General features: G+C 66.6%; 54 protein-coding genes and 1 other RNA gene (2 of these 55 only partly in view). 31 read left to right on the top strand and 24 right to left on the bottom strand.

Features of this window, described 5'->3' with window-relative positions; translation table 11 throughout:
- Window positions 1-86: the end of a glutathione S-transferase family protein gene (locus tag N825_RS18360; protein WP_037455097.1), read on the top strand. It extends 514 nt beyond the left edge of the window; only the last 86 of its 600 coding nucleotides appear in the window; its start codon lies beyond the left edge, outside the window; it ends in the stop codon at window positions 84-86.
- An 11-nt stretch (window positions 87-97) separates the two neighbouring features.
- Complete coding sequence (locus N825_RS18355) at window positions 98-523, top strand: VOC family protein (RefSeq protein WP_245613158.1); 426 nt, start codon at window positions 98-100, stop codon at window positions 521-523.
- Between the two features lie 48 nt (window positions 524-571).
- Here the strand turns inward: N825_RS18355 and N825_RS18350 are convergent, their stop codons facing one another.
- Window positions 572-1,231, bottom strand: a complete 660-nt coding sequence (locus tag N825_RS18350) for a glutathione S-transferase family protein (protein ID WP_037455094.1) — start codon at window positions 1,229-1,231, stop codon at window positions 572-574.
- 248 nt (window positions 1,232-1,479) lie between these two features.
- On the opposite strand from N825_RS18350, the gene N825_RS18345 reads away from it, so the two are divergent.
- The 3 genes from N825_RS18345 (at window position 1,480) to N825_RS18335 (ending at window position 5,463) form a co-directional block, all read left to right on the top strand.
- Entirely contained in the window at window positions 1,480-2,706 is a 1,227-nt protein-coding gene (locus tag N825_RS18345; protein WP_037455092.1) for a polyhydroxyalkanoate depolymerase, read from the top strand.
- Window positions 2,707-2,844: 138 nt separating this feature from the next.
- The gene (gene ettA / locus N825_RS18340; protein ID WP_037455090.1) at window positions 2,845-4,527 is read left to right on the top strand and encodes an energy-dependent translational throttle protein EttA; all 1,683 of its coding nucleotides are present in this window, start codon (window positions 2,845-2,847) and stop codon (window positions 4,525-4,527) included.
- Between the two features lie 210 nt (window positions 4,528-4,737).
- Entirely contained in the window at window positions 4,738-5,463 is a 726-nt protein-coding gene (locus tag N825_RS18335) for a hypothetical protein (RefSeq protein WP_037455088.1), read from the top strand.
- Between the two features lie 22 nt (window positions 5,464-5,485).
- Here the strand turns inward: N825_RS18335 and N825_RS18330 are convergent, their stop codons facing one another.
- On the bottom strand, window positions 5,486-6,094 hold the full coding sequence (locus N825_RS18330; protein ID WP_037455086.1) for a glutathione S-transferase family protein: 609 nt from the start codon (window positions 6,092-6,094) through the stop codon (window positions 5,486-5,488).
- Between the two features lie 125 nt (window positions 6,095-6,219).
- Here N825_RS18330 and N825_RS18325 point away from each other — a divergent pair, with 125 nt between their 5' ends.
- Together N825_RS18325 and N825_RS36635 are read left to right on the top strand one after the other, a co-directional pair.
- The gene (locus tag N825_RS18325) at window positions 6,220-6,687 is read left to right on the top strand and encodes a PaaI family thioesterase (protein WP_037455083.1); all 468 of its coding nucleotides are present in this window, start codon (window positions 6,220-6,222) and stop codon (window positions 6,685-6,687) included.
- Between the two features lie 85 nt (window positions 6,688-6,772).
- Window positions 6,773-7,459, top strand: coding sequence for a tetratricopeptide repeat protein (locus N825_RS36635; protein ID WP_051512544.1), 687 nt, complete (start codon window positions 6,773-6,775; stop codon window positions 7,457-7,459).
- A gap of 18 nt (window positions 7,460-7,477) precedes the next feature.
- Here N825_RS36635 and N825_RS18315 read toward each other — a convergent pair whose 3' ends face one another.
- Window positions 7,478-8,863 carry a TIGR03013 family XrtA/PEP-CTERM system glycosyltransferase gene (locus tag N825_RS18315; RefSeq protein ID WP_037455080.1) on the bottom strand — a complete coding sequence of 462 codons (1,386 nt, stop codon included), beginning with the start codon at window positions 8,861-8,863 and terminating at the stop codon, window positions 7,478-7,480.
- A 555-nt stretch (window positions 8,864-9,418) separates the two neighbouring features.
- Between N825_RS18315 and N825_RS18310 the strand changes: the two genes are divergently transcribed.
- A complete protein-coding gene (locus N825_RS18310) occupies window positions 9,419-11,143 on the top strand; it encodes a type I secretion system permease/ATPase (protein ID WP_037455078.1) in 1,725 nt (574 codons plus the stop codon).
- 1 nt (window position 11,144) lies between these two features.
- The gene (locus N825_RS18305) at window positions 11,145-12,515 is read left to right on the top strand and encodes an HlyD family type I secretion periplasmic adaptor subunit (RefSeq protein WP_051512542.1); all 1,371 of its coding nucleotides are present in this window, start codon (window positions 11,145-11,147) and stop codon (window positions 12,513-12,515) included.
- An 86-nt stretch (window positions 12,516-12,601) separates the two neighbouring features.
- Here the strand turns inward: N825_RS18305 and N825_RS18300 are convergent, their stop codons facing one another.
- Window positions 12,602-13,177: a YqgE/AlgH family protein gene (locus tag N825_RS18300; protein ID WP_037455075.1), complete on the bottom strand. Its 576-nt coding sequence runs from the start codon at window positions 13,175-13,177 to the stop codon at window positions 12,602-12,604.
- A gap of 139 nt (window positions 13,178-13,316) precedes the next feature.
- Between N825_RS18300 and N825_RS18295 the strand changes: the two genes are divergently transcribed.
- A complete protein-coding gene (locus N825_RS18295) occupies window positions 13,317-15,434 on the top strand; it encodes a protein-disulfide reductase DsbD family protein (protein ID WP_051512541.1) in 2,118 nt (705 codons plus the stop codon).
- A 91-nt stretch (window positions 15,435-15,525) separates the two neighbouring features.
- Entirely contained in the window at window positions 15,526-16,005 is a 480-nt protein-coding gene (locus N825_RS18290) for a peroxiredoxin (protein ID WP_037455072.1), read from the top strand.
- A gap of 60 nt (window positions 16,006-16,065) precedes the next feature.
- On the opposite strand, the gene N825_RS18285 is transcribed toward N825_RS18290, so the two are convergent.
- Complete coding sequence (locus N825_RS18285) at window positions 16,066-17,589, bottom strand: malonate--CoA ligase (RefSeq protein ID WP_037455069.1); 1,524 nt, start codon at window positions 17,587-17,589, stop codon at window positions 16,066-16,068.
- 157 nt (window positions 17,590-17,746) lie between these two features.
- Here N825_RS18285 and N825_RS18280 point away from each other — a divergent pair, with 157 nt between their 5' ends.
- From N825_RS18280 to N825_RS18270, 3 genes are all read left to right on the top strand, one after another.
- Window positions 17,747-19,558, top strand: a complete 1,812-nt coding sequence (locus N825_RS18280) for an adenylate/guanylate cyclase domain-containing protein (protein WP_037455066.1) — start codon at window positions 17,747-17,749, stop codon at window positions 19,556-19,558.
- Window positions 19,559-19,614: 56 nt separating this feature from the next.
- Window positions 19,615-20,928, top strand: coding sequence for an MFS transporter (locus N825_RS18275; protein ID WP_051512540.1), 1,314 nt, complete (start codon window positions 19,615-19,617; stop codon window positions 20,926-20,928).
- 203 nt (window positions 20,929-21,131) lie between these two features.
- Window positions 21,132-22,250, top strand: coding sequence for a TAXI family TRAP transporter solute-binding subunit (locus N825_RS18270; RefSeq protein ID WP_063833872.1), 1,119 nt, complete (start codon window positions 21,132-21,134; stop codon window positions 22,248-22,250).
- 28 nt (window positions 22,251-22,278) lie between these two features.
- Here the strand turns inward: N825_RS18270 and N825_RS18265 are convergent, their stop codons facing one another.
- Window positions 22,279-22,923 carry a glutathione S-transferase family protein gene (locus N825_RS18265; RefSeq protein WP_037455063.1) on the bottom strand — a complete coding sequence of 215 codons (645 nt, stop codon included), beginning with the start codon at window positions 22,921-22,923 and terminating at the stop codon, window positions 22,279-22,281.
- A gap of 165 nt (window positions 22,924-23,088) precedes the next feature.
- On the opposite strand from N825_RS18265, the gene N825_RS18260 reads away from it, so the two are divergent.
- From N825_RS18260 to N825_RS18250, 3 genes are all read left to right on the top strand, one after another.
- Window positions 23,089-24,477 carry a leucyl aminopeptidase family protein gene (locus N825_RS18260; protein WP_037455060.1) on the top strand — a complete coding sequence of 463 codons (1,389 nt, stop codon included), beginning with the start codon at window positions 23,089-23,091 and terminating at the stop codon, window positions 24,475-24,477.
- Window positions 24,478-24,557: 80 nt separating this feature from the next.
- A complete protein-coding gene (locus tag N825_RS18255; protein ID WP_084164851.1) occupies window positions 24,558-25,019 on the top strand; it encodes a MarR family transcriptional regulator in 462 nt (153 codons plus the stop codon).
- A complete protein-coding gene (locus N825_RS18250; protein ID WP_037455056.1) occupies window positions 24,988-25,821 on the top strand; it encodes a C40 family peptidase in 834 nt (277 codons plus the stop codon). The genes N825_RS18255 and N825_RS18250 overlap by 32 nt, the downstream gene beginning before the upstream one ends.
- A gap of 30 nt (window positions 25,822-25,851) precedes the next feature.
- Here N825_RS18250 and N825_RS18245 read toward each other — a convergent pair whose 3' ends face one another.
- Window positions 25,852-26,778, bottom strand: a complete 927-nt coding sequence (locus N825_RS18245; RefSeq protein WP_037455052.1) for a 2-hydroxyacid dehydrogenase — start codon at window positions 26,776-26,778, stop codon at window positions 25,852-25,854.
- A gap of 183 nt (window positions 26,779-26,961) precedes the next feature.
- Here N825_RS18245 and N825_RS38995 point away from each other — a divergent pair, with 183 nt between their 5' ends.
- Both N825_RS38995 and N825_RS18235 read left to right on the top strand, forming a co-directional pair.
- A complete protein-coding gene (locus N825_RS38995) occupies window positions 26,962-27,207 on the top strand; it encodes a hypothetical protein (protein ID WP_157619360.1) in 246 nt (81 codons plus the stop codon).
- Window positions 27,102-27,968 carry an Rpn family recombination-promoting nuclease/putative transposase gene (locus N825_RS18235; protein ID WP_342666029.1) on the top strand — a complete coding sequence of 289 codons (867 nt, stop codon included), beginning with the start codon at window positions 27,102-27,104 and terminating at the stop codon, window positions 27,966-27,968. Before N825_RS38995 ends, N825_RS18235 begins: the two co-directional genes overlap by 106 nt.
- Window positions 27,969-27,992: 24 nt before the next feature.
- Here the strand turns inward: N825_RS18235 and N825_RS18230 are convergent, their stop codons facing one another.
- The 10 genes from N825_RS18230 to N825_RS18185 form a co-directional block, all read right to left on the bottom strand.
- On the bottom strand, window positions 27,993-29,192 hold the full coding sequence (locus N825_RS18230; RefSeq protein ID WP_037455041.1) for a pentapeptide repeat-containing protein: 1,200 nt from the start codon (window positions 29,190-29,192) through the stop codon (window positions 27,993-27,995).
- A gap of 67 nt (window positions 29,193-29,259) precedes the next feature.
- Entirely contained in the window at window positions 29,260-29,736 is a 477-nt protein-coding gene (locus tag N825_RS18225; RefSeq protein ID WP_051512539.1) for an RDD family protein, read from the bottom strand.
- The gene (locus N825_RS18220) at window positions 29,733-31,355 is read right to left on the bottom strand and encodes an ABC transporter ATP-binding protein (RefSeq protein ID WP_037455038.1); all 1,623 of its coding nucleotides are present in this window, start codon (window positions 31,353-31,355) and stop codon (window positions 29,733-29,735) included. The genes N825_RS18225 and N825_RS18220 overlap by 4 nt, the downstream gene beginning before the upstream one ends.
- 34 nt (window positions 31,356-31,389) lie before the next feature.
- On the bottom strand, window positions 31,390-32,484 hold the full coding sequence (locus N825_RS18215) for an ABC transporter permease (RefSeq protein ID WP_037455272.1): 1,095 nt from the start codon (window positions 32,482-32,484) through the stop codon (window positions 31,390-31,392).
- A gap of 73 nt (window positions 32,485-32,557) precedes the next feature.
- On the bottom strand, window positions 32,558-33,670 hold the full coding sequence (locus N825_RS18210) for a microcin C ABC transporter permease YejB (protein WP_037455036.1): 1,113 nt from the start codon (window positions 33,668-33,670) through the stop codon (window positions 32,558-32,560).
- Window positions 33,671-33,697: 27 nt separating this feature from the next.
- The gene (locus N825_RS18205) at window positions 33,698-35,539 is read right to left on the bottom strand and encodes an extracellular solute-binding protein (RefSeq protein ID WP_037455034.1); all 1,842 of its coding nucleotides are present in this window, start codon (window positions 35,537-35,539) and stop codon (window positions 33,698-33,700) included.
- 91 nt (window positions 35,540-35,630) lie between these two features.
- Window positions 35,631-37,475, bottom strand: coding sequence for an extracellular solute-binding protein (locus tag N825_RS18200; protein WP_051512538.1), 1,845 nt, complete (start codon window positions 37,473-37,475; stop codon window positions 35,631-35,633).
- Window positions 37,472-38,119: a hypothetical protein gene (locus tag N825_RS38990; protein WP_157619358.1), complete on the bottom strand. Its 648-nt coding sequence runs from the start codon at window positions 38,117-38,119 to the stop codon at window positions 37,472-37,474. The genes N825_RS18200 and N825_RS38990 overlap by 4 nt, the downstream gene beginning before the upstream one ends.
- A gap of 131 nt (window positions 38,120-38,250) precedes the next feature.
- Window positions 38,251-39,066 carry a histidinol-phosphatase gene (gene hisN, locus N825_RS18190; protein ID WP_051512536.1) on the bottom strand — a complete coding sequence of 272 codons (816 nt, stop codon included), beginning with the start codon at window positions 39,064-39,066 and terminating at the stop codon, window positions 38,251-38,253.
- A gap of 78 nt (window positions 39,067-39,144) precedes the next feature.
- The gene (locus tag N825_RS18185; RefSeq protein WP_037455031.1) at window positions 39,145-39,687 is read right to left on the bottom strand and encodes a c-type cytochrome; all 543 of its coding nucleotides are present in this window, start codon (window positions 39,685-39,687) and stop codon (window positions 39,145-39,147) included.
- Window positions 39,688-39,880: 193 nt separating this feature from the next.
- Here N825_RS18185 and N825_RS18180 point away from each other — a divergent pair, with 193 nt between their 5' ends.
- Together N825_RS18180 and N825_RS18175 are read left to right on the top strand one after the other, a co-directional pair.
- A complete protein-coding gene (locus N825_RS18180) occupies window positions 39,881-40,663 on the top strand; it encodes a 3-deoxy-manno-octulosonate cytidylyltransferase (RefSeq protein WP_051512565.1) in 783 nt (260 codons plus the stop codon).
- A gap of 40 nt (window positions 40,664-40,703) precedes the next feature.
- Window positions 40,704-41,570, top strand: a complete 867-nt coding sequence (locus tag N825_RS18175; protein ID WP_037455025.1) for a prephenate dehydratase — start codon at window positions 40,704-40,706, stop codon at window positions 41,568-41,570.
- Between the two features lie 26 nt (window positions 41,571-41,596).
- Here the strand turns inward: N825_RS18175 and nudC are convergent, their stop codons facing one another.
- Window positions 41,597-42,511, bottom strand: a complete 915-nt coding sequence (gene nudC / locus N825_RS18170; RefSeq protein ID WP_037455021.1) for an NAD(+) diphosphatase — start codon at window positions 42,509-42,511, stop codon at window positions 41,597-41,599.
- Between the two features lie 114 nt (window positions 42,512-42,625).
- Here nudC and ffs point away from each other — a divergent pair.
- From ffs to truA, 9 genes are all read left to right on the top strand, one after another.
- Window positions 42,626-42,723, top strand: an RNA gene (ffs, locus tag N825_RS37550) — signal recognition particle sRNA small type.
- Between the two features lie 116 nt (window positions 42,724-42,839).
- Window positions 42,840-44,705 (top strand): DNA polymerase III subunit gamma/tau, encoded by a 1,866-nt coding sequence (locus N825_RS18165; RefSeq protein WP_084164847.1) that lies wholly within the window; start codon window positions 42,840-42,842, stop codon window positions 44,703-44,705.
- Between the two features lie 3 nt (window positions 44,706-44,708).
- Window positions 44,709-45,032, top strand: coding sequence for a YbaB/EbfC family nucleoid-associated protein (locus N825_RS18160; protein ID WP_037455016.1), 324 nt, complete (start codon window positions 44,709-44,711; stop codon window positions 45,030-45,032).
- A 172-nt stretch (window positions 45,033-45,204) separates the two neighbouring features.
- Window positions 45,205-45,798 carry a recombination mediator RecR gene (recR, locus tag N825_RS18155; protein WP_037455014.1) on the top strand — a complete coding sequence of 198 codons (594 nt, stop codon included), beginning with the start codon at window positions 45,205-45,207 and terminating at the stop codon, window positions 45,796-45,798.
- Between the two features lie 94 nt (window positions 45,799-45,892).
- Window positions 45,893-47,296, top strand: a complete 1,404-nt coding sequence (rmuC, locus tag N825_RS18150) for a DNA recombination protein RmuC (protein WP_037455011.1) — start codon at window positions 45,893-45,895, stop codon at window positions 47,294-47,296.
- 121 nt (window positions 47,297-47,417) lie between these two features.
- Window positions 47,418-47,936 (top strand): peptide deformylase, encoded by a 519-nt coding sequence (gene def / locus N825_RS18145; protein ID WP_037455009.1) that lies wholly within the window; start codon window positions 47,418-47,420, stop codon window positions 47,934-47,936.
- Between the two features lie 2 nt (window positions 47,937-47,938).
- The gene (locus N825_RS18140; RefSeq protein ID WP_051512535.1) at window positions 47,939-48,799 is read left to right on the top strand and encodes a class I SAM-dependent methyltransferase; all 861 of its coding nucleotides are present in this window, start codon (window positions 47,939-47,941) and stop codon (window positions 48,797-48,799) included.
- 9 nt (window positions 48,800-48,808) lie between these two features.
- Window positions 48,809-49,744, top strand: a complete 936-nt coding sequence (gene fmt, locus N825_RS18135) for a methionyl-tRNA formyltransferase (protein ID WP_037455006.1) — start codon at window positions 48,809-48,811, stop codon at window positions 49,742-49,744.
- Complete coding sequence (gene truA / locus N825_RS18130) at window positions 49,741-50,478, top strand: tRNA pseudouridine(38-40) synthase TruA (protein ID WP_037455003.1); 738 nt, start codon at window positions 49,741-49,743, stop codon at window positions 50,476-50,478. Before fmt ends, truA begins: the two co-directional genes overlap by 4 nt.
- A 46-nt stretch (window positions 50,479-50,524) precedes the next feature.
- Here truA and thiL read toward each other — a convergent pair whose 3' ends face one another.
- From thiL to N825_RS18105, 5 genes are read right to left on the bottom strand one after another with little or no spacing between them, the layout of a single operon-like run.
- Complete coding sequence (gene thiL, locus N825_RS18125) at window positions 50,525-51,547, bottom strand: thiamine-phosphate kinase (RefSeq protein ID WP_051512534.1); 1,023 nt, start codon at window positions 51,545-51,547, stop codon at window positions 50,525-50,527.
- Complete coding sequence (gene nusB, locus N825_RS18120; protein WP_084164845.1) at window positions 51,525-52,136, bottom strand: transcription antitermination factor NusB; 612 nt, start codon at window positions 52,134-52,136, stop codon at window positions 51,525-51,527. The genes thiL and nusB overlap by 23 nt, the downstream gene beginning before the upstream one ends.
- Window positions 52,137-52,181: 45 nt before the next feature.
- Window positions 52,182-52,703 (bottom strand): 6,7-dimethyl-8-ribityllumazine synthase, encoded by a 522-nt coding sequence (locus tag N825_RS18115; RefSeq protein ID WP_245613157.1) that lies wholly within the window; start codon window positions 52,701-52,703, stop codon window positions 52,182-52,184.
- Between the two features lie 3 nt (window positions 52,704-52,706).
- A complete protein-coding gene (gene ribB, locus N825_RS18110) occupies window positions 52,707-53,906 on the bottom strand; it encodes a 3,4-dihydroxy-2-butanone-4-phosphate synthase (protein WP_051512563.1) in 1,200 nt (399 codons plus the stop codon).
- 2 nt (window positions 53,907-53,908) lie between these two features.
- A complete protein-coding gene (locus N825_RS18105; protein WP_037455001.1) occupies window positions 53,909-54,496 on the bottom strand; it encodes a riboflavin synthase in 588 nt (195 codons plus the stop codon).
- 318 nt (window positions 54,497-54,814) lie between these two features.
- Between N825_RS18105 and N825_RS18100 the strand changes: the two genes are divergently transcribed.
- Window positions 54,815-55,810: an acyltransferase family protein gene (locus N825_RS18100; RefSeq protein ID WP_037454999.1), complete on the top strand. Its 996-nt coding sequence runs from the start codon at window positions 54,815-54,817 to the stop codon at window positions 55,808-55,810.
- A 25-nt stretch (window positions 55,811-55,835) separates the two neighbouring features.
- Here N825_RS18100 and ribD read toward each other — a convergent pair whose 3' ends face one another.
- Window positions 55,836-56,688 carry the 3' portion of a bifunctional diaminohydroxyphosphoribosylaminopyrimidine deaminase/5-amino-6-(5-phosphoribosylamino)uracil reductase RibD gene (gene ribD / locus N825_RS18095; protein ID WP_051512533.1) on the bottom strand. Its footprint extends 275 nt past the window's final position, so the window shows 853 of its 1,128 coding nt (coding positions 276-1,128); its start codon lies beyond the right edge, outside the window — the gene reads right to left on this strand; the stop codon is at window positions 55,836-55,838.

The raw sequence follows: 56,688 nt of genomic DNA, 5'->3' as shown, positions 1-56,688 counted from the left end.
ACCCCGTCTTCGACAACTATGTGACGCGCTGCCTGGACCGCCCCGCCTTCCAGCGGGCGCTCGAGATCGACGCGGCGGGCGTGTGATGGAGGCGGCGATGACACAGGGCTCTCCCGTCATTCCGTGCCTCCGCTATCGTGACGCGCCGGCCATGATCGACTGGCTGTGCTCCGCCTTCGGGTTCGAACGGCACATGGTCGTTCCCAACGGCGAGGGCGGCATCGCCCACGCGCAACTCTCGATGGGTGGCGGCATGATCATGCTGGGCTCATCGAGCGACAGCGACTATGGCCGGCTGATGCGGTCGCCGGACGAGGACGGCGCCGGCAAAAGCGTCCATGGTGGCCAAAGCGTCTATGTCGTGGTCGACGATGTCGACGCCCATCACGCCAGGGCGAGGGCCGCCGGGGCCGAGATTGTCATCGACATCAAGGACGAGGAATACGGCGGGCGCGGCTATACCTGCCGCGACCCGGAAGGCCATGTCTGGAGCTTCGGCGGTTACGATCCCTGGATGGGATGAGGCGGGGCGGTGTGACTGGACGAAGCCTAGCCCACAGCCAGGGCGTATCTAAAACTCCGCGTCGAGTTCCGGCAGTTCGTCGGGTTCGGATTTGGCGGCTTCGATCCACTCGGCCATGTCGGGCAGCGCCAGGATGGTCGCGCAGTAGTCGGCGCAGACCTTGTCCAGCTTGACGTCATAGGTGTGGAAGCGGGTGGCCACCGGGGCGTACATCGCGTCGGCCATGGTCGGGGTGGCGCCGAACAGGTAGGGGCCGCCGTATTTGGACTGGCAGTCGCGCCAGATGTCGGTCACCCGCTCGATGTCGGCCAGCGCCCCGGCCCAGACCTTGAAGCCTGTGTAGTGGCGCTTGATGTTCATCGGCAGGGCCGAGCGCAAGCCCGTGAAGCCGGAATGCATCTCGCCGCAGATCGAGCGGCTGTGACTGCGGGCGCTCGAGTCCTCCGGCAACAGTCCCCTGCCGGCTGGCTTGATCTCGTTGAGGTATTCGCCAATCGCCAGCGTGTCCCAGACGGAATGGCCGTCATGGATCAGGCAGGGCACCAGGATCGAGGGCGACAGCAGCAGGATTTCCGCGCGCGCCGAGGAATTGTCGAGCGAGATCACCCGCTCCTGGAACTTCAATCCCGACATCCGGGCCAGGAGCCAGCCTCGCAGCGACCACGAGGAATAGTTCTTGCTGCTGATGACGAGCGTGGCTTCGGTCATGGCCGCGATCCCTTCCGCATGGGGTGCCCTGAATGTCGAAGGATTGCGTCGCCTCCGTCCGCAAGTCCAGAAGAAACGCTGTCGCTCCCCTGACCTTTTGCATATCATTTCAAGGGAGCGGGGCAGCGAGGCCGCAACGGGTTATTTTCCCGGCCTGATGCTTATTTATTAGGCAGCCGGGATTACACCGCGAACGCTTCGTTTGATTTGAAAACAAATATTCCAGTCAATGGATCGGGTGATCGCGGATGATTTATCAGATGTACCAGAGCCATGTGGATGTCATGGACCCGCTCCGCTGGATGGCCCGGAGTTCCAGCGCCGCGTTTGGGCAATCCTGGCCCGGCCTGTCGAGTATGCCGGGCGGCGACATGGGGAGGAGGATCTCGGCGGCGCTGGAGGTGATGTCCCGCATGGGCACCACCCACACCCGACCGGCTTTCGGCATCGACTCGGTCACGGTCGGCCACCGCGAGGTCGGGGTGACGGAGGAGGTCGTCCACGCCACGCCGTTCTGTTCGCTGGTCCACTTCAAGAAGGACATCCCGGTCGAGGAGCCGCGGGTGCTGGTGGTGGCCCCCATGTCGGGGCACTTCGCCACGCTGCTGCGCGGCACCTGTCAGACCATGCTGGCGGAGCACGACGTCTACATCACGGATTGGCACAACGCGCGCGACGTGCCGCTGAGGGAAGGCGCCTTCGACTTCGACTCCTATGTCGACCACCTGATCGGGTTCTTCGAGTTCCTGGGACGGGATTGCCACGTGGTCGCGGTCTGCCAGCCCTCCGTCGCGGTGCTGGTGGCGGTCGCGGTGATGGCGCAATCCGACAACAAGGCCCAGCCCCGCAGCATGACGCTGATGGCCGGCCCGATCGATACCCGGATCAGCCCGACCAAGGTCAACGAGCTGGCGATGAGCAAGCCGATCGACTGGTTCGAGAGGAAGCTGATCTCGACCGTCCCGCTCCGCTATCCCGGCGCGTTGCGCCGCGTCTATCCCGGTTTCGTCCAGCTGACCGCCTTCATGAAGATGAACATGGAGCGGCACACCAAGGCGTACCGCGACATGTACGAGCACCTGATCGCCGGCGAGGACGAGAAGGCCAACGCGATCAAGACCTTCTACGACGAATACCTGGCCGTGATGGACCTGCCGGCCGAGTTCTTCATCCAGACCGTCCGGCTGATCTTCCAGGAGCACGCGCTGCCCCTGGGTACGCTGGAATGGCATGGCCAGAAGGTCGAACCCGCCGCGATCCGGCACACCGCCCTGTTCACGGTCGAGGGCGAGAACGACGACATCTGCGCCATCGGTCAGACGTTGGCGGCGCAGGACCTGTGTACCGGCCTGCGCCCGCACCTGAAGCACCACCATCTCCAATTGGGTGCCGGGCACTATGGCGTGTTCAACGGCCGGCGCTGGTCCGGCCAAGTCTATCCCATGCTGCGCATGATCATCCAGGCCAACAGCTGACCCGCCGGTCGGCCTCCGCGTCAGTCAAACCTCGCCAATCAGCGCTCCTTGCGCTACATAAGGCGCAACATCGACGGCGCGCCGTTTTGGTGGCGGCTCGTCGTATCTTGATCCTCATGAATATGGTCGGAGAGACGCATGGCGTCCTATCAATACGTCTTTGTCATGAAGGGGCTGACCAAGATCTACCCCGGCGGCAAGAAGGTGCTGGATAACGTCTGGCTGTCTTTCTACCCGGGAGCCAAGATCGGCGTGCTCGGCGCCAACGGCGCCGGCAAGTCCACGCTGATGAAGATCATGGCCGGCATGGACAAGGACTACAACGGCGAGGCCTGGACCGCCGAGGGAGCCACCGTCGGCTACCTGTCGCAGGAGCCGGTACTGGACGAGACCAAGACCGTCCAGGAGAATGTCATGGAGGCGCTGGGCGCCACCAAGGCGCTGATGGACCGCTTCGAGGCGGTCAGCATGCGGCTCGGCGAGGTCGAGGACCCCGACGAGATGACGGCGCTGATCGACGAGCAGGCCGAGTTGCAGGAGAAGATCGAGGCGGCCGACGCCTGGGACCTCCAGCGCACGGTCGAGATCGCGATGGACGCGCTGCGCTGCCCACCGCCCGACAGCCCGGTCACCAAGCTTTCCGGCGGTGAGCGCCGCCGCGTGGCGCTGTGCAAGCTGCTGCTCCAGAAGCCCGACCTGCTGCTGCTCGACGAGCCGACCAACCACTTGGACGCCGAGTCCGTGGCGTGGCTGGAGAAGTTCCTGGAGGACTACAAGGGCACCGTCGTCCTGGTGACCCACGATCGCTACTTCCTGGACAACGTCACCGGCTGGATCCTGGAACTCGACCGCGGCCAAGGCATCCCCTACGAGGGCAACTACACCGCCTGGCTCGAGCAGAAGCAGAAGCGCCTGGACCAGGAGGCCAAGACCGAGGTCGGCCGGCAGAAGACGCTGGCGCGCGAGTTGGAGTGGATCCGTCAGGGCGCCAAGGCCCGGCAGAGCAAGAGCAAGGCGCGTATCTCCGCCTACGAGACGATGCTGGCCGAGAGCGGCAAGCAGCAGAACAACGAGGCGCAGATCATCATCCCGACCCCGCCCCGGCTGGGTGGCGTGGTGATCGACGCCGAGGACGTCTCCAAGGCGTTCGGCGACCGCCTGCTTTTCGAGAACCTGAGCTTCCGCCTGCCACCCGGCGGTGTGATCGGCGTGATCGGTCCCAACGGCGCCGGCAAGACCACCATGTTCCGCCTGATCACCGGGCAGGACCAGCCGGACAGTGGCACCTTCAAGGTCGGCGACACCGCCAAGCTCGGCTATGTCGACCAGAGCCGCGACACGCTGGCTCCGAACAAAACGGTGTGGGAGGAGATCTCCGACGGGCTTGACGTGATCGAGCTGGGCAAGCGCTCGATGCCGAGCCGCGCCTATGTCGCCGCCTTCAACTTCAAGGGCTCCGACCAGCAGAAGAAGGTCGGCCAGTTGTCCGGCGGTGAGCGCAACCGCGTCCATCTGGCGAAGATGCTGAAGTCCGGCGCCAACGTCCTGTTGCTCGACGAGCCGACCAACGACCTGGACGTCGATACCCTGCGGGCGCTGGAGGAGGCCTTGGACAGCTTCGCCGGCTGCGCCGTGGTGATCAGCCACGATCGCTGGTTCCTGGACCGCATCGCCACCCACATCCTGGCCTTCGAGGGCGACAGCCACGTCGAATGGTTCGAGGGCAATTACCAGGACTACGAGGCGGACCGCAAGCGGCGCCTGGGTCACGAGGCCGACCAGCCGCACCGCATCAAGTACAAGCCACTGGTACGGGCCTGAGATAAGGGCCTGATCGCGGGGAGTACCCCATCCTATCGGTGAAAGGTTGGTGGATTCGGTGGGATGGGCCGGTTGGGGCACATGCCGGGGTTGAGGGGCGGCGTTTTCGGCCCATAACAAAGTTGAGGCTGTCGCCGTTCGCGGGGGCAGCCTCGACCCAGCTCCGAGGGGAGCCGACCAGGGAAATCACACCGGGACGGATCCACCGCCATGCCGCTGATCAAGCAGCCCCGCGCTCGAACGACCGTGACGGCGCACTCCAATGAGGAAACGGAATTCCCCCGCTTCACCAAACCGGTCGGAGCGGTGACGCGGCCCGTGGGGCCTGGACCGTCCATCCCCCAGGGCGCCGCGGAGGCTCCGACGCGACGGGCGCGTTCGAGCCGGTTCCTGCTTGGTTTCATCGTCGGACTGGTTGCCGCCGCGTTTGGCATCGCGGCGCTCTCCTTCATGCTGGTCGGTGGCGATCTCACGCCGGGTCCGCAGCGGCCGGCGCGGCAGGCCCTGGTCGTGACACCGGATTCCGTCGGGGCCCCCTTGCCGCTGGAGCTACCGGAGCCGGCACCCCCGGCGGCCGAACCACCGCCGCCCACCCTCCTCGATCCCACCCCGCCGACCACGCCGCTCCCCAGCGCCCGCCTCTTCGTCCACCACGTTGTTGGAGCGTCATGGGCCTCCCAGGCCACCGCCGTGGTCGGGGCGCTCCAGACCGGAGGGCTGACGGTGATCGACACGCGCCAAGTCCAGGGCAACATCTCGACCGGCAATGTCCGCTTTTTCTTCGAGGAGGATCGCGACGCCGCCACTCGGCTGGCCGAACTGCTCGGCGGCCTGTACGGCGAGCGCTTTGGCGCCCGGGAGTTCCGACTGATCGACTTCACCCACTACAGTCCCAAGCCACGCCAGCGGACACTGGAGATCTGGTTGCCGAACTGAGGCGTCGGCGCGCCAAGGACGGTCAGGGCACGTCGGTGATCAGCACGTGCCCCGGCTCCGCCGCGACACGGTTGACCCACGCCATGATGGAGGGATAGCCGCACAGGTCGAAGCCGCCCTCGTGGGCGACATGGGTGTAGGCGTAGAGCGCGATGTCCGCGATGGTCATGGCGTCGCCGACGAAATATCGGTTCAGCGACAGGTGGCCCTCCATCACGTCGAGCGCCGCGTAGCCACCTACCCGCTTCTGGACGACCGCCTCCTCGCGCCACGGGGTCATGTCGACGCCGTGGGTCAGCCAGAAGCGGACCGTCGCGATGTTGGGCTCGTGGCTGTACTGCTCGAAGAACATCCATTGCAGCACCTGGGCGTGGGCGAAGCGGTCAACCGGCAGGAACCGCGATCCCTCGGCCAGATAGTGCAGGATCGCGTTCGATTCCGGCAGCAACCGGCCATCGTCCAACTCCAGCAGGGGGATGCGGCCGTTCGGGTTCTTCGCCAGGAACTCCGGCGTGCGGGTCTCCGCCCGGTCGATGTCGAGCCGGACGTAGTCGAAGGACTGGCCGAGATGGGCCAGGATCAGCCGGACCTTGTATCCATTGCCGGAACAGGGATCATCGTGGAGCCGCATGGTGTCTCCGGAGGTTCGCCGGTGGTCGAAAACGCCACCCCATGATACCCGAACGGCGGCTGGTGCGTTACCCTGGAGCTTGATTTCACCAACGATCCACAACAGCGCACGGGTTTCCCCCAACGATGACCGCACCGCCCAGCCTCGACCAGGACGAGCCCTTCACCGATCCGCTGCTGAGCGCGGAGGAGCCGTCGGGTTTCCAGCGGACCATGCGCTACCAACTGGCCGAATGGCGGCCGGACGAGGCCGTCCTGACACTGGACGTGCTGCCGCGCCACCTCAACCGCAACGGCGTCGTCCATGGCGGCGTTCTGGCGACCCTGATCGACACCGTCGGCGGCTTCGCCGGGACCTACTGCACCGTGCCCGGCAACAAGCGCGGCGCCGTGACCCTGTCGCTGACCACCACCTTCATGGCCCAGGCCAGTGGCGGGACGCTCCGCGCCGTCGCCCGCAGGCGCGGTGGGGGCCGCAAGATCTTCATGGTGACCTGCGAGATCTTCGCGGGCGACACCCTGGTGGCGATGGGCGAGGGAACCTACCGCTACCGCGCCGGCAGCGAGAACCCGGAGGGCGTGCCGCGCGCCTGAGCGGGAGCATCGCCCTTCCCCACCCCTCCCATTGAGGGGACACAGCCCCCACATGTCAGCCTTGATCACGCACACCGGAAGTCCAATGCTCGGATCGGCCCATTACCAACGTATCTACGAAGCGGCGGAGGATAGCGTCGCCGTCGGGCGGCACGCCAACGCCGCGAAGCTGCTGGCGAGCCTGCTGGCCCAGGATCCCGACCCGGATGTCGAGCGGATCGCCGCCGTGCTGGACGCGATCATCGACATGTCGGCCGAGCCGACGGCGATGATCAACCGGGCGACCATGCTGCTCGACCCGGCCATGGGAGAGACGGACCCGGACAGGGCGCTGGCGCTGCTGCAGGAGGCCGCCGATCAGACCGACGATCCCGAACATCCCGAGCACGCGCTGACGGCGCTGGCGCACGGCATGATCGGCGATTGCCTGATCCAGGGCGCCGGGGTCTCGTCCGACCCGGACGCCGGCTTCGGGCATTATCTGTTGGCGGCCGAGTACGGCAACGCCAAGGCCGCGTTCAACGTCGGCCTCGCCTATGACCAGGGGATGCTGGGTCAGGCGGTCGACCGAGACGCCGCCAAGCGCTTCTACAAGATCGCGGCCGAGGGCGGCGAGACGCCGGCCATGACCCGGCTGGCAGTCCTCTACATGACCGACCAGGACCCGCCGGATGAGGTCACCATCGTAGACCTGCTGGAGGCGGCGGCGGAACGGGGCGACCAGGACGCGGCGGAAATCCTCCAGAACCTCGAGGACGACGTCACGCCTTGAGCTTGTCGCCGCGGCGCGTCAGCGCGCGCCCTGCGGCCAGATCACGACGCGGACGGTCTGGAGCAGGATGATCAGGTCGAGCATCAGGCTGCAGTTCTTGACGTAGTAAAGGTCGAACTTCAGCTTCTCGCGGGCGTCGGCGATCGACGCGCCATAGGGATAGTTGACCTGCGCCCAGCCCGTGATGCCCGGCTTGACGATGTGACGGTACGGGTAGCAGGAGATGTCCTTGATCAGGTCGTTGACGATGGTCGGCCGCTCCGGGCGGGGCCCGACGAAGCTCATCTCGCCGCTCAGCACGTTGAAGATCTGCGGGATCTCGTCGACCCGGATCTTGCGGATGATGCCGCCGACGAAGGTCACGCGCGGATCGTCGACCGAGGCCCAGCGCGCCACGCCATCCTTCTCGGCGTCCACCCGCATGCTGCGGAACTTGACCACCGAGAACTTGCGGCCATTCAGGCCGACGCGTTCCTGGCGGTAGAAGATCGGCCCCCCATCCTCCAGCTTGACCGCCAGCGCCGTGAAGCACAGCAGCGGCAGCGCGAACAGCAGGAAGGCCATGCTGATGGTGATGTCGAAGGTCCGCTTGATGGCGGTCTCGAACCGGCCCATCGTGGTCCCGTTGGAGAACAGCAGCCAATTCGGATAGGGCCGATCGATCTCCAGCTGGCCGAACTCGCGCTCGAAGAACGTCGCGGTGTCCAGGATGCGGATGCCCTTGAGACGGAACTGGAGCAGCGTCTCGCGCGGCATGCTCAGTTCCGGGTGCTCCAGGGCCACCACCACCTCGTCCGCCTCCAGCGTCTCGCACAGCGACAGCAGGTCGTTGGCCCGCACCACCCGGTTCTGGGCGACGCAGGTGGCGCAGGGTTCGACCGGCGCGAACCCGAGCACGATGAAGTTGGCCGGCCGCAGTTCACGCTCCGCCCGCTCGATCCGCTGGGCCTGCGGTCCCGTGCCCAGCACCAGCACCCTGTTCTTCAGCGACGAGATGTTGGCGATGCTGGTCAGTACCGCCCGGTTGCCCAGCAATCCAACCGAACTGAGCGCCAGGGCCGGGAACAGCGCGCTCATCCAGATCCGGCTTTCCGGTATCACGTAGAAGATCGTCATCAGGCACAGGAACGACAATCCCAGCCCGATCAATACCCGAAGGCACAGCACCTTGAGGGTCAGTAGATATTTCCGCTCGTACAGCCCCATCATGAACAGGCACGGGATCGTCACAAGGGTGAAGACCGCCGTCTGGTGCAGGTGCCCCTCGTGGTTGGTCAGGACGATGGAAAGGGTGGCGTAGCTGAGACTGAGACACACGACCATCGACGCGGTCAGCACCAGGGCGTCCGCGAGCGCCAGCAGAAGAAATGATGTTGGAACGAACATGTTAAAAACGCGGATCATATTGATTCATCCCTCATCCGGTTTTTCGTCGGCGGGCGCCCATAAAAAGAAACTCTGTAAATTGTCATGAAAAAATGTTCAAATTAACGGAATTCATGGATCGAATTCTTCATGCGAGCCCCGGCGCGGAGAATAGCACCGGCAAACGCCCAAACACTCGTTCTTGTGCATAAAATAGGCAAACCTTTTGACGTACCGCGTTGTCCCAAAAGCAGAAATCATGGTTAAGGAGGAACGTTCGCAAAACCCACTCCGAGAGCGCGAAATGCCTATGAAATTTTATATAATTTCAAAATAGTCGACGGCATGGGATAGTCCAGCCTTGGCTTGATAAGGCTTTCCACATCAGTAAAGCTTCATGTTGCACCGCCCCAAAATTGTTACATCAAGCTTTCCACAAATGTTACAGAAGGTAATGTCCGAGTCTTAGTGACTCGTTAACCCAAAATCGGCTACCTCTGATGCCAGCAAAACCCATGATGGTCGCGTGATTTCCACGCAAATCAGCTGGAATTTCCTGCATGCGGCTTTGATCAACTTAAGAAGCCAGACGGGATGATTGAAAAGAAATCGGAAGTGAAGGCGGCGCTCGCGACCTGCCGCAACGCCTTTTTCATGACCGCGGCCTTCAGCGCGTTCATCAACATACTGATGCTCGTGTCGCCGCTGTACATGATGCAGGTCTACGACCGGGTGTTGCACAGCCGAAGCGAAGCGACCCTGCTGATGCTGACCCTGATCACGGTCGCACTGCTGGGCGTCATGGCGGCGCTTGAGGTGGTCCGGTCGCGCATCCTGGTCCGCGTCGGCGGCCGGATGGACCAGGAATTGAGCGAACGGGTCCTGTCCGCCCAGTTCCAAGCCAGCCTGCACCGCATCGGCAGCAACCCGGCACAGGCCAGCCGCGACTTCGACACGGTGCGCCAGTTCCTGACCGGATCCGGCATCTTCGCCTTCTTCGACGCTCCCTGGACGCCGCTGATCCTGGCGATCATGTTCCTGTTCCATCCCGTGCTCGGAACGATCGCCCTGGTCGGTGGCATCGCCCTGTTCGGGCTGGCGCTGCTGAACGAGGCGATCACCAAGAAGCCGCTCGAGGAGGCCAACCGCAACGCCGTCGTGGCGGCGGGCGCCATCGAGAGCAGCATGCGGAACGCCGAGGTCCTCGAGGCGATGGGCATGTTCGGCAACTTCCGCCGCCGCTGGGCGGCGCGGCGCGAGGAGATCCTCCGCCTGCAGGCCGTCGCCAGCGACCGCGCCGGCGTGATCATGGGCCTGACCAAGTACCTGCGCCTGCTGCTTCAAACCGCGATCCTGGGTGGCGGCGCCTATCTGGCGATCCACGAGCAGATCTCCGCCGGCCTGATCATCGCCGGTTCGATCCTGATGGGTCGGGCCCTGGCCCCGGTCGAGCAGGCGATCGGCACCTGGAAGCAGTTCGTCGGCGCCCGCATCGCCTATCGCCGCCTGAACGAGCTGCTGAGCCGCGTGCCGAAGTCGATGCCCCGCACCGAACTGCCCCGCCCGGTCGGCGACCTCAAGGTCGAGACCGTGGTGGTGGTTCCCCCCGGTGGCAACGCCCCCACCCTGTCGCGGGTCAGCTTCGACCTGGCCGCCGGCGAGGTTCTGGGTGTCATCGGGCCGAGCGGCGCCGGCAAGTCCACGCTTGCCCGCCTGCTGGTCGGCGCCTGGCGGCCCTACGCCGGCACCGTCCGGATCGACGGCGCCGACCTGCACAACTGGGACCCGGAGCGGCGCGGCACCTTCATGGGCTACCTGCCCCAGGACGTCGAACTGTTCGACGGCTCGATCAGCGAGAACATCTCCCGCTTCGGAGAGATGGATAGCGAGGCGATCGTCACCGCCGCCAAAAGGGCCGGCGTCCACGACATGATCCTGCGTCTGCCCCAGGGTTACGACACCCCGATCGGTACCGGCGGCTGCGCCCTGTCGGGCGGCCAGCGCCAGCGCATCGGCCTGGCCCGCGCCGTCTACGCCAATCCGGCGATGGTGGTGCTGGACGAGCCCAACTCCAACCTGGACGACGAGGGCGAGTCAGCCCTGGTCCACGCCATCTCGGAGCTGAAGCGCGCCGGCACGACCGTCATCATCATCTCCCATCGGCCCAGCATCCTGAGCGTCACCGATCAGATCCTGGTTCTGGCGGATGGCGGCGTGCGGATGTTCGGTAACCGCGCCGAGGTGCTGTCCCGCTTCACCCGCCCCGTCGTCGCGTCCACCCCGGCCCAGCCGGGCCTGACCGCCCAGCAGGCATCCTGACATGACCAGTCTGATCGAAACCTCCCCCGGTCTCCTGCCCATCAACCCGGATGCCGGAAAGAAGGCGGGTAAGAGCAAGGTCAACTTCCCGACCAACTACGGCGGCACCATCCTGGCTGGCTGGATCGTCATCATCACCAGCTTCGGCGGGCTGGCCGCCTGGTCGGCTCTGGCACCCCTGAGCACCGCGGCCATCGCCAGCGGCACGGTGGTGGTCGACAGCTACCGAAAATCGGTCCAGCACCTGCAGGGCGGCATCATCCAGGACATCATGGTCCGCGAGGGCCAGCATGTGGAGGCCGGCGACGTGCTGGTCCGGCTGGACCCGACGCAAACCCGTTCCCTGGCGCAGATGCTGCGCGCCCAGGTCGATCTGGCGCTGGCCGAGGAGGCCCGCATGCTGGCCGAGCGGGACGACGGCAAGGAGATCAAGTTCCCGGCGACACTGCTGGAACGCGCCAAGACGGAACCGGAACTGGCCGACACGATGGCGGGGCAGCGGCGCATCTTCGAGGCCCGGCAGGCGAGCCTGAACGGCCAGACCTCGATCCTCCGCAACCGCATCGCCCAGTCGGTCGAGCAGATCTCCGGCATGGAAATCCAGGTAAAGGCGAAGATTCGCCAGAGCGCGCTGCTGGACAAGGAGTTGAAGGGTCTCCGCGACCTCGCCGACCGCGGCAACGCGCCCGCCAACAAGGTGCTCCAGTACGAGCGCGAGGTCGAATCCCTGATGGCCGAGCGAGGCGAGATCCTGTCGAACATCGCCAGCGTCCGGCAGTCGATCGGCGAGTCCGAGCTTCAGATCACCCAGGCCCGGAAGACCTTCCTGGAGCAGGTCGAAACCGACCTGCGCACGACCCAGGCCCGCCTGTTCGAGTCCACCGAGCGGCTGCACGCCACCCGGGCGGAACTGGGCCGGATGGACATCCGAGCTCCGGACAGCGGCATCGTGGTTGACATGGCGATCCACACGGTCGACGGCGTGATCACGCCGGGCGGCAGGATCATGGACATCGTGCCGCAGAACGACCGGCTGGTGGTCGACGCGCAGGTTCGCCCGGCCGACATCGATGGCCTGCAGGTCGGCATGGAGGCGGAAATCCGCTTCCCCGCCTTCAATCAGCGGACGACGCCGATGATCCACGGCCAGTTGAAGACGGTTTCGGCCGACCGGCTGATCGATCCCAAGACCAACCAGCCGTACTTCAACGTCCGCGTGCTGGTGGACGACAAGAGCAAGGAGAGCATCGCCGGGCTCAACATCATCCCCGGCATGCCGGCCGAGGTGGTGATCAAGAAGGGCGAGCGTACGCTTCTGTCCTACCTGCTGCAACCGATGCGGGACACCGCCGTCCGCGCGATGCGCGAATAGCCGCGGTTTCCTCGTTCAAGCAGAAAGCCGTCCCGGATCACCGGGACGGCTTTTTTGTCGCGGATGTCAGGTGAAGATCCGGGGCGTCAGGCGTGTCCCGCCTCGCCTGACAGCATGGACAGGCTGACACCCAGCTTGGCGATTGCCCGCTCCCACTTGGTCTCCAGATCCCTATCATACAGCAGGCCGTCGTCGGCGGGCGCGTTCAACCAGCCATTGGCCTGCATCTCGGCGTCCAACTGGCCAGGACCCCAGCCGGCATAGCCCAGCGCCAGCATGGCGTTCTTGGGGCCGCGGCCGTCGGCGATGGCGCGGAGGATGTCGACGGTCGCGGTCAGCGCCACGTCATCATCCACCGTCATGGTGCCTTCACGCACGAAGTCGGTCGAATGAAGCACGAAACCACGCCCCGACTCGACCGGCCCCCCGAAATGCACGCGCATGTTCGTCGCGTGACCCGGTGTGTCGATGCCAAGTTGTTCCAGCAGGTCCGGGAAGGTGATCGTGCCGAACAGTTTGTTGATCACCAAGCCCATGGCACCATCTGGATTATGGGCGCAGATATAGATGACCGACCGCTGGAACCGTTGATCCGGCATGGCCGGCATGGCGATCAGCAATTGGCCGGTCAGGTATTGGGACTTGTTCGTTGCGTCCGTCATGCGTGCCGTTCCGTATTCCTCAAGCCCCAAATGTGGTGGCTGATCTCACCGTATCAACAGGGACTAACGAAAGTGTGACAGCACCTGCGACCGCTTGCCACCTATAATCCCGCCCCGGGAAACACAAAATCCGAGCGTCATGATCACCAAAAGCACCCTGCGCAGCGTCGCCACCGGACTGCTCCTCCTGCTCGCCGCCCTGATCGCCGCGAACCTGCCGGCGCATGGCGCTTCGGGTCCGTGGCAGCGGACCGATATCGTGGAGGCACGGCTTGTCGCGGCGGTCGATGGCGCCGGATCGCTCGACCGCGTGCCCCTGGGCCTGCATCTGAAAATGAAGCCGGGCTGGAAGACCTACTGGCGTTCCCCCGGCGACGCTGGGCTGCCGCCCCAGCTGGTTTGGGACGGCAGCCGGAACCTCGCCGGGACGGAGATGCGCTGGCCGGCGCCGCACCGCTTCACGCTGTTCGGGATTGAAACATTCGGTTATGACGGCGAGGTGGTCCTGCCGATCACGGCGCGTCCAGTGACGCCGGGTCAGGCGCTCGACCTCAAGGCCTCGGCCGACCTGCTGGTGTGCAGCGACATCTGCGTGCCCCAGCGCCTTGAACTGACGCTGGCCCTGCCCGAGGGCCCCGCAACCTCGTCCGGGGCCGACGCCAACCTGCTCGCCCGCTTCACCTCCCAGGTACCCGGCGACGGCACCGCCTCCGGGCTGTCGATCGAGAGCGCGCGGGCGGTCGATGGGGCGTTGCGGGTCACCGCATCCGCGCGCGAACCCTTCGTCGACCCGGATCTGTTCGTCGAGGCCGGCGACGGCGCCGCGTTCGGAGCGCCCAAGATCGAGTTCGACGCGGGCGACCGCCACATCACCGTCACCCTGCCCGTCACCGGCGAGCCGGTGGCGCTGGAGGGCTCGCCGGTCACCCTGACGCTTGTCGATGGCTTGCGCTCGATGGAGCGGCCGGTGACGGTCGCGGGAGCCGCAACGGGGCCGGGAAGCGGCTTCATAACCGATGGCGCCGGATTGGCAGCCATGCTCGGCTTCGCCCTGATCGGGGGGCTGTTGCTCAACCTGATGCCCTGCGTGCTGCCGGTATTGTCGTTGAAGCTGCTGTCGGTCGTCGGCCATGGCGGCGGCGCCCCGCGCGAGATCCGCGCCGGGTTCCTGATGTCCGCCGCCGGCATCCTGTCGTCGTTCCTGGTGCTGGCCGCGGCGGCGGTGGCGTTGAAGCTGACCGGGTCGGCGGTGGGCTGGGGCATCCAGTTCCAGCAACCCTTGTTCCTGATCTTCATGGTCGTGCTGGTCACCGTCTTCGCCGCCAACCTGTGGGGCTTGTTCGAGATCCCGCTGCCGCGCGCGATCGCGGACGTGGCGGTTGGCGGGGCCTTGTCCGGGCATCATCCCAGCCTGGGAGGTCACTTCGCGACCGGCGCGCTGGCGACGCTGCTGGCGACGCCGTGCTCCGCCCCATTCCTCGGCACCGCCGTGGGTTTCGCGCTGGCGCGCGGGCCGCTGGAGATCGTCGCCGTGTTTGGGACGCTCGGGTTGGGCTTGGCCCTGCCCTATCTGGCGGTGGCGGCCTTTCCGTCGCTGGCGGCGCGCCTGCCGCGTCCCGGCCGCTGGATGGTCGTCCTGCGTCGCATCCTGGGAGTGGCGCTGGCCCTCACCGGCGTCTGGTTGCTATCGGTCCTGGCGATCCAACTGAGCCCCGCCGCCGCCCTGGTGATCGGCGCGCTGATGGCCGCCGTCGTCGCCACCTTGGCGGTCCGCCGGCGGCTGCCCGGCCGCGCCCGGCTGGCGGGGGGAGCCGTCGCCGCCCTGCTGGCCGTGGCCTCCTTCGCCTTGCCACTCGTCCCCGACCGAACCGTTTCGGGAGCGGCGGCCGCCACGGATGCCAAATGGATGCCGTTCGACAAAGCCGCCATCGCCGGGCAGGTCGCCGCCGGACGAACCGTCTTCGTCGACGTCACCGCCAGCTGGTGCATCACCTGCCAAGCGAACAAGCGGCTGGTGCTGTCGCGCGACCCGGTGGCGGGGCGTCTGTTCAATGGAGGCGCCAGTGGAGGAGTCGTGCCCATGCAAGCGGATTGGACGCGGCCGGACGACACCATCGCCGCCTTCCTCGCCGAGCATGGCCGCTATGGCATCCCCTTCAACATCGTCTATGGCCCCAAGGCACCCCAAGGCATCCCGCTTCCCGAACTGCTGACGGAGTCGGCGGTGCTGGAGGCTTTGGACAAGGCTGGGGGATAAGATCGGCTGGACGTAATGCCTGTTGCGACGGAACGCCGCACCGGTCTACACCTGTGTCCACGACTTCAGACCCCTTGGGAGGGCAACCAGAATGACGATCAAGGTCGGCGACGCGATTCCGTCCACCACGTTCAAGCACATGACATCCAATGGGATGCAGGAAAGCAGCACCGACGAGCTGTTCAAGGGCAAGAAGGCCGTGCTGTTCGCCGTACCCGGCGCCTTCACCCCGACCTGCTCGGCCAAGCACCTGCCGGGTTTCGTCACCCGCGCCGGCGAGTTCAAGGCCAAGGGCTACGACATCGTCTGCATGGCGGTCAACGACGCCTTCGTGATGGACGCCTGGGCCAAATCCGCCGATGTCGGCGACACGATCATCATGCTGCCGGACGGCAACGGCACGCTGACCAAGGCGATGGGCCTGGAGATGGACGGCTCCGGCTATGGCATGGGCCATCGCAGCAAGCGTTTCGCGATGGTGATCGAGGACGGCGTGGTCAAGGCGCTCAACGTCGAGGCGCCGGGCGCCTTCGAGGTCTCCAGCGCCGACGCCATCCTCGACGCGATCTGACGGCCGGCATCGAGAGAAGCGGGGATGCCGGGCGTCCGGCATCCCCCGATTTACCGCCGGTCAGCCCGCGAAGAGCCCCTTGTGCTCGTCGCGCAGCAGGTTCTTCTGGACCTTGCCCATTGCGTTGCGCGGCAGCTCGTCGATGAAGAAGATGCGCTTGGGCGTCTTGTAGTTCGCCAACTCCTCCTTGCAGACGGCCGCGACCCGCTCCGGCGTCAGATCGTCGCGGCCGGGCCGCCGCATCACCACCGCCACGACCGCCTCGCCGAAGTCGGGATGGGGCACGCCGACCACCGCCGATTCCACGACACCGTCGATGGCGTCGATCACGCTCTCGACCTCCTTGGGATATACGTTGAAGCCGCCGGAGATGATCAGGTCCTTGGCGCGGCCGACGATGTGGACATAGCCCCGGCCATCGATCTTGCCGACATCGCCGGTGATGAAGAACCCGTCGGCGCGGAACTCCGACTTGGTCTTCTCCGGCATCCGCCAGTAGCCGCCGAACACGTTCGGGCCCTTGACCTCGATGATGCCGATCTCGTCGGTGCCGAGCGGCTCGCCGGTCTTCTCGTCGACCACCCGCAACTCGACATCGGGCAATGGAAAGCCGACGGTGCCCGGAACGCGGTCGCCGTCCAGCGGATTCGACGTGTTCATGCCGGTCTCGGTCATGCCGTAACGCTCCAGGATCGGGTGTCCGGTGCGTTCCTGGAACTCACGGTGGGTGTCGGCCAGCAGCGGGGCCGAGCCGGAGATGAACAGCCGCATGGTCCGGCACAAGTCCGGGGTCAGCCGGGGATCGGACAGCAGCCGGGTGTAGAAGGTCGGAACCCCCATGAAGACCGTGGCGCGCGGCAGCAGCGCCACCACCTGATCCAAATCGAACTTGGGCAGGAACAGCATGCTCGATCCGTTCAGCAGCACGCAGTTGGTCGCCACGAACAGCCCATGGGTATGGAAGATCGGCAGGGCGTGGAGCAGCGTGTCGCCCGCGCGCCAGCCCCAGATCCGATGCAGCGCCAAGGCGTTGGAGCCGAGGTTGCGGTGGCTCATCATGGCGCCCTTCGACCGCCCGGTCGTACCGGAGGTGTAGAGGATCGCCGCCAGATCGTCGGCGGTGGCCGGCACCGTCGGGTAGTCGCCGTCGAGCCCGCGCGCCCGTTCCGGCAGGCTGCCGTCGTCCGCCTGCCCCAGGGTCAGCACATGGGCGACACCGGCCTTGGACGCCACCTCCATCGCGACGGCCTCGCTCTCGGGCCGGCAGACCACCACCGTTGGCTCAGCGTCGCCGACGAAATAGGCCACCTCGGCCTTGGTGTAGGCGGTGTTGAGCGGCAGGTAGGCGGCCCCGGCGCGGACGCAGGCGAGATAGAGGAAGATCGCCTCGGGTGACTTCTCGACCTGGACCGCGACCCGATCGCCCTTCCGCACGCCGAGATCGGTCAGCAGGCGGGCGTAGCGGCCGGAAACCTCGCGCAGATCGGCGTAGCTGTGGATCCGGCCGTCCCCGGTTTCGATGAAGGGACTGGAAAGATCGGCGGGAAACCGCGATTCGAACAGGTCGTATAGGTTATCGCTCATTTTTCTGGGGCTCCGGGGCTGCCTGGGGTCGATCCTCCACGTGCGGCGACCATACCCGGCATCTCGGGGGGCCGCCATATATTGGGAATTGAAGATCCTGGGTTTATCTTTCCGAGGGACCTACCAGTTCCGAAGACCACGGGGATACGGGAGCGGGATGATGACGAAGACGGCGCGCCGCACCTGGACATGGTGGTTCGACCAGCCACCCGACCGGTTGTGGCCGATCCTGGCGGACACGCCCCGCTTCAACGAGGCGCTGGGACTGCCGCGCTATCAGGTGGAGGAGATCCCCCAGCCCGACGGCACGCTGTCGCGGATCGGACGGGGCTCCATCGGCCGCTTCAAGCTGGAGTGGGAGGAGCGGCCATTCCAATGGGTGGCGCCCCAAGGCTTCACCCAGACGCGGCTGTTCCGGCTTGGCCCTTTCTCCCGCATCAGCCCAACCCTGTTGCTGACGCCCGAACGCGGCGGATCGCGGGTCTCCTATACCCTGGAAATTCATTCCGCGAATTGGTTGGGGCAAGCGTTGCTGACACTTGGTTTTCTGGAGAGGACTGGCCGGGGGTTCGAAAAACTGATCCGCTCGGCCGCGCGCTTCGCCGGGGGAGCGACACCGCGGCCGTTCGACCACAAACCTTCACCACCCACACCAGCCATCGCCGAGCGCGTCGCCGGAATGGTCACGACCCTGGAGGACAGCGGCAATGGCCATGGACTGTCGCGCAGGCTCGCCGACCATCTGCTGACCGCGCAGGAGGTCGACCTGACCCGCGTCCGCCCACTGGCGCTGGCGCGAAGCTGGGGCGAACCGCCGCGCAAGGTGGTCGAACTGTGCCTGGGCGCCGTCAAGGCCGGCCTGCTGACCCTGCGCTGGGACCTGCTCTGCCCGCGCTGCCGGGGCGCCAAGGCGGTGGCGTCCACCCTCGACCGCCTCCCGCGCGGCGCGCATTGCCCGTCCTGCAACATCGACTACGGCAGGGACTTCGCCCGCAATGTCGAGCTGACGTTCCAACCCTCGACCACCGTCCGGACCTTGAGCGAGGGCGAATACTGCCTCGCCGGACCGATGACCACGCCGCATGTCCATGTCCAGCAGACGCTGGGACCGTCCGAGGTCCGCACCCTGGAGGGAGTTCCGCCGCCGGGTCCGCTCCGCCTTCGGACGCTGGAGCCGGGCGGCAGCGCCGATCTCGATTGGTCCGGCGAAACGGACGGCGGTTTTCCGCTGGTCGCCACGGACGGCGAGGTGGTCACCCTGGGGGAACCGGCGTCTCCCGGTCTGATCCTGCTGGAGAATCGGGCCAACCATCCCTTGACGGTGGTGATCGAATCTCGCGACTGGGTGGCCGACGCGCTGACCGCCCATCAGGTGACGACATTGCAGGCGTTCCGCGACATGTTCTCGGACGAGGTGCTGCGGCCGGGCGACGAGGTGGCGATCGGCACCGTCACTCTGATGTTCACCGACCTCAAGGGATCGACGGCGCTCTATGGCAAGGTGGGGGACGCCAGCGCCTACCACATGGTCCGCGAGCATTTCGCCGATCTGGCCAAGGCGGTGCGCGAGAATGACGGCGCGGTGGTCAAGACGATCGGCGACGCCGTCATGGCCGCGTTCGCCGACCCCGCACAGGCGATCCAGGCGGCCTTGGCGATCCAGGCGGCGCCCCGCGACGGGCTGGTGATCAAGATGGGCCTGCACGCGGGGCCGTGCGTCGCCGTCACCCTCAACGGCCGGCTGGATTATTTCGGCTCCGTGGTCAACCTCGCCGCCCGCCTGGAAGGCCAGAGCCTGGGCGGCGACATCGTCCTATCCGAGACGCTGGCGGCGGACCCGGCCGTTTCGGCTGTGATATCATCGCTGAATTCCGTGGGAGAAACCGCCGTCATCAAGGGATTCTCCGCACCCATCGCCTTCCGCCGGCTTGTCCTCGTCCCCGTTAATTCGTATACCGACCTGTCTTAAGGGGGTGGCGCGGAACACCATGGCCGGCGCTTCCCCGAACCCGGTCGGAGGAGTGGATGTCGGATCTGCGGCAAGTGTTCGCCGCCATATTGCCGTTGCTGATCAGCCTCGGCATCCTGGTCCTGGGCAATGGCCTGTTCTCCACCCTGCTCGCGGTGCGGATGGGGATCGAAAGCTTCCCGGTCGATCGGATCGGCATCATCATGGCGGCCTACTCGGTCGGTTTCGTCCTCGGAACGATCCGCTGCCCAGGTGTCGTCGAGCGGGTCGGCCACATCCGCGCCTTCGCGGCGTTCGCCGCCATCGCCGCCACCGCGGCGCTGATCCACGCCATCGTGATCGACCAGATCGTCTGGCTGCTGCTGCGCGTGGTGGCGGGATTCTGCCTCGCCGGCCTGTTCACCATCACCGAGAGCTGGATCAACGCGTCGTCGTCCAACACGGTGCGCGGCCGGGTGCTGTCGGTCTACATGACGGTCAACTATCTCTCCTATGGCGCCTCGCAGTCGCTGCTCACCGTGATCGACCCCAGCGGGTTCCAGATCTTCAGCCTGGTGGCGATCCTGGTGGCGCTGTCGCTGGTGCCGCTGGCGCTCAGCCGGACCCAGAGCCCCAGCTCGGTCGGAACCCACCGGCTGCGCGTGATCGAGATCATCCGCATCTCGCCACTGGGTGTCGCCGGCTGCGTCGGCGCCGGCCTGATCAACGGCGCCTTCGGCAGCATGGGTCCGGTCTATGTCCAGGCGCGCGGCGGCACGGTGGAGGATATCGGCCTGTTCATGATGGTGGCGATCCTCAGCGGCTTCGTCATGCAGTTTCCCATGGGCCGCCTGTCCGACAGGTTCGACCGCCGCACCGTCTTCCTGGGCGTGGCCGCTGGCGTCTCAGCCGCCGCCCTGGCGCTGGCCTTCGCCGACGCCGTGCCGAACCTGGTCTTCGCGGGGATGCTGGGCATCTACGGCGGTCTAGCCTATTCGCTCTATCCGATCGGTCTCGCCCACGCCAACGACTTCATGAGGGCGGACGAGGTCGTGCCGGCCAGTGCCGGGCTGCTGCTGATGTTCGGCACCGGCTCGGCCCTTGGACCCGTGCTGGCGTCGCAGGTCATGGGCGTGCTGGGGTTCAACGGGCTGTTCCTGTATATCGGCATGATCGCCGGCATCCTGGTGCTGTTCACCCTGTACCGAATGACGGCGCGGCAGGCCAAGCCGCTGGAGGAACAGGGCGCCTTCGTCCCAATGCCGCAGACGGCGACCACGCCCGTGGCGATGGAGTTGAGCCCGCGCGTGGAGACCGGCGACACCGAACCGGACCAACTGGCCTTCGACTTCGGCAACTCCGACCGGATCCAGGCCCAGGCGGCGGAGTGATCGTGGACGGGGGCGGCGCGGCCACTGGCCCTAGCCCCATTGGGAAGGGAAATAATCCAGCGTCCGGGACGTTATCAAACGCGTAATGCCTTTGCGCCATATTGAGGCCATGTCTTTCGCCTCACATTGGTGAATCGAGTCATCGCGCGGGGCCGGCCGGCTCCGTTCCTGGATGCCCTACCCTCACTGGAAGGCCGTCTGCCGTGCTTCCCGACCTCCCCGCCGCCCGGCGCCGCCTCCTTCCCGCCGCGCGAGCGCTTCTGCGTACCCTGACGGCGGCGCTCCTGCTAGCCATGGCCCCGGCCGCGGCGCACACCGAGGACATCAGGTTCTTTCGGATCGGGACCGGAACGACCGGCGGCACCTATTTTCCGGTCGGCGGCATGTTGGCCAACGCGATCAGCAATCCGCCGGGCTCGCGCGCCTGCGATCGGGGCGGCAGCTGTGGCGTGCCCGGCCTGATCGCGGTGGCCCAGGCGACCCAGGGCTCGGTCGAGAACCTCAAGGAAATGCGGACCGGCACGCTCGAATCATCGCTGTCCCAGGCCGATATCGCCTACTGGGCGCGGGAGGGCACGGGCCCGTACAAGGGCCAGCCGCCATTCGACCAGCTCACCGCGATCGCCAACCTGTATGTCGAGACGGTGCATCTGGTGGTCCGGGCCGAAAGCGGCATCCGGAGCGTCGCAGACCTGAGGGGCAAGACCGTCTCGATCGGCGAGGAGGGTTCGGGCACCTTGGTCGAGGCGCGCGTGATCCTGGAGGCCTATGGCCTGGGCGAGGCCGACATCAAGCCGCGCTACCTGAAGCCCGGCCCCGCCGGCGACCGTCTGGTCGAGGGCGAGGTCGAAGCCTTCTTCATCGTCGGCGGCTATCCCGTCGCCGCCGTCGCGGAGGCGGCGGCGCGGACTCCCATCCGCCTGCTGTCGTTCGACGACGCGCAGGGCAAGAGCCTGACGGAACGGCTGCCGTTCTTCACCGAGACGGTGATCGGTGACGGCGTCTATGAGGGCGTCTCGGAAACGCGCACATTGGGTGTCGGCGCCCAATGGCTGGTCCGTGGCGACGTGTCCGAGGAACTGGTCTACGGCATCACCCGCGCGCTTTGGCACCCGAGCACGCGGCGGCTGCTCGACAACGGCCACCCCAAGGGACCGTCGATCCAGCTGGCGACGGCGACCAAGGGCTTGGCGGCCCCCCTCCATCCCGGCGCCGCCCGCTATTACCGCGAGGCGGGCGTGCTGGAGGACAGCGAGCGGGAACTCGAGCGGCCGGAGGGTGACGCGCCGCCCCCGGTTCCCCCCGCCCCAGCCGTTCGGTGACCAGGTATCAGCGCAAGGCGCGAATGTCTCAGCGCAGGGCGCCCCAGGGCTCGGCGGCTCCGGCGGCGTACCATTCACGCATCTCGGGCAAGCCCAGGATCGTCGTCACATAGGCTTGGCCAACATCGTCAAGCTCCACCCCGTACGTGTCGAAGCGGGTGCAGACCGGCGCGTACATCGCGTCGGCGACGCCGAACCGGCCGAACAGGAAGGGGCCATCCGCGCCGAAGCGGGCGCGGGCGTCACGCCAGACCTGGGTGATCCGCGCGATGTCGTTCAGCGTCTCGGGCGTCCGGCCCTCGCCTGGGTGCTTGTCGGTGACATCCATCGACATGTTCTTGCGCAAGTCGGCGAAGCCGGAATGCATCTCGGCCGAGATCGAGCGGGCGATGGCGCGGGCGGCGCGGTCGTCGGGCCACAGCCCCGCTTCGGGGAAGCTTTCGGCGAGGTATTCCAGGATGGCCAGCGAATCGTAAACGGTCAAATCGCCGTCGATCAGCACCGGCACCTTGCCGGCGGGCGAGTAGCCGAGGATTTCCGCCTTGGTATCCGGCTGGCGCAACGGGATCGTGATCTCCAGGAACGGCGCTCCGATCCTCTTCAGGGCCAGCCAGGGACGCAAGGACCACGAGGACGACGCCTTGTTGCCGATGACGAGGGTGAGATCGCTCATGAGAACCGCCAAATTTCCGAGGAATGATGATCGCGCGCGACAGTGGTCGGTCGCGGGCGTGTCCGAAAGGACGCCTATGGAACACGGTTCAGCCTTTTCTCCGGCGCCGCCGTGGCCCATCTTGAGGTTTCCTCATACCCGCGTTCGCGATCAAGGAACAGCCACTTGCTGACCCACCTGCGCCCCAAGGCCGGAACCGACTCGATACCGCTCACCCCCGTGACCAAGGACGGCCTGGAAGGCTGGCTCGCCGACCAACCGGCAACCATCCGCGCCTGGGTCGCCGGTACCGGCTTCAAGGCCGAGCCCGGCAAGACGGCGCTGTTGCCGGGCGATGGCGGCACCCTGGCGCGCGTGCTGGTCGGCGTGGATGCCGACGCCGACCTCTGGGCCTATGGCGCGCTGCCCGCGACCCTACCCGCCGGCGCCTATCACATCGACGCTGGCCTCGCCCCGGAGACCGCCACCAAGGCGGCCCTGGGCTGGGCGCTCGGCTGCTACGCCTTCACCCGCTACAAGTCGAAGAAGGACAAGAGCTTCGCCACCCTGGCATGGCCCGAAGGCGCCGACCGGGACGCGGTGGAGCGCACGGCGACCGCGACCTCGCTGGTACGGGATCTGATCAACACCCCCGCCTCGGACATGGGACCGGCCGAACTGGCGGACGCCGCACGGGCGCTGGGGGAGGAGTTCAAGGCCAAGGTCAAGGTGACGGTTGGCGATGACCTGCTCAAGAAGAACTGGCCGGCCATCCACGCGGTCGGCCGGGCCAGCCCGCGGGAACCGCGCCTGATAGACGTGAATTGGGGCGACAAGTCCAACCCGCGCGTGACCCTGATCGGCAAGGGCGTCTGCTTCGACACCGGCGGCCTGGACCTCAAGCCCTCCAACGGCATGCTGCTGATGAAGAAGGACATGGGCGGGGCGGCCCACGCGCTGGGCGTCGCCCGCATGATCATGATGGCCGAACTTCCGGTCCGCCTGCGCGTTCTGATCCCGGCCGTCGAGAACTCGGTCTCCGGCGACGCCTTCCGGCCGCTCGACGTGCTGGCGACACGGAAGGGCCTGAGCGTCGAGGTCGGCAACACCGACGCCGAGGGCCGTCTGGTCCTGTGCGACGCGCTGGCCGAGGCGGTCACCGACAAGCCGGAGGTGATCATCGATTTCGCGACGCTGACCGGGGCCGCCCGAGTCGCGCTTGGCGCCGAGCTTCCCGCGCTGTTCTGCAACGACGACGCCCTCGCCGAGGGGTTGCTGAAGTCCGGCTTGTCCGAAGGCGACCCAATGTGGCGGCTGCCCCTGTACCAACCCTACGCCAAGATGCTGGAGAGCAAGGTCGCGGACCTGAATAATGTCGGGAGCGGGCCGTTCGCCGGGGCGATCGTGGCGGCGCTTTTCCTGGAGCGTTTCGTCGATAAAACGATCCCCTGGGCGCACCTGGACGTCATGGCCTGGAATCCGTCGTCGCGGCCGGGCCGTCCGGAAGGTGGTGAAGCCTTGGGCATGCGCGCGGTCTACACTTATTTGGAAGGCCGTTATGCCAAAAACCGCTAAATACTTGCCCAATTCGGTTCGTTTCGGCACTCTCTCGGTTGTGACCCAGTCCGCGCGGGTACGGTATCGGGAGTTGGCGCATGCCTCAGAAGCTTCAAGCCCTCGACCTCTGGCGCAACGTCCTCGTAACGAATGTGCGGCAGGCGGGTCCCGACCTGTCATCGCGGCAATTGGCGTTGCTGTTGACCGTCTACCTGACGCCGCCCCCCCATACCGTGCGGGGCCTGGCCGCCACCCTGAACATCTCCAAGCCCGCCATCAGCAGGGCCCTGGACCGGCTTGGCCGTCTGGGCTTCATCCGGCGCAAGCGGGACGAGACCGATCGGCGGAACGTGCTGGTCCAGCGCACGGTCAAGGGGTCGGTCTTCCTGACCGAATTTGCCCATTTGGTCTTGCAGTCGCAACAGGTGACGCTGGGCGATGGTCACGACACGCCATCGCCTCTTGCCATCGCGGAGCCTGTCGTCCGGGACCCCGTGACGGTGGAGCCTTCGAAGGTGGAGCACGCCCATGAGCACGCCCTCGCCGGATCCGCGGACTAACCCCTATCGCTCCGATCTCGCGGCGGCGTACCTGGAAGGCGTCGTCGAGGCCGAACACTTCATAGAAGGGGTGCCCTGTCAGATCCGCGCCGGCTTCGCGACGGTCAAGGCCACCCCCGATTTCGCGGCGCGCCAGACGACGCAGGCCCTGTTCGGCGAGACCATCACCCTCTACGAGGAGCACGAGGGCTGGGTTTGGGGCCAACTCGCCACCGACGGCTATGTCGGCTATCTCAGGCTCGACACGCTGTGGGAGGAGACGCCGGAACCGACCCATCACGTGGCGGCGGTCCGAACCTTCCTGTTTCCGGAACCCGATCTCAAGACCCCGCCGCTCGACGTGCTGAGCCTGACCAGCCAAGTCGCGGCCGTCGGTGAGCGTGATGGGTTCATCGAACTGGCCCAGGGCGGCTGGGTCTTCGCCAAGCATGTGGCCGAATTGGCGGTGACACAGCCGGATTATGTCGCGACCGCTCGGCGCCTGATGGGCGTGCCCTATCTTTGGGGCGGCAAAACCAGCTTGGGGCTCGATTGTTCCGGACTCGTACAGATCGCGCTCGCGGCGGCCGGCGTTCCGGCGCCCCGCGACAGCGACCAGCAGGCGGCTGGGCTGGGCCAGCCGCTCGCGGAGGGAGCGGCCTTGGAATCCGGCGATCTCGTGTTCTTCCCCGGCCATGTCGGCATCATGACGGGACCGGAAAACCTGATCCACGCCAACGCCTTCCACATGATGGTGACGGAGGAACCGCTGGCCGAGGTGGTCGGCCGCGGCGCCAGGGTCACCGGCGTCCGGCGGCTGTGAGCATCAGGGTGACCCGGGGAAACTCCGGGATCAATAGCCGCGCCGCCGGTCGACCACATCCTCGAGCGGCAACCCGGCCTCGAACCGGTTGATCTGGGCGGCGATATGACCGACCGAGGTCCGCGCGTGGGTGACGGATGCCACATGGGGCGTCACGATCACGCGCGGATGGCTCCAAAACGGGTGTTCGGGGTCGAGCGGTTCCTGGGCGAAGACATCCAGGCTGGCGCCCGCGATATGGCCGCTGTCCAACTCCGCCAGCAGATCGGCCTCGTCCACGTGTCCGCCGCGCGCCGCGTTGATGACGCAGGCTCCGCGCGGCAGCGCCGCCAGCGTCTCCCAGTTGAGGATGCCGGTGGTCTCGGGAGTCAGCGGCAGCAGGCAGACCAGGATCTCGGTGCGACCCAGGAATTCCGCCAATCCGGCGGACCCGTGGAAGCAGGCGATGCCCTCCAACTCCTTGGGCGACCGGCTCCAGCCGGCGACGTCGAAGCGCAACTCCCTCAGGACGCGCGCGGCATCGGCACCAAGCACGCCCAGGCCGAGCACCCCGACGCGGCGCTCTCGCGCGAGTTTCTGGCTCAGTTGTCGCCACTCCCGCTTCTCCTGCTGGACCCGGTACGCGTCCATCTGGCGATGCCAATGGAGAACCTGGAGGGTGACATACTCGGTCATGCCCTCGGTCAGGCCCGGCTCGACCATGCGGACTAGCGGCTTATCCGGCAGTTCGGGATCGCACAGCACACCATCGACCCCCGCCCCCAGCGAGAAGATCACCTTGAGGTTGGGAAGCCGGTTCAGCACGCCGGCCGGCGGTTTCCATACCAGGGCATAGTCGATCTCGGCGAGGTCACCAGCGTCGGGCCAGACCCTGATATCCCGTCCCGATATCTGCTGGCGCAACTCCGGCAGCCATTCAGCCGGATCATCGGATGGGGACAGGAACAGGATAGCCATCGACCAAGACCCTTCGACTACGACGAAATCAGGAGCCGCAGTCCTCGCACAGCTTTCGCGGCGCGGCAAGCCTAGGGGTGCGGCGGTTGAACGGCCAGTGCTCAGCCGATAGCCGAATTTGACGCAGGTGCCGTACCAGTGGTTCAGCTTGGTGGTATTGGAACTTCGTGCGACTACTCTCGCATGTCCACCAAGCCCCGTCTGATCCAGCGTCACGACCAGTTCTTCAAGCGCCTGCTGGAGCAGCCGAGCGCCGCGGGTGCCCTGATCCGTGAACGCCTGCCGGTCGCCGTCGCCGCCTGCCTGGCGCCTGGCGATCCCGACTGGTCAACGGCACCTTCATCGACGAGGCGCTGCGCGAGCACAGGACCGACCGGCTCTACCGCGTCACCCTGGTCGACGGCGGAGCCGCCTTCATCTATGTCCTGATCGAGCACAAGTCGACGCCACCGCATCGCCCCAGCCTCCAGCTCCTGGGCTACCAGACCGGGATCTGGCGCGACTGGGACCAGCGGGAGCGCCGCGACGCCATGGGAAGGCTCCGACCACTGCCGCCGATCCTGCCGCTGATCGTCTACCATAGCGAGGCGGAGTGGCGGATACCGCTGGACTTCGCCGCCAGCTATGGCCTTGCGGACGAGACGCTACGCCCGTACCTGCTGGACTTCCCCTACTCGTTGGTCGATCTCGGCCGGATCGACGACGGCCGCCTGTCGCGCGAGGAGGTGCTTCGGATCGGCCTTCTGATCCTCAAGCACGGCTCCCGCGATGGCGACCCGCGCGAGATCCTGCTCAAGCTGGGCCGCATCGCCGCCGGCCTCGGCTTTGGTGACTTGGTGGCGATGGTCCGCTACATTATGGTCGAGGGCGACGAGACCGACGTGGCCATGGTCCGCGACATGCTGCGCGAGGTCACCCCGAATCAGGAGACGAAGGTCATGGGCGCAGCGTTGGACGCCTACAAGGCGGAATGGAAGGCCGAGGGCATCGAGATAGGGGTGACCAAGGGGCAGGCCAAAGGCAAGGCGGATATCCTGACGCGCCAGCTCCGCCGCCGCTTCGGCTCCATTCCCGAGTCGGCTTCGCGGAAGGTCGTCACCGCCTCCGACGATCAGCTGAACACCTGGGCGGAGAACATCCTCGACGCCGCCACCCTGGAAGACGTCTTCGCCGAACCCAGGACGAACTGACCCAGCCGCCGTCGGACGCCACGGTCAGACGCGGGTGGTCGGCAGCTTGGCGCCGCTGGTGTCGCTGCCGTTCATCAGGGCCATGTTGACCCGGGCTCCGGTCAGGTCGGCGTGGCGCAGGATCACGCCGGCGGCGGCGCGGCAGCGGAGATCACAACCGTTCAGCCGGGCATATTGCAGATTGGTCGGCCAGGGGCGGTCGATATCGCCCAACGGGACGCCGAGCAGGATGCTGTCCCTCAGGCTGGCTCCCGTCAGGTTGACCCGCCGCATGGCGCAGCCTGACAGATTGGCGCCGCTCAGGTCCGCTCCACTCAGATTGCTGTGGCTGAGATCCGCCATCATCAGGTTCGACCCCGCCAGATTGGCGTTCCGTAGATCGCAGCGCTGGATCTTGGCGGCGGATAGATCGACCTCCGCCAGCGGCGCCTCGCTCAAATCGACGAGGTCGAGTTCCAGGCGCTGTCCCGCCCGCCCCTCGCTATCCAGCCAATCCTGATGGTGGGCCAATAATTCGAACAGGCGTTCGCCCAAAGGCTCCAGATTGCCGTCCGGGTTGATGCCAAGTTCCGCCATGAGCGCGATCCCGTCGGCATCGAGCACCGTCCCCGACAGGACGGCGCCGGTCAGTGTCGTGTTCCGCAGCGTGGCGCCGGATAGGTCGGTCGAGACCAGGATCGCGCCGGTCAGGTCCGCCCCCGACAGGTCGGCGTCGACCAGTTCCGCCCCGGTCAGATCGCAGTTGCCCAGATTTGAGCCGACCAGGATCGCCCGGTTAAGGTTGGCGTCGACCAGCTTGGTCTGCCGCGTGATCGCGGCGCCGGGGCTGGGCTGGTTCTTCGTGCTGACGGCACCCAAGGATCCCGTCCGCAGGTCGGCGCCAGCGAGGTTGGCCTCCGCCAGATTGGCGCCATTGAAGCAGGCGCCGCGCAGGTCCGCGCCCAGCAGGTCGGCTTGGCTGAGGTCCGCGCCCTCGAACTCCGCCATCATCAGCACGGTGGCTTTGAGGTCGGCCCTCGACAGGTTGCTGCCGGCGAAGGATGTCCCGATCAGCTTGGCGTTGCGCAGCACCACGCCCGGCAGGGGTAGCCGCGACATGTCGTGGAAGCTGAGGTCGGCCTGCATGCCTCCCCGCGCGCCGAGCACCCATTTGCGATGGGAGTTCAGCCGCCTCTTCAACTCGGCGATATGGGCGGCGCTGTGGCCGGTGGCCGGATGGGACATCGGGGAGAGATGCTCGCACTCAGCCTGCAGGTGGGTGGTTACGCACCCCCATTATCCAACGAGACCGTTAAGTAGGTGATAATTCCGCGGGGTTTCCGACGGCGGCGCCGTGAACCACCCGGGTCGAGCAGACCAGGTCGTGCAGCGCCGTCTTCTCCCGCGTCAGTCCCGCCATCACATAGCCGAGCCCGACGGGAATGGCCGACAGGATCAGCGCGCAATATCGCCCGAACGCCCGCATGGGAGTGAGCCTGCCACCGTCCCGCGTCATGACGTGGATGCCGAGCACCCGCTTGCCCGGCGTGGCCTGGGCCCGCGACGAATGGAACCCGACGTAGTAGGCGATCCCCGCCACCGTGGTCAGGATTTGGCTGAGGGTCCCGACCACTCCCTCGTCCATCCCGGCCGCCACCAACGCGAAGACCACGACGATGGCTATGAAGGCGGTCACCAATCCCAGCACGAATCCATCGACCAGGGCGGCCGCGACCCTGATCCAGAAACCCGCGAACCGGACCTCGCCGGCTCCGACAATCCCGCTCACATCCGCACTTCGGAGGTTTTGACCGCGACGAGGTTCAGCGCCGCGGCGATCAGGGCGCGGGTGTATTCTTGCTGGGGAGCCTCGAAGATCTGACGCGTCGGACCGGATTCGACCACCTTGCCATCCTTCATCACGATCACCTCGTTGGAGAGTGCCCTTACCACTTTCAGATCGTGGCTGATGAAGAGATAGGCCAGGTTGTGCTTCACCTGCAAGTCCCGCAGCAGGTCGACGATCTGCGCCTGGACCGACATGTCCAGCGCGGAGGTCGGCTCGTCCAGCACGACGAAGCGCGGCTTCAGCACCATGGCGCGGGCGATGGCGACGCGCTGGCGCTGACCGCCCGAGAACTCGTGCGGATAGCGGTTTCGGCTGCCGGGATCGAGCCCGACCTCCTCCAGCGACTGGGCGATCATCGCCTCGCGTTCCCGGGCGCTGCCGATACCGTGGATCTTCAGCCCCTCCTCGATGATCTGCCCGACCGACAGGCGGGGGCTGAGGCTGCCATAGGGGTCCTGGAAGACCACCTGCATCTCCCGGCGCAGTGGCCGCATCTGTTTCGACTGCCAGCCCTGGATGTCCTTGCCGTCATAGCGGATGGCGCCTTCGCTGGCGTGCAGGCGCAGCAGCGCCAGCCCCAGCGTCGTCTTGCCCGAACCGGACTCGCCGACGACGCCGACGGTATGCCCCTCCCGCACCGTGACGCTGATGCCATCGACCGCGCGGACATGGTCGACGGTCCGGCGCAGCAGGCCCTTCTTGATCGGAAACCATACCTTGATGTCACGCGCCGTCATCACGTCGGCGGCGTCGGCCGGCGGCGGCGCCGGGTTGCCCTTGGGCTCGGCCGCCAGCAGCCGCTGGGTATAGGGATGGCGGGGACCCGCGAACAAGTCCGCGCTGGTGCCCTTCTCGACGATCTCGCCCTGGTTCATGACGCAGACATTGTCGGCCATCTTGCGGACGATGCCGAGATCGTGGGTGATCAGCAGCAAGGCCATGTTGAAGCGGCGCTGGAGGTCCTTCAACAGTTCCAGGATCTGCGCCTGGATGGTCACGTCCAGGGCCGTGGTCGGCTCGTCGGCGATCAGCAGGTCGGGCTCGTTGGCCAGCGCCATCGCGATCATGACGCGTTGGCGCTGGCCGCCGGACAGCTCATGGGGAAACGCCGCCAGGCGCTTCTCCGCTTCCGGCAGCCCGACCAGCCGCAGCAGTTCCAGCGTTCGGCGGCGGGCGGCGGAGCGGGTCAGCCCCTTGTGCAGGAACAGCGTCTCGTTGATCTGCTTCTCGATCGAGTGGAGCGGGTTCAGCGAGGTCATCGGCTCCTGGAAGATCATGGCGATGCGGTCGCCGCGCACGTTCCGCAGCGTCTTCTCCTCCGCGCCCACCAGTTCGGTGCCCTTGAACTTGATGCTGCCGGTCGGATGAGCCGCCACGGGATACGGCAATAACTGGAGAATCGACAGCGCCGTCACCGATTTGCCGGAGCCGGACTCGCCGACCAGCGCCAGGGTCTCGCCCGCCTTGATGTCGAACGACACCCCCCGGACCGCGTGGACCTCGCCGCCCGACAGCCGGAAATCGACCGCCAGATCGCGGACGGAAAGCAGATCGGTCATGGTGATGTCCCTCGCTGGTTCGTTCCGGCCGCCTTCATTCGGCCGCCGCCTTCTTGTCCACCACGGTAGCCGCTGGCTTACCAGCCAGCCCCTTGCGGGGCAGTGGCCCGACCGACTTGCGCGGATCGAAGGCGTCGCGCACCGCCTCGCCGATGAAGATCAGCAGGCTCAGCATGATCGCGAGCGTGAAGAACGCCGTCAGCCCCAGCCATGGGGCCTGGAGGTTGGCCTTGCCCTGCGCCAGCAACTCGCCCAGCGACGGCGAGCCCGGCGGCAGGCCGAAGCCGAGGAAGTCCAGCGCCGTCAGCGTGGTGATCGAACCGTTCAGGATGAACGGCATGAAGGTCAGGGTCGCAACCATGGCGTTGGGCAGCACGTGCTTGACCATGATCAGCGTGTCGCCGGCACCCAACGCCCGCGCCGCCCGGACGTAATCGAAGTTGCGCGCGCGCAGGAATTCCGCCCGCACCACGCCGACCAAGCTCATCCAGCTGAACAGCAGCAGCAGCCCCAGCAGCCACCAGAAGTTCGGCTCCACCACGCTCGCCAGGATGATCAGCAGGTAGAGCGTCGGCAGTCCCGACCAGATCTCGATGAAACGTTGGAACAGCAAATCGGTCGTGCCGCCGAAATAGCCCTGCACCGCCCCCGCCGCGATGCCGATGATCGACGACAGGATCGTCAGTGTCAGCCCGAACAGGATCGAGATGCGGAAGCCATAGATCAGCCGCGCCACCACGTCGCGCCCCTGGTCGTCGGTCCCGAGCCAGTTCTCGAACGAGGGCGGCGCCGGCGCAGGCACCTTCAGGTCGTAGTTGATCGTCCGGTACGAGTACCGGATCACCGGCCAGATCATCCAGCCTTTCTCGTTGATCAGGTCCTGGACGAAGGGATCGCGGTAATCGGCCTGGGTCTCGAACTCGCCGCCGAACGTGGTTTCCGGATATACCGTGAGCACCGGCGCGTAGAACGCCCCGTCGTAGCGGACCAGCAGAGGCTTGTCGTTGGCGATGAACTCGGCGAACAGGCTGAGGACGAACAGGATCAGGAAGATCCACAGCGACCAGAACCCGCGCCGGTTGGCCCGGAAGTTGTGCAGCCGACGCCGGGTGATCGGCGTCACCCGCATGCCGAGGAAACGGTCCTCGGGCGGATGGGCGACCGGTTGGGAGGGTGTCGGGGCGGTCATCTCGGCCATCGGATCAGGTCCTCCGCGCCTCGAAGTCGATCCGGGGATCGACCGCGACATAGGTGAGATCGCCGATCAGGTTCATCAGCAGCCCCAGCAGCGTGAAGATGTAGAGCGTCGCGAACATCACCGGGTAGTCCCGGTTGATCGCCGCCTCGAATCCCAGCAGTCCCAGCCCGTCCAGCGAGAAGATCACCTCGATCAGCAGCGACCCGGTGAACAGGATGCCGATGAAGGCGCCGGGAAACCCCGCGATGACGATCAGCATGGCGTTGCGGAAGATATGGCCGTACAGCACCCGTCCCTCGCCAAGCCCCTTGGCCCGCGCGGTGATGACGTACTGCTTGTTGACCTCCTCCATGAAGCTGTTCTTGGTCAGCATGGTCAACCCGGCGAAGCCACCGATCACCAGCGCCACCACCGGCAGGGTGATGTGCCAGAAATAATCCAGCACCTGCCCCCACCACGGCAGCGACGACCAGTTCTCGCTGGTCAGCCCGCGCAGGGGGAACCAGTCCAGATACCGCCCGCCGGCGAACAGCACGATCAACAGCACGGCGAACAGGAAGCTGGGGATGGCGTAGCCGACGATGACGACGCCGCTGGTCCAGATGTCGAACTTGGAGCCATCCCGCACCGCCTTGCGGATGCCCAGCGGGATGGAGATCAGATAGGTGATCAGCGTGGTCCAAAGCCCCAGCGAGATCGATACCGGCAGCTTATCGATCACCAGATCGACCACCCGCTGGTCGCGGAAATAGCTGGTGCCGAAATCGAACCGCAGATAGCTGCCCATCATCTGGAGGAAGCGCTCGTGCAGCGGCTTGTCGAAGCCGAACTGTTTCTCAAGCTGCTTGATGAATTCCGGGTCGAGCCCTTGCGCCCCTCGGTAGCGTCCGGTCACCTGGCTGTCGCCGCCCGTCTGCTGGGCCTGCGCCGGCAGGTCGCCACCACCCGATGTGCCGCCGATCCGCGCCGTGGCGTCGACGCCCGTCCCCTGGAGTTGGGCCAGCACCTGCTCGATCGGGCCGCCGGGGGCCGCCTGCACGATCAGGAAGTTGATCACCATGATGCCGAACAGCGTCGGGATGATCAGCAGCAAGCGGCGGACGATGTAGGCCAGCATCCTCGGCTCCTATGATGGTCGGTCGCGTCAGCCGGGTTTCCGGGCGGACGCCTGCTTGCCGGTATCGACCCACCACGTGGTGGGAAAGCCGATGGTGTATTTCGCCTGCGTCTCCGGATGGCCGAACTTGTTCCAGTACACCAGCCACGTCTCGTCATTGTACCATTGCGGGATCTGGTACCAGCCCCACGACAGCACCCGGTCCAGCGCCCGGTTGGTCGTGGCCAGCGTGTCGAGGTCCTTGGCGGCGATCAACTCCTCGATCAGCCCATCGGCCACCGGGTCCTTGATGCCCGCCAGATTGGCCGAGCCTCGCAGCCCGGCGGCGGCCGAGCCGAAATAGCTGCGTTGCTCGGCACCCGGCGGCGGGAAGAAGTTCAGGGCGACCGACAGCAGGTCGTAGTCGAAATCGTCGATCCGGACTTGGTACTGCGAGGTGTCGACGACGCGGATGCTGGCGTCGATGCCAGCCCGCTTTGCGTTCTGGACGAAGGGTTCGGTCACCCGCACCAGCGACGGGCTGACCAGCAGCATCTCCATCCGCATCTGCTCGCCGGCGGAATTGACCAGCCGGTTGTTCCTCAGTTCCCAACCCGCCTCCTTGAACAGGCGCAGGGCTTCCCGCAGGTTAGACCGGATATTGCCGGACCCGTCGGTCAGCGGCGGCTCGTAGGCCTTGGTCATGACCTCCGGCCGCACCTTGTCCTTGTACTTCTCCAGGATGGCCAATTCCGCCTGATCGGGCGGGCCGCTGGCGCCGAATTCCGAATTGGGGAACCAACTCTTGACCTGCCTGTACTCGCCGAACAGCAGGGTGCGCTGGATCGCCTCGAAATCATAGAGAAGGTTGATCGCCTCGCGGACCCGGACATCCTGGAACTGCGGCCGGCGCAGGTTGAAGATGTATCCCTGGGTGCCGCGCGGCGTCTGGTCGGGCACCGCGCGCTTGATCATCGAGCCGTCCTTGACGGCCGGGATGTCATAGCTCTGGTTCCAGCGCTGCGCCCGGTTCTCCTGCCGGAAATCGACCCGGCCGGACATGAAGGCCTCGATCAGCACCGTGTCGTCCAGATAGTAGTCGTAGCGGATCTGGTCGATGTTGTTCAGGCCCTTGTTGACCTGGAGATCGGCCGCCCAGTAGTCCGCCACCCGCTCGTAGGTGATCGATCGCCCGGGATCGACCGCCTTGATCCGATAAGCGCCGCTGCCCAGGATCGGCTCCAGCGTCGTCTTCGTGATGTCGCGACCCTCCGCCGTCCACCAGTGGCGCGGCAGCGGTGAGCTGGAGGCGACCGTCAGCAGCGGCTTCATGCTGTTCCGCGTCTTGAACGAGAACTTCAACCGTTGGGGGTCGAGCACCTCGACGCCGGTGACATCCTCGTAGAAGCTCTGGAGGAACGGCCGCCCATGCTCCTTGATGGTGTCGAAGGCGAACTTGAAGTCGTCCGCGGTGATCGGCTGGCCGTCCTGCCAGCGCGCCTCGGGCCGCAGGTTGAAGATCACCCAGCTCTTGTCCTCGGGGTACTCGGCGCTGGCGGCGATCAGGCCATAAGCGGACGAAAGCTCGTCTCCCGACCCCGTCATCAGGCCGTCGCTGATCAAGCCGATACCGGCCGGCGCCTGGCCGCGAAGGATATAGGTGTTGAGACTGTCGTAGCCGCCATAGGCGCCAAGCACGACCGAACCGCCCTTGGGCGCGTCCGGATTGGCGTAGGGCCAATGCGGCATGTCCTCACGATGGAGAGGTTCGCCGAACTCGGCCATGGCCCAGGTCTTGGTGATCTTCTGATCCGGCGCTTGCGCCAGCGAGGGGGAAATCCCGCCCAGCGTCAGGGCACCCAGGCATATGGCGGCGAACAATCTCTTCATCCGGTCCTCATTTCTCCCGCGTGTCCGCTGGTCGACGTGTTCGCAGGCGAATCGGGTTTAATCAAGGCGAAACGGTTGGTTCACCAGCAATCTAGGGCGCCGCGTCCTTGGACCACCAAGTGGCCGGGAATCCGGTATCGTAACGCGGTTTCCGCTCCGGCCAGCCGAACTTGGTCCAGTACGCGACCCAGGTCTGATCGTTGTACCATTGGGGAATCATGGTGTGGTTCCACAACAGCACCCGGTCCAGCGCCCGCGATGTCGTCTGGAGCGTCTCCAGGTCCTTCGCCGCGATGATCTCCTCGATCAGCGCGTCCACCACAGGATCCTTGATGCCTGCGTAGTTGGCCGACCCCTTCACATCCGCCGCCGCCGAGCCGAAATAGCTGCGCTGCTCGGTGCCGGGCGGCGGGAAGAAGTTGAAGAACACCGTGACGGCGTCGAAATCGAATTCGTCGACCCGCGCCTGGTTCTGGGCGCTGTCGACGATCCTGATGGTGGCGTCGATCCCGGCGCGCTGGAGGGCGGTGACATAGGGCTGCATCACCCTGACCATCGCCTGGCTGTCGTCCAGGAACTCGATCCGCAGTTGCTGGCCGGACTTGGCATTGACCAGTTTGTTGTCGCGGGTCTGGTAGCCGGCCTCGCGGAACAGCGCCATGGCCTTCCGAAAGTTGTCGCGGTTGTTGCCGGATCCGTCGGTGCTCGGCGGCTCATAGGCGCTGGTGAAGACCTCCTGCGGCACGCGGCCCCGGTACTTCTCCAGGATCGCCAACTCGGCCGGGCTGGGCGGACCGCTGGCTCCGAAATCGCTGTTCGGGAAGTTGCTCCTGACCCGCCGGTACTGGCCGTACAGGATGTTCTTCTGAAGCCATTCGAAATCATAGAGATAGGCCAGCGCCAGCCTGACCCGCGCGTCGGCGAATTGCGGCCGGCGCATGTTGAACCGGATGCCCTGGGCGCCGAACGGCCGCTCGTTGGCGATCGCCCGCTTCTCGATCCTGCCATCCTTGACCTGGGGAATGTCGTATCCGGACGTCCAGCGCTGCGCCCTGTTCTCCTGCCGGAAATCATAGGCGCCGCCCTTGAACGCCTCGAACATCACATCGTCGTCGCGGTAGAAGTCGGTCCGGATGACGTCGAAGTTGTTCTGCCCGACATTGACCGGCAGGTCCCGGCCCCAGTAGTCCGCGACCCGCTCATAAGTGATCGACCGGCCGGGATCGACCGCCTTGACGCGGTAGGGACCGCTGGTCAGTGGCGGCTCCAGGGTGGTCTTGGAAATGTCGCGCTTCTCCGCCGTCCACCAATGCTCGGGCTCGGGCGTCAGGATGCTGGCGGCCCGGATCAGAGGCTTCATCTCGTTCCGCGTCTTGAACGAGACCTTGAGCCGGTGCTCGTCCAGCGCCTCGACCGTTTCGACCGCCTCCAGGAAGCTCTTGAGGAAAGGGCGGCCATGCGCCTCGATCGCCTTCCAGCCGAACACGAAGTCGGCCGCCGTCACCGGATGCCCATCGTGGAAGCGAGCCGTGGGGCGCAGGTTGAACACGACCCAGCTTTTATCGGCGGGATACTCCGCCGTCTCGGCCAGCAGGCCATAGACCACGTCCAACTCGTCGCCGGAACCCGTGAATAGGCTGTCGCCGATCAGGCCGATGCCCCGGGGCACCTGCCCACGCAGGATGATCGGATTGAGGCTGTCGAAACCGCCGGGCTCCGCCGTGACCACGGCACCTCCCTTGGGCGCCCTGGGATCGACGTAGTCGAAATGCGTGAAGCTGGAAGCGTATTTCGGCGCGCTGAACTCGGCCAGCGCATGTGTCGTCGTGACACCCCCCTCCGCCCCAAGCGCGGAGTTCTCCGCCCGGGACGCGGAGGGCGAAACGAGCGGGATCAGCAGGGCGATCAGCGTCGAGGCGACGAGGAGCGGCCTCATTCGTCCTCGTCGTCGTCCAGATCGTCGTCGTCGCTCTCCTCGCCGTAGCGCTCGTCCATCATCTCCAGGATCGCCTCGTAATCGGGCGTGTCGTCCACGAACTTCTGGAAGCGCTTCATGTTCCCGACCTTCTCGAGCCAGGACTGCGCCGCCTCGGTGTGCTCGGGGTGGCAGGAGAGCAGGTAGAACGCGGCTTGTTCCGCCCGGTCGATCCGGGTCTCGCCAAGCCGCTCCAGCACGGCACCGACATAGAACGGCAGGACATCGGCGAAGTCCTCCACCACCACGACCTCGGCGTCGTCGCCATCGTCGTTGGCCGGGACACCGGGTCCGCCATGCCACCCGTTGACGGTGCCGCCGGCGGCGGATTGCCCCTCGACGTATTCGTCATCGTCGGCGTCAAGATCGTCATCGTCGTCGAGATCGTCGTCATCGAGTTCGTCGGCTTCGTCATCGAACTCGTCGTCGCCATCCTCATCACCTTCGAACGCCAGTTCCAGCGCGTCGATAATCTCGAGGAATTGGGTACTGCGCTGCTCCCAGGAGGGGGTGGCCTGAAGTTCGGCGATCATCCGATCGAGCATCTCGCGGATGTCGGTGTCGGCGTTCTCATAAGCTGACTGGGCTGGTTTAGGGATCAGCATGGCGAACATTCCCTGGTCTTAAGCGCGAGGGTAAGGGAGCGGCGCAACCGCCTCATGCGGCTGCGCGGACTCGACTCTTATCAGATGGAGATGGCCCATGGGCAGGGGAAAGCGAAATCGCGCCCAGGATATCAACCTATCGGCATGACGCCGAGGCGCCGCAACGCCTCGGTGTACCCGCCGACATCGCCCGCCGCGATCACCCTGCCATCGGAGTCGCGGTTGAGGGGCAATCCCGCCCAGTCCGTCATGATGCCGCCGGCCCCCTGGACCACCGGCACCAGCGCCGCGTAGTCGTAGAGCTTCAAGCCCGCCTCGATCACCAGATCGACGAAGCCCGCCGCCAGCAGGCCATAGGCGTAGCAGTCGCCGCCATACATCGTCAGCTTGACCTCGTCGGCGACCCTGCGGAACGCGGTGAAGTCATGCTGGCCGAACAGGTCCGGCGAGGTCGTATTGAGCGTGGCCCGACCGATCGTCGGGCATGGCCGGACACTGATCGGCTTGCCGTTCAACGTGGTCTGGCGCCCCGCCACACCGATCCAGCGGTCACCGACGATCGGCTGGTCAATCACGCCCAGGACGGGAACGCCCTTGTGGAGCAAGGCGACAAGCGTGCCGAAGACCGGCCGGCCGGTGATGAACGACTTGGTGCCGTCGATCGGATCGATCACCCAGGTCCAGTCGGCATCCGGGTTGGTCGTCCCGTGTTCCTCCCCCACGACTCCGTCATCCGGCCGCTCGGCTGCCAGAATGGAACGGATCGCCGTCTCCGCCTCGCGGTCGGCGATGGTAACGGGAGAGTTGTCGGGCTTGTCGTCGACCGAGAAGGGCGTTCGGTAGTAGCGGCGGATCACGGTGCCCGCCGCGTCGGCCAACCGGCACGCGAGGTCGATCACGTCATCCGATACGGTGACCGTTTGATCGGATTGGCTTGAAGCCGTCATGTCGTCGGGTCACCCAGTCGGATGTTGTGGGGGGTGGGCACGCCGGTCACGGCACCGGCGCATCCGTTGACGCCATCGTTACTGAGGCAGCGGCGCCGGATTGTCGGCCTGGGCGCGGAGCCAGGCGATCAGGTTGGCGCGGTCCTGGTCCTTCTTGACGCCCGCGAAGTTCATCTTGGTGCCGGGAGCGTAGCCCTTCGGGTTCAGCAGGAAGTGGTTGAGAGCCTCATAATCCCAGTTGCCCGGCATTTCCTTGATGGCGCTGCTATACGCGAAGCCTTCCATGTGTCCATGCGGGCCATCGACGACACCCCACAGGTTGGGACCGACCTTGGCGGCGCCTCCCTTCTCGAACGAGTGGCAGGAGGCGCAGGCCTTCGAGACCCGCTCACCCGCGGCCGGATCGGCCGACGCCAGCAGCGGGGCGATCGGCGGCGGCTCGGCCGGCCCCTCGGCGGCGGCGGGCGCCGCGGATGCGATGGCGCTGGTGTCCACCACGTAGGCGTTCTGCTCCAGATGCTCCGGTTCGACCAGCACCTCAGCGATGAAGCCGGTCATCATCGCGATCAGGCCACCCAACAGGATGGCGCCGGACAACTTGTTGAATTCCATGCTCGACATGCCGCGAGTCCCCAATTCCCTCGTAATCACCGCAGGATAGCGGCCGGACCGTCTGCTGTCACGCGCAGCGGCTTGTTGTTTCGTTGTCCGCAACATAGGGTCCCAGGGCGCGGGGGTCAGCCGCTATGACGCTTGACCCTCGGGACGAAATGTCGCACGCACAGCTATAACCCAAATGTCGCAGATGGCCAGCATGGCAAGCAATCACGCATCCAACAATTCGGCACCGAGTAATTCCGCCGTGGTCAATCCGGTGGTGGTGGTGCCCGCGCGCATGGCGTCGACCCGCCTGCCGGGCAAGCCGCTGGCCGACATCCATGGCGAACCGATGATCGTCCATGTCTGGCGCAGGGCGATGGAGGCTGGCATCGGCCCCGTCCTGGTCGCCTGCGCCGAGGCCGAGATCGCCGACGCGGTCACCAAGGCCGGGGGTCAGGCCGTGCTGACCAAGCCGGACCATCCCTCCGGCTCCGACAGGATCTTCGAGGCGCTCCAGACCTTCGATCCGGAAGGAAAGTTCGACGCCGTCGTCAACGTCCAGGGCGACCTGCCGACAATCGCGCCGGAGACGATCCGGGCGGCCCACGCGCTGCTCGACAGTCCCGAGGTCGATATCGGCACCCTGGCGGTCGAGATCGAGGACGCCAGCGAGCGCGGCAATCCCAACGTGGTCAAGGCGGTGGTCGAGCGCGCGCCCGGCGCGCCACGCGGCCGGGCGCTGTACTTCACCCGCGCCACGGCGCCGGCGGGAGAGGGAGCCCTGCTGCACCACATCGGCCTGTACGCCTACCGGCGCGAGGCCCTCGCCCGATTCGTGGCGCTGCCCCCCTCGTATCTGGAACGGCAGGAGAAGCTGGAGCAGCTGCGCGCCTTGGCCGCGGGCATGCGAATCGACGTGGCCGTCGTTGACGCGGTTCCGCTGGGTGTCGATACTCCCGCCGACCTGACCCGCGCGCGGGTTCTCCTCCAGCGCTGATCCAGCCCGCCCCTTCCCCTTCCAAAGTCCAGTCCAGGTCATGTCCAAATCCAACTTGATCGCCTTCCAGGGCTCCCCCGGCGCGTATTCCGACCTGTCCTGCCGGAGCGTCTTTCCCGACCGGAAGACCATGCCGTGCTCGACCTTCGAGGATGTCTTCGCGGCGGTGCATGAGGGCGAGGCCGAGTTTGGCATGATCCCGGTCGAGAACTCGGTGGCGGGCCGGGTGGCGGACAACCATTACCTGCTGCCGCAGGGGGGCTTGCACATCATCGGCGAGCACTACCAGCGGGTGAACCATCACCTGCTGGCGCCGCCGGGTGCCACGCTCGACACCATCAAGGTGGTGCGCAGCCACATCCAGGCGTTGTCCCAGTGCCGCAAGGTGACACGGGCTTTGGGCCTGCGCGAGATCCCCCACGCCGATACGGCGGGCGCCGCCGCCGAGATCGCCGAGCGCGGCGACATCACGGAAGCCGCCATCGCGTCGGAGCTGGCTGGCGAGATCTATGGCCTCCAATCCCTCAAGCGCGGGATCGAGGACGCCCAGCACAACACCACGCGCTTCCTGGTCATGGCGCGCGATCCGGTCCAGCCGCCGCCCAATTCCGGGCTGGTGGTGACGACCTTCGTGTTCCGGGTCCGCAGCGTGCCGGCGGCGCTTTACAAGGCGATGGGCGGCTTCGCCACCAATGGCGTCAACCTGACCAAGATGGAAAGCTACATGGTCGACGGCCGCTTCACCGCCGCCCAGTTCTATGTGGACGTCGAGGGCCACCCCGAGGAGCGGCCCCTCCGTCTGGCGCTGGAGGAGTTGGAGTTCTTCGCCCGCGAGGTGAAGATCCTGGGCGTATACCCCGGCCACCCCTTCCGCCGCGAGCAGAACAAGGACCTGGGCGACGACTGACGCCGCCCTCGCCCGCTGGCCTTCCTCTAGTACTCGTTACGCAGCCAATCCTCGATCAGGCGGCGGGAGATCGAATCGGGGCGCGGCAGCCGGTGCGTCCCGCCCTCCCCCCAGGAGGTCAGGATCTCGTCGCGGCTGAACCAGCCGGCGTCCTCCAACTCGTCCCGGTCGACCTGGATCTCGCGGCTGGACGCCTCGGCGTGGAAGCCCAGCATCAGCGATGACGGGAACGGCCAGGGCTGCGACGAGTGATAGGTCACCTCGCCGACGCGGATGCCGGTCTCCTCCAGGACCTCGCGGGCGACCGCCTCCTCCAGGCTCTCGCCCGGCTCGACGAAGCCGGCGAGGGTCGAGTACATCCCCGGCGGAAAGCGCGGCTGGCGGCCCAGCAGACAGTGGTCGCCGGCATGGACCAGCATGATGACGGCGGGATCGGTACGCGGGAAGTGCGGCGTGGCGCAGTCCGAATTGGTGCAGCGGCGGACGTGGCCGCCCTCGGCGCTGACTGTCGGGTGGCCGCAGACACCGCAGAACCGGTGCCGCGCGTGCCACCACGTCAATCCGCGGGCATAAGCCAGGATGTTGCCCTCGTCGGGCGCCACCAAGGGGCCGAAGCTGCGCAGATCGGCGAAGCTGCCGCGGCCGGTCAGGCCGGGATGGACCAGCGGGTCCTCGATGTCGGACAGGTCGGCGGCGAAATAGGCCGTGCCGTCACGCAATCCGAGCAGCACGTATTCCGCCCCCTCGGGCAGGTCGGCCACGGTCACGATTCCGGCCAGGGGAACGTCTCCCCCCTCGACCACGAAGTTCTGGGCGCGCCAGATCGGCACGATCCTGGTCTCGGCCGCCGCGATCAGCGAGTCGATCCAGGCTTGGTCCTTCCGCTGCGCCGATACCCGATCGAGCACGCCGCCAGCGTAGAAATTGGGTTTGTGAGGCATGGAACCATAATTGGCATGGCGACCGGTTTCTTGGAAGGGCGTTCAGCTTGGTTGCGGCCGCCCATGACGCGTTTTCCCTTGCCCCGCGCGCGGCGACGCGCCATATAAACGCCGGGAGGTTGGCGTCGGACGAGTCCCTCGCCAACCCGGTCAGGTCCGGAAGGAAGCAGCCGCAACGAGTTTCGGCTCGGGTCGTTCGTTCAGCCTCCCACCTCTTTCTCTTCCCGCATCATCCGACACTCCGCGTCGGTTCGTCTTTCCGCTTCGACAAGCAGCCGTCGAGGACTAGACTGGCCGTGACGCCGTTGCCCGACGCCAGAGTTTCGTGTTGACCGATCAGACACTTCCCCCCCTCGCTACCCATGACGCCGCTCCCGGCACCGCCGATGGTGGCGGCAAAGCCTATCGGGTGTTGGCGCGCAAATACCGGCCGCGCGACTTCTCCGAACTGGTCGGTCAGGAAGCGCTGGTCCGCACCCTGACCAACGCCATCAAGTCGGGGAGGCTGGCCCACGCCTTCATGCTGACCGGGGTGCGCGGCGTCGGCAAGACGACGACCGCCAGGATCATCGCCCGCGCGCTCAATTGCGTCGGCCCGGACGGCACGGGCGGCCCGACCATCACCCCTTGCGGCGTCTGCGAGAACTGCAAGAGCATCACCGCCGACCGACATGTCGACGTGATGGAGATGGACGCCGCCAGCCGGACGGGCGTCGACGACATCCGCGAGATCATCGATGGCGTGCGCTATGGCCCCGTGGCCGCGCGCTACAAGGTCTACATCATCGACGAAGTCCACATGCTGACCAAGAACGCCTTCAACGCGCTGTTGAAGACGCTGGAGGAGCCGCCCGAGCATGTGAAGTTCATCTTCGCCACCACCGAGATCCGCAAGGTCCCGGTCACCGTGCTGTCGCGCTGCCAGCGATTCGACCTGCGCCGGATCGACAGCCAGACCCTGGTCAAGCATTTCAACCGCGTCGCCGAGGCCGAGGGCGTCAAGGTCGAGCCGGACGCCATGGCGCTGATCGCGCGCGCCGCCGACGGGTCGGCGCGCGATGGCCTCAGCCTGCTGGACCAAGCCATCGCCCTGGGTGGCGAGACGCTGTCGGCGCTCCAGGTCCGCGACATGCTGGGTCTGGCCGACCGCGCTCGCGTCGTCGACCTGTTCGAGGCGACGATGACCGGCCAGCCGCGCGACGCGCTGGACATCCTGTCCGACCTGCACCGCAGCGGCGCCGATCCCGTGGTCGTGCTCCAGGACCTGCTGGACTTCACCCATTTCCTGACCCGGTTCAAGGTCGTGCCGGAGACGGCGCAGGACCCCGGCACGCCCGAGACCGAACGGACGCGCGGCGGCGAGTTGGCCGGCAAGCTGGGCATGCCGGCCCTGACCCGCGCGTGGCAGATCCTGCTGAAGGGATTGGGCGAGGTCCAGAGCGCCCCGGTGCCGTTCGACGCGGCGGAGATGGTGATCGTGCGTCTGGCCTATTCCGCCGACCTGCCCAACCCGGCCGACCTGATCCGGCAGCTTCAAGGCCAACCTCAGGCGGGCGGCGTCCCATCCTCCGCTCCGCCCGCCGGGGGTGGCGGTGGCGGTGGCGGCACTCGCGCCGGTGGTCCGGCATTGGCGGTGGCCCATTCCGCCCAACCCGGCACGCGGGCCGCCGCCGAACCGGCGGTGACCGCTCACGCCGCTCCCGAACAGGAGCAAGCCACCGCCGAGCCGCTGCCGGAGCCCAAGACCTTCCGCGAGGTCGTGGCACTGTTCGGCGAGATGCGCGAGGGCTCGCTCTACGGCCAACTCTACAGCAGCGTCCATTGCGTGCGGTGCGAGCCGGGCCGGCTGGAGATCCGCCCCAAGGATCGCGCCTTGGCGGAATTGTCCGGCCGCGTCGGCAAGCTGCTGACGGAATGGACCGGCCGGCGTTGGATGGTCACGATCTCCGGAGCGCCGGGCGAGCCGACGCTGAGCGAGCAGGACCGCAACGCCAAGACCAGGGCGCGGGAGGAGGCGGCGCGCCACCCCGTGGTACGCGCCGTGCTGGACATTTTCCCCGGTGCCGAGATATCCGAGGTCCGCGATTTGACGGAACCGGAGCCCGCTCCCGACGCGGCGCTTGCGGAAGACGCCATCGAGACCGATTTCTATGAGGAAACCCCGTCCGAGCTGGACGACATAGGAGAATTCTAAGCCATGAAAAATCTCGGCCAAATGATGAAGCAGGCCCAGGAAATGCAGACCCGCATGCAGCAGATGCAGGATGCGCTGGCCGAGGTCGAAGTCACCGGCCAGTCCGGAGCCGGGATGGTCAACGTCACGCTCAACGGCAAGGGCGAGATGAAGAAGCTCAAGCTCGACAAGTCGGTGGTCGATCCCGATGACGTCGAGGTGATCGAGGACCTGATCGTGGCCGCCTTCAACGACGCCAAGATGAAGGTCGAGCAGCACGTCGCCGAGGAGACCCAGAAGCTCATGGGCGGCATGAAGCTGCCCCCCGGCATGAAGCTGCCGTTCTAAGCCTCGCGAAGTCCGTAGGTCGGGTGGAGCGTAGCGGCGCCCGACACCAACCCGCCTGCTTGTCGGGTGCCGCGACGCTCCACCCGACCTACGGCAAAGCTCCCATTTACCTAGGATTACCATTCTCAAGCGCCATTGGCGCTCACTCCAGCCCAGCTGTCCGGGAGCGACCTTGAGCAGTTCAGAAATCGAGCGCCTCATCCAGTTGCTGGCCAAGCTGCCGGGATTGGGGCCGCGGTCCGCGCGGCGGGCGGCCCTCCACCTGATCAAGCGGCGGGAAAGCCTGCTGAGCCCGCTATCCGACGCCATGCGCGAGGCGGCGGAGGCGATCAAGACGTGCTCGGTGTGCGGCAATCTCGATACCCGCGACCCTTGCGCCATTTGCGCCGATCCCAGGCGTGACGCCGCGCTGATCTGCGTGATCGAGGAGGTCGGCGATCTCTGGGCGCTCGAGCGCACCGGCTCGTTCAAGGGCCTCTACCACGTGCTCGGCGGCACCTTGTCCGCTTTGGAGGGCGTCGGTCCCGACGATCTCAACGTCACCGGCCTGATCAATCGCGCCCGCAAGCCGGAGGTGACCGAGGTGATCCTGGCGATGAACGCCACGGTCGAGGGCCAGACGACGGCCCACTACATCACCGACCGGCTGGCGGACTGCGAGGTCACGGTGTCCCGCTTGGCCCATGGCGTGCCGGTCGGTGGCGAACTGGATTACCTGGACGACGGCACCCTGACGGCGGCGTTGCGGTCGCGCCGCCCCTTCTGACCGCGTCCGCTCCGCGGTTCCGCCGCCGTTCTTCTCCTGTTCTAAATGACCCGTCGATCCGCTAGCATGCCTTCACTGGGTGGAAGGAGGATCGATGCCGTTCGCGCTCGACGTGCTATCGCTGATACTGGGTTTCGTCTTCGGAGCTGGCATTGTGCTGCTGTTGCGGAGCGGCGGCATTGGTCAGGCCGAAGCCGGCCGGCTGGCGGCGGAAGCGGACTTCGCGCTCCGCCAGAATGACGACCTGAGGGCGGATATCGTGGAACGCGACCGGGTGCTGGCGACCCTGCGCGCTGATCTCGGGCGGCTTCAGACCAGCAACGCGCAACTCCAAACCCGGCTGGAGCAGGAACGGATCGCGTCGGCCGAGAAGATAGCCCTGCTGGAGCGCGCCGAGGTCAAACTGTCCGACGCCTTCAAGGTGCTGTCGTCGGAGGCGTTGCGCAGCAACAACCAGAGCTTCCTCGATCTCGCCCGAACGACGCTGGAGCGCTTCCAGGAAAACGCCCGCGGCGATCTGGACCAGCGGCAGTCGGCGATCTCCGATCTGGTGGCGCCGGTACGCCAGTCGTTGGACAAGATGGACAGCCAGATCCAGTCGCTGGAGAAGGAGCGGATCGGCGCCTACGAGGGGCTGAAACAGCAGGTCCTATCGCTGCTGGACAGCCAAAAGGACCTGCGCGGCGAGACGGCCAACCTCGTCCGGGCGCTGCGCTCGCCGGTGGCGCGCGGCCGCTGGGGCGAGATCCAGCTGAAGCGGGTGGTCGAGATGGCCGGCATGCTCGATCACTGCGACTTCTTCGAACAGCACACCGTCACGAACGACCAGGGCGCCAAGCTGCGGCCCGACATGGTCGTCAAGCTGCCAGGCGGCAAGACCATCGTGGTCGACGCCAAGGCGCCGGTGGAGGCCTATCTGGACGCCACGGGTTCGACGGAGGATGCCGGACGGCGCGACGCGCTGGTGCGCCACTCCCGCCATGTCCGCGAGCACATGAAGCAGCTGGGCGGCAAAGCCTATTGGGACCAGTTCGCCGCCTCGCCCGAGTTCGTCGTGCTGTTCCTGCCGGGTGAGAACTTCTTCAGCGCGGCGTTGGAACACGACCCCAGCCTGATCGAGGCCGGCATCGAGAACGGCGTCATCCTGGCGACGCCGACCACCTTGATCGCCTTGCTGCGCGCCGTCTCCTATGGCTGGCGGCAGGAGCATCTGGCGCACAACGCCCGCGAGATCAGCGACCTCGGAGCGGAACTCTACAAGCGCTTGGGCGATCTGGGCGGCCACATGGATCGGTTGGGCAGCCAGCTTGGCAAGGCGGTCGATTGCTACAACGGCGCCGTCGGCACGCTGGAGACCCGCGTTCTGGTCAGCGCGCGACGGTTTCGCGACCTTCACGTGTCGCCGAACAATGCCGAATTGCCGGAACTCCAACCGCTCGACCACGCGCCGCGCCACTTGCAGGCGCAGGAATGGCGGCTCCCCGCCCCGCTGCCCTGAAATCATCCCACGCGGTCGCGTTTCCAGATGCCGCCGCGGAGCAACACCGCCTTGACGCAAGGCGCGGAAAACCATATCTGCAACAGTCATTCCGCAATTCATCGACTCGTCGCAGGGCTCCATGACTATCCGCCCCATCATCATCGCGCCCGATCCCGTCCTGAAGGCCAAGGCGGCGCCGGTGGAGAACATCGACGGCTCCATCGCCAAGCTGATGGACGACATGCTGGAGACCATGTACGAGGCACCCGGCATCGGCTTGGCGGCCCCGCAGATCGGCATCCTAAAGCGCGTCATCGTGGTCGACGTGGCCGACAAGGACGAGAAGCCCCAGCCCTTCGCAATGGCCAATCCCGAGATCCTGTGGAAGTCGGACGAGACCTCCGTCCACAACGAGGGCTGCCTGTCGCTGCCGGAGCATTACGCCGACGTGACCCGGCCGAAGCAGGTCCGCCTGCGCTACCTGGACCGTGACGGCGAGGTCAGGGAATTGGATGCCGACAACCTTCTGGCGACCTGCGTCCAGCACGAGATCGACCATCTGAACGGCGTGCTGTTCATCGACCACTTGTCCCTGCTGAAGCGCAACATGATCCTGCGCAAGCTGCAAAAAGCCAAGCGGTCTCAGGAAACGGTCTGACCTTGACCCATCCTCCGGAGCAGACGGACGGCCAGTCACCGGCCGACCAGTCGCAGCATGGCCGCATCTACGGCGCCGCGCGGTATTACGACATCGCCTTCGCCTACCGCGATTTCGTGGAGGAATGCGATTTCCTGATGTCGGCCGCCGCGCGCCATCTGGGCCGGGCTCCGGCCAGCGTGCTGGAACTGGCGGCGGGACCGGCCAACCACGCGATCGAACTGGCTCGCAGGGGCCTGGATGCCGCGGCGCTTGACCGCGAACCGGCGATGGTTCGTTACGGAAGCGAAAAGGCCGAGGCGGCCGGTGTCAGGGTGAACTATCACCAGGGCGACATGACCGGCTTCTCACTCGACCGGCCGGTTGATCTGGCGCTGTTGCTATTGGGCTCGGCCGCCTGCCTGCTGACCAACAGCGCGGTCATTTCATGCATGCAACGGGTTTCTGAGGCTCTGACGCCCGGCGGCGTACTGATCATCGAACTGCCCCACCCGCGTGAGCTGTTCAACATCGACGACGCGACCGAGGACGGCTGGGAGGTCACCCGCGACGGCACGCGGGTGCGGGTCCGATGGGGTTCGCCCGGCGACTCGCTCGACCCGGTCAGCCAGATCGCCCAGGTCACCACGACCCTGACCATCTGGGACGGCGGCCGCAAACAGGTGATCAGGGACAAGGCGTTCCAGCGGCGTTTCACCGTGCAGGAATTGGACGCGCTGGCCCGCGCCAGCGGCGGGCTGGACGCGGTGGCGTGGTTCGGCGGGCTGGATCTGGACGTCGCGATCGACGACCCGGAAGAGGCGTGGCGCATGGTGGCCGTGCTCCAGAAACCCGCCATTCCCCCGGCTCTGCCGAACGCGTGAGGATCAGGCATGACCCGTCTCCGCCTCGCCTTCATGGGCACGCCCGACTTCGCGGCGGTCGGCTTGCGCGCGCTGATCGACGCCGGGCACGACATCGCCTGCGTCTATAGCCAGCCGCCCCGGCCCGCTGGGCGCGGTCATCAGGTCCAGCGCTCCCCCGTCCACACGCTGGCCGAGGACCAGGGCATTCTGGTGCGCACACCCAAGTCGCTGCGGAACGCCGAGGCCCAGGCCGAGTTCGCGGCGCTCGGACTGGATTGCGCCGTCGTCGCTGCCTATGGGCTGATCCTGCCACAGGCGATCCTCGACGCGCCGCGCTTGGGCTGCCTGAACATCCACGCCTCGCTCCTGCCCCGCTGGCGGGGCGCCGCCCCGATCCACCGCGCCATCCTGGCGGGCGATAGTGAAACGGGCGTCACCATCATGCGAATGGATGCCGGGCTCGACACCGGGCCGATGCTGCTCAAGGGAACCGTTCCGATCACGGAACGAACCACTGCCAGCGAGTTGCACGACGCTTTGGCCGGTTTGGGCGCCGAGTTGATCGTCCCGGCGCTCGCCGGTGTCGCGGACGGAAGCCTGACCGCGACGCCCCAGCCGGAAGACGGCGTCACCTATGCCGCCAAGCTCACCCGCGAGGACGGTAGGCTTGACTGGACCCGCCCCGCCGCCGAGACCGAGCGCCAAGTCCGGGCGCTGAACCCATGGCCGGGCGTCTGGTTCGACCTGGGGACCGAGCGCATCAAGGTGCTTGGGGCGGAGTTGGTCGCCAACGCCGCTGGCGCGTCGCCCGGAACCCTGCTGGATGACAAGCTGACGGTCGCCTGCGCGGAGGGAGCCGTCCGGCTGACACGGGTGCAGCGCCCCGGCAAGGCACCGGTCGACGGCGCCGCCTTCCTGCGCGGCTTCCAACTTCCAGTTGGGACCTCGCTGACGGCGCCATGACTCGCTGGAAATTGATCGTCGAGTATGACGGCCGGAATTTCGTCGGCTGGCAACGGCAGGACAATGGCCCCTCGATCCAGCAGGCGCTGGAGGAGGCGGTCGAGAAGCTGGCGCATGAGACAGTCCGCGTCCACGGTTCCGGCCGGACCGACGCTGGCGTCCACGCGCTTGGCCAAGTAGCCCACTTCGACCTGGGGAAGCGACTGACCGAGCGCGCCATCCGCGACGGCCTCAACTATCACCTGCACCGAGTTGCGATCTCCGTCCTCCACGCCGAGGAGGTGTCCGAGGACTTCCATGCCCGCACCTCCGCCAAGGAGCGCGGCTATGTCTATCGCATCATCAACCGCAGGGCGCCGTTGGCGCTGGACGATGGCCGCGCTTGGCAAATCGGGCGGCACCTGGACGCCGAGGCGATGCACGAGGCCGCCAAGGTGCTGCTGGGTCGCCACGACTTCACGACCTTCCGCGCCAGCATGTGCCAGGCGAAATCGCCGGTGAAGACGCTGGATGTCCTGACCGTCACCCGGTCCGCCGACGAGATCCGCATTACCGCCCGCGCCCGCTCCTTCCTGCACCACCAGATCCGCAACATCACCGGCACCTTGACCCAGGTCGGCGAAGGCCGCTGGTCGATCGACCGCGTCCGCGAAGCCCTAGCGGCCCGCGACCGCTCCCAAGGCGGCCCGACCGCTCCTCCAGACGGCTTGTACTTCACGGATGTGGTGTATTGAGGACCGGTGGGTGGGATGGGTCCAATGCGGCGTCACGCCCCCGTGTCTACGCCGGACCCGCCTGGAAGTGGGTCCAGCCCGCCGCTTCCAGCTTCAGGGGAGCCCCGGACGCGTCCAGGACCGTGACGGTTCCGGGAACGCCGTCGGGCTCCAGCCGGCCGATCGCGGTCACCTCGGCGCCGGTCGCGAGCAGGGCGTCGCGGTCGGTGGGGCGGATCGTGAAGACGATTTCGTAGTCATCGCCGCCGGTCAGCACGGTGGACAGCAGGCGCGGGTCCTTGCCCACCACCGCTCGGGCCGACGCGGACAACGGCACCTGGCTGGCATCGATGACAGCCGCCCGGCCCGAGACATCGCACAAATGCGCCAGATCGGCGACAAGGCCGTCGGACACGTCCAGGCCAGCCGTGGCGAACCGGCGCAGCACCGGCACCAGCGCCAAGCGGGGCCGCGGGCGGCGATAGCGATCGATCAGCGGATCGGGGTCCTCCGCCGTCAGCGTGCCTTGGAGGACGCGCAGCCCGAGCGCCGCGTCGCCGATGGTGCCGCTGACGAACACCAGATCACCGGGCCCCGCCCCGCCGCGCCGCAAGGCCCTGCCGGTCGGCACCAGCCCCATCGCCGTCACCGACAGCGTGATCGGGCCAGGGGTGGAGACGCTGTCGCCTCCCAGCAGGTGGATGCCGTAGGCCCGCTGGTCCTCGGCCAAGCCGGTGGCGAAGGCGGCCAGCCAGTCGTCGCCGATGTCGCGCGGCAGGCTGGTGACCAGGGAATAAGCCAGCGGCTCGGCCGCCATGGCGGCGAGATCGGACAGGTTGACCCGCAGCATCTTGGCCGCGATGTCGGCTGGCGGATCGTCGGGCAGGAAATGGACGCCGGCCACCAGCGCGTCGGTCGTCACCACCAGTTCATGACCGGCAGGAATGCCGAACACCGCGGCGTCGTCGGTCAACCCAAGCGCGCCCGAAAATCCGGCCGCCAGGGGTTTCAGGTAGCGGTCGATCCGGCCGAACTCCCCCGCGGAGGGAGCCGCCGCCGAAGTGGATTTACCGGGAGCCGGAGGGAGCACGGGAGGGGTCCGGCGTCGCGAGGTCCTCGGCGCGGATCGCGCGGGCCAGCTTGTCGAGCACCCCATTGACCATCGCCGGCTCGCGCCCGGCGTAGAAGGCGTGCGACACGTCGACATACTCGCTGATGATGATGCGGGGATGGGTATCGACGTGGACCAGAAGCTCGAAGGCGCCAGCGCGCAAGGTCGCGCGGACCAGCAGTTCCAGCCGGTCCAGTGGCCATTGCGCGTCCAGGCAATTGCCCAGCAACTCGTCCAGTTCGGCCCGGCGGGCGCTGGCGCCGCGCAGGATGTCGGAGAACAGCTGCGGGTCGGCGGCGACATAGGTGTCGCCATCGACCTCGTGGCCCAGCCGGTGCTGGATGAACTCGCCAAGCACGGATTCGGTGTTGGTGCCGCTCAGCTCGACTTGATAGAGCGCCTGGACCGCCGCCAGCCGGGCCGCCTTGCGGCGCGCCTTGGCCGAACCGCCGCCGCTGCCGCCGCGGCGTGCGCCGGATTTCGTCCCGGACCCCGACCCTGGGCCCGCTCCCGTGGAGGGGCCGCGTTTGGTCGGAGCGCCGTCACGCGCGTCATCGGACTGTGCCATGGTGGTTTTGGAACCGTGTCTGTCTTGTGTGTCGGGATGTTGCCGTCAGGTCGTCAGGCCGAAGTGGCGCTTGAGCCGGATCATGTCAAGGCACGCGGAAGCGACCGCTCCGCCCTTGTTCTTCTGGTCCACCTTGGCGCGCGCCCAGGCCTGATCGTCGTTCTCGACCGTCAGGATGCCGTAGCCGATGGCGGCGTTGTGGCGCAAGGCCAGATCCTGCAACCCTCTGGCGCTCTCGACGCAGACATAGTCGTAGTGGGTCGTCTCGCCCCGGATGACGCAGCCGAGCGCCACGTAGCCGTCGTAACGGGGGACGGCGGCCTCGTCGTTGGCGTGACCGGCGTGACCGCTGGCCTGGATCGCGAAGTTGATCGCCGCCGGGATCTCGAAGGCGCCGGGAACCGCGATGCGGTCATAGGTGGCGCCAGCCTCCTCCAGCGCCAGGATGGCGCCGCGCACCAGCTCGTCGGCGATGTCCTCGTAGAAGCGGGCTTCGACGATCAGGACGTGGGGGCCCATGATCTGGGCGACGGAATCGGGGCTCACCGAATCGGGAATGGCGGACATGCCTCAGTCGGCTCCGGACTTTGTGGGGTCTGAACCCGGCGCGGGGCCGGTCAGGGGAATGGCCTGCTGGCCGACCACGGCGAGACCGTAGCCGTCGAGGCCGATGATCGTCTTCTTGTGGTTCGACAGGAGTATCATCTCCCGAACACCCAGGTCGAACAGGATCTGGGCGCCGACGCCGTAATCACGCAGCTCGCCGGAGGAATCCGGAGCCCCTTCCAGCTGGGCCTTGACCCTGCTGGACAGGCTGGTCGGCTGCGGCTCGCGGATCAGCACCACGATGCCCCGGCCGGCGTCGCCGATCGCCTTCATGGCCGCGTGGAGCTCGCCGCCCCTGCCGCCGGAGCGGTCGTGCAGGACGTCGTCCAGGACGTTGAGCGCGTGCATCCGCACCAGCACCGGCTCCGCCGTGGAGATGTCGCCTTTGACCAAGGCGATGTGCTCGGCGTACTCGACCTTGTTGACGTAGACCATCATGCGGAACTGGCCGCCGTAGTGGCTGTCCAGCACGGTCTCCAGCGTCCGCTCGATGATCGTCTCGGTCCGGCGGCGATGGGCGATCAGGTCGGCGATGGTGCCGATCTTGAGCCCGTGGAACTGTGCGAATTTGACCAGATCCGGCAGCCGCGCCATGGTGCCGTCGTCGTTCATGATCTCGCAGATCACGCCGGACGGGTTGAGCCCGACCATGCGGGCGACATCGACCGCCGCCTCGGTGTGGCCGGCCCGGACCAGCACGCCGCCGTCGCGCGCCATCAGCGGGAAGACGTGGCCGGGGGTCGCGATGTCGTCGGCGTTCATCTCCGGGTCGATCGCGACCTGGATGGTCCGCGCCCGGTCGGCGGCGGAGATGCCGGTGGTGACACCCTCGCGCGCCTCGATCGAGACGGTGAAGGCCGTCTTGTGGCGTGACGCGTTCTGCTGGGTCATCAGCGGCAGGCGCAGCTTCTCGATCCGCTCGCCGGTCATGGCGAGGCAGATCAGGCCGCGGCCGAAGCGCGCCATGAAGTTGATCGCCTCCGGGGTCGCCATCTGGGCCGGGATGACCAGATCGCCCTCGTTCTCCCGATCCTCGTCGTCGATCAGGATGAACATGCGGCCCTGCCGGGCCTCCTCGAGGATCTCCTCGGTGGTCGACAGGTAATCGGAATCATGCGGTGCGCGCAGGCCGGCGACGAGGTCGGTTTTATTCACTGTCCGCATGGTCACAGGCTCTCCGTCAGGCGCGCGACATAGCGCGCCAGCATATCCACCTCGAAATTGACGCCATCGCCTGGGGTCAGCGTCCGGAAGGTGGTGTGGCTTCTCGTATGCGGAATGATGTTGACGCCGAACCGCCTGCCGTCAACCTCGTTGACGGTCAGCGACACGCCGCCCAGCGCCACCGAGCCCTTGGGCGCGATGAACCGGGCGAGTTCGGCGGGAACCTCGAAGACGTACCGCCAGCTATCGCCTTCCGGCGCCACCGAGACGATTTGGGCGACACCATCGACATGGCCGGAGACGATGTGGCCGCCCAGCTCGTCGCCGACGCGCAAGGCCCGCTCCAGGTTGATCTCCGTCCCCTCCCGCCAGGTTCCCAGCGTCGTCTTGGACAGGGTCTCGCCCGAGGCGGAGATGGTGAAACGGCCGGGGGCCTTGTCGATCACGGTCAGGCAGCAGCCGTCGCACGCGATCGAGGCGCCCATGTCGACGGTGCCCATGTCGAAGGCCGTCTCGATGGTGAACAGGGTATCGCCCCGCCGCTCCACGGCGGCGACGCGACCCACGTCTATGATGATTCCAGTGAACATGGGCACGACCCTAGCAGCTTCGACGGATGCCGGCCACGTAACGGTAAGCCGCGGAGGGATCCATGGCATCCGCCAAGGTCCCAGTCAATCCGGGATGATGACGGGTGTGGCATGCGCCACCGGGAGACGCGCGCGAGGTCCAATCCTCTCCAGGGACCGGCATATTAGCATATGCAGCATTTCAAATGAATTTTAAGTCACACCCCGTTCTCCGGAGTGTCACCCGAATATCGCGTTACCTCCTTCACCATCGCCCCTATCATAAGCCTTGAAACGTTTCCATAAAACGCCGACGAATATTCACCGAGAGATTAATCCATGCGCGATCGCTTCAACATTGATGAATTAAGAGGCTTCGCCTGCCTGCTGCTGGTCTCCCTCCATGTCGTCGGGCATGATCCGGGCGTCGCCATGAGGGTCGAGGACGACAGCTGGTTCCGCTACGGGGTCGAGAGTTGGACCTTCGTCAGGATGCCGCTGTTCACCTTCCTCTCGGGGCTGGTCTACGCCATGCGCCCGGCCCGGCGGGAGCGGCTGCCGGACTTCTATGGCAAGAAGCTGCGCCGCCTTGGCATCCCCTTGCTGACGGTGGCGCCCGCCTTCTTCATCCTCCAGGCGATCACGCCGGGGACCACGGCGTCGCCCGACTGGTACGAGTTCCTGACCATCCCGATCCTGCCCTACCAGCATTACTGGTACCTGCAGGCGCTGCTGCTGATCTTTTTCGGGGTCGGCCTGCTGGACGCCCATGGCCTGATCTCCCGGCCGCGGCCTTTCATCGCGCTATCGGCGGTGGCGGTGGTCCTCAACCTGACATTCGCAAACACGCTGCACAAATCCGTCGATCTGTTCGCGGTCAGCCAAGCGGCTTATCTGCTGCCCTATTTCCTGCTCGGCGTCGCCTTCACCCGGTTCCACGACAGCCTGACCAGCGGGGCGGCACGGCTGGGCGCGCTCGCCGTGGTGGTGGTCGGAACGCTGATCCATCAGGCGACCCTGTGGGACCTGATCCCCGGCGAGATCGAGCGGACCGACGCGGTGGGCCTGCTGACGGGATCGGCGGCGGCCCTGGTGCTGATCCAGCTGATGCCGCGCGTATCGCCGTTGCGCCACCTCGGTCACTACTCCTACGCCATTTTCCTGCACCACATGTTCTTCCAGGCGGCTGTCCGGATCGTGTTGATGCGGGTCGGCGCCGAGGATTGGCAGATCTTCCTGCTGGCGACGGCGGGTGGCTGCGTCGGACCGATCATCCTGCAAAGGCTGGCGTCGTACAATCCCTGGACCCGCACCGCCCTGCTGGGAGCGGCTTGAACCGCCCGCCCGCTAGCGCCGCCCGTCAGCGCCGATAACTCTCCATGACGTCCTCGCCGGCGCGGCGGACCCCGACGCGGACGAAGTCGGCGGTGTCCTCCAGCAGGTCGACGCCGAATCCCACGATGCCGGGCAAGCCGTCGCCGCCGATCAGGCGCGGCGCCCGGAACCACTCCAGCCGGTCGACCAGGCGCTGCTGCATCAAGGACGCGCTGAGCCGGGCGCCGCCCTCGACCAGCAAGCGGGTGGTGCCGCGCGCGGCCAACGCCTTCAGGGTCCCCGCCACGTCCAGCACGCCCGACGCGTCGGGCGCCAAGGTCACCACCTCGACCCCGCAATCGGTGAAGGCTCGCAGCCGCATGGGATCGACGCCCTGGAGCGCGAAGACCAGCGTCGGCGTGGTCCGGGCGCCGCGCACCAGTTTCGAGGTCAGCGGCAGGCGCAGGCGGCTATCGACCACGACGCGCAGCGGCGAGCGGCCGCCCAGGCCGGGCAGCCGGCAGGTCAGTTCGGGATCGTCGGCCAGCGCCGTGTTGAGGCCGATCATGATGGCGTCGTAGCGGGCGCGCAGGCCATGCCCCCAGGAGCGCGCGATCGGACCGGTGATCCACTGGCTCTCGCCGGTGCGGAGCGCGATCCGGCCATCCAACGAGGTCGCGAGCTTCAGGGTGACCAGCGGGCGGCCATTCCGGATGCGATGGAAAAAGCCCTCGTTCAGCTCCGCCGCCTCGTCGGCGCACAGGCCAACATCGACCTGGACGCCGCCGTCGCGCAGCCTGCGGATGCCGGACCCGGAGACGCGCGGGTCGGGGTCCTCGCAAGCCACCACGACGCGGCCGACGCCGGCCTCCAGCAGCGCCTCGGTGCAGGGCGGCGTC

Origin of the sequence: Skermanella stibiiresistens SB22 (genome assembly GCF_000576635.1) — a bacterium.
Taxonomy (GTDB): Bacteria; Pseudomonadota; Alphaproteobacteria; order Azospirillales; family Azospirillaceae; genus Skermanella; species Skermanella stibiiresistens.
Note: the sequence above shows the minus strand (reverse complement) of the source record. Positions and strands in the feature narration are given on the sequence as shown.

Bases quoted from the DNA above. Each gene is read 5' to 3' on its own strand.
- N825_RS18355 (WP_245613158.1), top strand. From the start codon at position 98: ATGACACAGGGCTCTCCCGTCATTCCGTGCCTCCGCTATCGTGACGCG.
- N825_RS18350 (WP_037455094.1), bottom strand. From the start codon at position 1,231: ATGACCGAAGCCACGCTCGTCATCAGCAGCAAGAACTATTCCTCGTGG.
- N825_RS18345 (WP_037455092.1), top strand. From the start codon at position 1,480: ATGATTTATCAGATGTACCAGAGCCATGTGGATGTCATGGACCCGCTC.
- ettA (WP_037455090.1), top strand. From the start codon at position 2,845: ATGGCGTCCTATCAATACGTCTTTGTCATGAAGGGGCTGACCAAGATC.
- N825_RS18335 (WP_037455088.1), top strand. From the start codon at position 4,738: ATGCCGCTGATCAAGCAGCCCCGCGCTCGAACGACCGTGACGGCGCAC.
- N825_RS18330 (WP_037455086.1), bottom strand. From the start codon at position 6,094: ATGCGGCTCCACGATGATCCCTGTTCCGGCAATGGATACAAGGTCCGG.
- N825_RS18325 (WP_037455083.1), top strand. From the start codon at position 6,220: ATGACCGCACCGCCCAGCCTCGACCAGGACGAGCCCTTCACCGATCCG.
- N825_RS36635 (WP_051512544.1), top strand. From the start codon at position 6,773: ATGCTCGGATCGGCCCATTACCAACGTATCTACGAAGCGGCGGAGGAT.
- N825_RS18315 (WP_037455080.1), bottom strand. From the start codon at position 8,863: ATGATCCGCGTTTTTAACATGTTCGTTCCAACATCATTTCTTCTGCTG.
- N825_RS18310 (WP_037455078.1), top strand. From the start codon at position 9,419: ATGATTGAAAAGAAATCGGAAGTGAAGGCGGCGCTCGCGACCTGCCGC.
- N825_RS18305 (WP_051512542.1), top strand. From the start codon at position 11,145: ATGACCAGTCTGATCGAAACCTCCCCCGGTCTCCTGCCCATCAACCCG.
- N825_RS18300 (WP_037455075.1), bottom strand. From the start codon at position 13,177: ATGACGGACGCAACGAACAAGTCCCAATACCTGACCGGCCAATTGCTG.
- N825_RS18295 (WP_051512541.1), top strand. From the start codon at position 13,317: ATGATCACCAAAAGCACCCTGCGCAGCGTCGCCACCGGACTGCTCCTC.
- N825_RS18290 (WP_037455072.1), top strand. From the start codon at position 15,526: ATGACGATCAAGGTCGGCGACGCGATTCCGTCCACCACGTTCAAGCAC.
- N825_RS18285 (WP_037455069.1), bottom strand. From the start codon at position 17,589: ATGAGCGATAACCTATACGACCTGTTCGAATCGCGGTTTCCCGCCGAT.
- N825_RS18280 (WP_037455066.1), top strand. From the start codon at position 17,747: ATGATGACGAAGACGGCGCGCCGCACCTGGACATGGTGGTTCGACCAG.
- N825_RS18275 (WP_051512540.1), top strand. From the start codon at position 19,615: ATGTCGGATCTGCGGCAAGTGTTCGCCGCCATATTGCCGTTGCTGATC.
- N825_RS18265 (WP_037455063.1), bottom strand. From the start codon at position 22,923: ATGAGCGATCTCACCCTCGTCATCGGCAACAAGGCGTCGTCCTCGTGG.
- N825_RS18255 (WP_084164851.1), top strand. From the start codon at position 24,558: ATGCCTCAGAAGCTTCAAGCCCTCGACCTCTGGCGCAACGTCCTCGTA.
- N825_RS18250 (WP_037455056.1), top strand. From the start codon at position 24,988: ATGAGCACGCCCTCGCCGGATCCGCGGACTAACCCCTATCGCTCCGAT.
- N825_RS18245 (WP_037455052.1), bottom strand. From the start codon at position 26,778: ATGGCTATCCTGTTCCTGTCCCCATCCGATGATCCGGCTGAATGGCTG.
- N825_RS38995 (WP_157619360.1), top strand. From the start codon at position 26,962: ATGTCCACCAAGCCCCGTCTGATCCAGCGTCACGACCAGTTCTTCAAG.
- N825_RS18230 (WP_037455041.1), bottom strand. From the start codon at position 29,192: ATGTCCCATCCGGCCACCGGCCACAGCGCCGCCCATATCGCCGAGTTG.
- N825_RS18220 (WP_037455038.1), bottom strand. From the start codon at position 31,355: ATGACCGATCTGCTTTCCGTCCGCGATCTGGCGGTCGATTTCCGGCTG.
- N825_RS18215 (WP_037455272.1), bottom strand. From the start codon at position 32,484: ATGCGGGTGACGCCGATCACCCGGCGTCGGCTGCACAACTTCCGGGCC.
- N825_RS18210 (WP_037455036.1), bottom strand. From the start codon at position 33,670: ATGCTGGCCTACATCGTCCGCCGCTTGCTGCTGATCATCCCGACGCTG.
- N825_RS18205 (WP_037455034.1), bottom strand. From the start codon at position 35,539: ATGAAGAGATTGTTCGCCGCCATATGCCTGGGTGCCCTGACGCTGGGC.
- N825_RS18200 (WP_051512538.1), bottom strand. From the start codon at position 37,475: ATGAGGCCGCTCCTCGTCGCCTCGACGCTGATCGCCCTGCTGATCCCG.
- N825_RS38990 (WP_157619358.1), bottom strand. From the start codon at position 38,119: ATGCTGATCCCTAAACCAGCCCAGTCAGCTTATGAGAACGCCGACACC.
- hisN (WP_051512536.1), bottom strand. From the start codon at position 39,066: ATGACGGCTTCAAGCCAATCCGATCAAACGGTCACCGTATCGGATGAC.
- N825_RS18185 (WP_037455031.1), bottom strand. From the start codon at position 39,687: ATGTCGAGCATGGAATTCAACAAGTTGTCCGGCGCCATCCTGTTGGGT.
- N825_RS18180 (WP_051512565.1), top strand. From the start codon at position 39,881: ATGGCAAGCAATCACGCATCCAACAATTCGGCACCGAGTAATTCCGCC.
- N825_RS18175 (WP_037455025.1), top strand. From the start codon at position 40,704: ATGTCCAAATCCAACTTGATCGCCTTCCAGGGCTCCCCCGGCGCGTAT.
- nudC (WP_037455021.1), bottom strand. From the start codon at position 42,511: ATGCCTCACAAACCCAATTTCTACGCTGGCGGCGTGCTCGATCGGGTA.
- N825_RS18160 (WP_037455016.1), top strand. From the start codon at position 44,709: ATGAAAAATCTCGGCCAAATGATGAAGCAGGCCCAGGAAATGCAGACC.
- rmuC (WP_037455011.1), top strand. From the start codon at position 45,893: ATGCCGTTCGCGCTCGACGTGCTATCGCTGATACTGGGTTTCGTCTTC.
- def (WP_037455009.1), top strand. From the start codon at position 47,418: ATGACTATCCGCCCCATCATCATCGCGCCCGATCCCGTCCTGAAGGCC.
- fmt (WP_037455006.1), top strand. From the start codon at position 48,809: ATGACCCGTCTCCGCCTCGCCTTCATGGGCACGCCCGACTTCGCGGCG.
- truA (WP_037455003.1), top strand. From the start codon at position 49,741: ATGACTCGCTGGAAATTGATCGTCGAGTATGACGGCCGGAATTTCGTC.
- nusB (WP_084164845.1), bottom strand. From the start codon at position 52,136: ATGGCACAGTCCGATGACGCGCGTGACGGCGCTCCGACCAAACGCGGC.
- N825_RS18115 (WP_245613157.1), bottom strand. From the start codon at position 52,703: ATGTCCGCCATTCCCGATTCGGTGAGCCCCGATTCCGTCGCCCAGATC.
- ribB (WP_051512563.1), bottom strand. From the start codon at position 53,906: ATGCGGACAGTGAATAAAACCGACCTCGTCGCCGGCCTGCGCGCACCG.
- N825_RS18105 (WP_037455001.1), bottom strand. From the start codon at position 54,496: ATGTTCACTGGAATCATCATAGACGTGGGTCGCGTCGCCGCCGTGGAG.
- N825_RS18100 (WP_037454999.1), top strand. From the start codon at position 54,815: ATGCGCGATCGCTTCAACATTGATGAATTAAGAGGCTTCGCCTGCCTG.